Source organism: Falsiroseomonas sp. CW058, from assembly GCF_050563535.1.
In the GTDB taxonomy this organism is placed as follows: domain Bacteria; phylum Pseudomonadota; class Alphaproteobacteria; order Acetobacterales; family Acetobacteraceae; genus Falsiroseomonas.
Genome location: NZ_JBNXUO010000011.1, coordinates 1 through 53,948, shown reverse-complemented (window position 1 = coordinate 53,948; position 53,948 = coordinate 1). Strand labels below are relative to the sequence as shown.

Below are 53,948 nucleotides of genomic sequence, written 5' to 3'. Positions count from 1 at the left end.
TTCCACCAGGCGAAGCCGTCCGACCTGCTGCCCGAACTGCAGGGCCGCCTGCCGATCCGCGTCGAGCTCTCGGCGCTGAGCCGCGAGGATTTCCGCCGCATCCTGACCGAGCCCGAGCATTCGCTGGTGAAGCAGTATGTCGCGCTGCTGGGGACGGAAGGCGTCACCCTCGACATCACCGAGGAGGCGGCGGACGCCATCGCCGAACTCGCCGCCGAGATCAACGCCAGCGTCGAGAACATCGGCGCGCGGCGGCTGGCGACCGTGATGGAGCGGCTGCTGGACGAGGTGTCCTTCACCGCTTCCGACCGCGGGGGAGAGACGGTGGTGGTGGACCGCGCGATGGTGCGGGACAAGGTGGCGCCGCTCGCGGGCAGCGCCGATCTCAGCCGCTTCATCCTGTAGCCGCGGACAGGCCACCCCGCCGCGGCGGCCCGCGCGGCGCGGGTGAATGGCGGGCGCGGGGCGAATCCGCGCCCGCCCCCGCGCAACCCGCGCCGCGCATCCCCATTTATTCCGCATGTCCCTCGCCACCACCCCCCACACCGACGCCCCCGCCCTGCCCGATGCGGACCGCGCGGCGCTCGCCCGCGCGGTCGCGCTGCTGGAGGACAGTTCCTTCGCCGCCCGCCTCGCCGGCACGGTCGGCCAACCGATCGAGGCGCTGAAGGCGCGGCTGCCCGGGCCGGTGCAGGGCATGATCGACGGCGCGGTGAAGCGCGCGCTGACCACCGCGATGCAGGCGGCGCTGAGATCCGGCCCCTCGCGCAATCCGCTGCCGATCCCCTCCGCCTGGCTGCATCGCGGGCTCGCGGCGGCCTCGGGCGCGGCGGGCGGGGCGCTCGGCCTGCCGGGCACGCTGATGGAACTGCCGGTCTCGACCACGCTGCTGCTGCGCCAGATCGCCGCGGTCGCGGAGGAGAACGGGGAGGACCTGTCGCGGCCGGAGATCGCGGCGGAATGCCTGAAGGTCTTCGCGCTCGGCGGCCGTAACCCCGCCGACGATGCGGGGGAGAGCGGCTACTTCGCAGTCCGCATCGCGCTGGCCGAGGCGCTGAAGGGCGCGGTCGGCAAGGGGCTGGTCGGGTCGATGCTGCCGGGCTTCATCGGTTCCATCGCGGCGCGCTTCGGCGGACCGGTGGCGCTGAAGCTGTCGGCGCAGGCGGCACCGGTGATCGGGGCGGCCGCGGGGGCGGCGATCAACCTTGCCTTCCTCGAGCATTTCCGCGGCGTCGGCGAGGGCCATTTCACGGTCCGGCGGCTGGAACGCGCCCATGGCCCCGCCACGGTCCGCGCCGCCTACCAGGCCATCCAGACCGGGCGCGACGCGCGCTTCATGGGCTGACCGCGTCAGCGCCGGGGCGGAAGGGCGGGACGCGACGGCGTGAGGAGTTGTTAACTGGCGGGACCGGCTGCACCGGGTGATATTGCGAATAGCTCGCAATTGCAGGTGCCCATGACCCAGCTCCCCCTCGCCGTCGCCCTGGATGCCGGCCTCATCCTCCTCCGCGAAGGGCTGGAGGCGGTGCTCGTCCTCGCCGCGCTCGGCGCCCTGCTGCGCCGCGCGGCGCCGGAACAGGGCCGCAAGCTGGCCTGGGGCGCGGCGGGCGGCATCGCCGCCAGCCTCGTGGCGGCCCTGGCCTTCCACCTCCTGCTCGGCGGCGAGCATGACGACCGGATCGAGGCGGCGACCTGCCTCCTCGCGGCCGGGCTGATGCTCTGGACCGGCGGCTGGCTTGCGCGCCGCGCCGATCCGCGCGCCTGGAGCCTCGCGCTCCGGCGCCAGGCGGACCGTGCCCTGGCGGGGCGGCGGGTCGGGCTTGCGGTCGCGGCGATCGGCTTCCTCGCCGTCTTCCGCGAGGGCGCCGAGACGGTGCTGTTCCTGGGCACACTCGGCTCCGGCGGGCAGCCGATGGCGCTCGGCGCCGGGCTGGCGGTGGCGGCCGCGCTGCTCGGCCTGCTGTGGCGCGTCATCTCCCGCGGGACCGTGCGGCTGCCGCTGCGGCCGCTGTTCCTCGGCACCTCGGTCTTCCTGCTGGTGATGGCCGCGCGCTTCACCGCGGCAGCGGTGCAGGAGTTGCAGGAACAGCTCCTCCTGCCCTTCTCGCCGGTCGATCTGCCCGATCCGCTCGGCGCGGCCGGCCTGCCGGACAGCCTGGAGGGGCTGGCGGCAGCTGCGGCGGTGCTGCTGCTTGGCCTCACGGCCTTCCGCGGTAGCCGGACCCCGGCGGGTGGGGAGCTGGCGGAGGCGCCGCAGGTCACGCGGAGCTGAACATACGCGGCGGGAACGTTTCGCATCCTGCCGCATTTCCCCTCACTTGCGTGTCAGCGGATCGAACGATCCACCCTCCCCGGCATTTTCCCGTTCGGAAAAGTACACTTGGGGATTCCGAACGATGCAGCTCGACCTCATCCTGCGTGGCCAGTCGAACGCCGCCTATTTCGCCGAACTGGACGGGGGGGCCGCAGCGCAGGCCCTGACGCGGGGCGTCGAGGAATTGCTGGGGTTCGACGGCGTCACCAACTCCGTCCGCCTGGTCTATGACCGCGACGAGCAGGGCGCCGACACCGCCTATCCGGCCACCTACTTCCTGGGCGAATGGATGTCGCGCAGCGGCCCCGGCTGGGTGGCCGGGCCGATCGAGACGCGGTTCCTCGAACGCCTCGGCCAGTACCGGGCCGAGGGCATGGGCGATGCCAGCGCGGTGGTCTGGCTGCACAGCGAATACGACAGCATGAACCCCCTCCTCCAGGCCGGGGACTGGGCGAATGCCGTGCGCAGCGACGCGGCGCTGGTGCGCGGCACGCTGGGGCGGGAGGTGCCCTACCTGTTCGTCGCCGCGCATCCCTACAGCAGCGGCACCGGTGCCGGGCACCAGGCGATCCGCGCGGGGATGGAGCTGCTGTCCGCCGACCCCGCCTTCGACGGGCGCATCGCCGCCCGCGCGCCCGACATCGATGCCAGCCTCGACGATCTCGACGGCAACCCTGCCACCACGGAATACGGCTATGCCCACATCACCGCCTTCGATGCGCAGGTGATCGCCGCCCGCATCGCGCGTGGCGCGGCGGAGGAATGGGCGCGCTTCGCCCTGCCCGGCTCCCCGGTCGCGCAGAACGGCGGCAACATCGCGTCCCAGGGGCCGGAGGTGATCTCCGCGAAATGGGTCGATGGGGTCACGCTGCTGGTCGATGTGCGACACGACGCCGCCTTCGGCTTCGTCGACCTGAACGAGGTCGCGTCGCGCGGCGTCGGCTGGTCGCTCGCCATGCCCGACGGGCGGCGGATCGAGGCGACGGGCGCGGCGGTGCTCGACGGCGACAGCCTGGTGGTCCGCTTCGGCGAGGTGGTGCCCTGGGGCGCAGTGCTGGACTATGCCTGGGGCATCGGCCGCGTGGCGGACCCCGATGCCTCCGGCATCGGCAATGCGGTGATGGACCCGACCTACCTGCCGGTCTGGACGCCGGCGGGCGGCATCCTGGTGGTGGGGGAGGCGACGCTGGGCGGCGCGGCGCCGGCGCTGCCCGCCGCACCCGCCCCTGTCGTCGCTGCCGCCGGTGCCGGCGCCTTCGACCCGGAGATGGTGCTGGCCGCGGGGCTGGTGCGGATCGGCTTCGGGCGCGCCGGGACGGAAGGGGAGGTGCGCAGCCTGTATGAGATGCTGGAGCTCGACTACGGGCTCTGGAACGTCGCCGATGCGTTGGTGGACGGTCCATGGTTCCAGGACCGCGTGGCGGGCCTGGGCGACACGGCCTTCATCCAGCAGCTCTACGGCGATGCGCTCGGGCGCGCGGCGCGGCCGGACGAGGTCGCGACCTGGCTTGCCGAATTCGCATCCGGCACCCCGCGGGAGGTGCTGGCGCCGGTGCTGGCGGAAAGCGCGGAATTCGCCGCCGTGGCGCAGGCGCGCGCCGCCTCGGACCTCGCCTGGCTGTAGGCTAGATCCCCCGCAGCCGGGCCCAGGCCATCAGGGCTGCGTCATAGGGCAGCGCCGGCACTTCCCGCAGGCGCCAGAACCAGCGCCGTGGCTGGCCGGTCGCGGCCGGGCCGGGCGGCGGCGGCACCGCGCGGGCCGGCATGCCGCCCAGGCGGAACAGCAGCAGGCTGCGCGGCAGGTGGTAGCGGTGGGTGGCGATCCGCAGCGGGCCGTGGTGGCCGCGGGCGCGCAGCAGCCGGATGCAGGCGACGGCGGAGGAGAAGGTATCGGTGCCGGTCGGCTCCTCGGCGATGCGCCCCGCCTCCACCCCGGCTTCCGCCAGCAGCCGCGCCATCACCGCGCTTTCCGCCGGGCCGTGGCGGCCGACCGCGCCGGTCGGGACGTAGAGCGCCTTCGGCGCCTGCGCCTCGCCCCAGGCGAGCGCCGCCGCCACCCGGTCGCGCAGCGCGCGGCTAGGGCTGCCATCCGGCCGCACGGCGGCGCCGAGGATGACGACCGCCGCCCGGCTCACGGCGGGGCGGCCAGCAGCAGGCGGTTCAGCGGCTCCATCGCGCGCACCAGCGCCGCGCGGTCGCGCAGCGCGGCCTCCCTCGATGCGCCGGCCGTGACCACGCCGTCCAGGATCTCGCCCCAGGGGCGGGTGCCGTCGATCCGCGCCAGGAAGGCGCCGGCCAGCCGCGGCACCGGCACCGCCGCGCGCAGCCCGTCCCAGGTGACGGGCAGCATCCCGTCCGGGCGCAGCGCCTTCGCCAGCGCCGGGCCGTCCAGTTCCCGCAGCACCGGCACGGCGGCGTCATCCTCCCAGGGCGGCGCCGCCACGGGATCCGTCGCGCGGACGCAATAGGCGATGTGGATGCCCATGTTGCCGCAGATCGCCTCGGCCAGCGCCGCCCGCGCCACGGGGTCGAGCCCGGCGGTACGGCCGCGCAGCCGCGGGTCGGCCAGCCAGGTGTCGGGGTCGTAGCGCAGCGGCTCCACCAGGCAGGCGATGCGCAGCCCCGCGCCGGCCACCAGCGCGGCCAGCTGCGGCACGGTGAAGGCGACGTCGCGCGGGTTCAGCAGCAGGTCGTAGAGCCCCGCATCCCCGCCGCGGATGTGGTCGTCGATCCAGGGGTTCTTCCGCAGCCAGGCCGTCTCCGGCAGCTGCTTCCACAGCCGCTTCGCGATCTCCACCCGCGCGGGCGGCGCCTCCTCCACCGGGGCGAGCAGGCGCAGCGCGTCCTGCAGCATGTAGACGCCCGTGCGGCCATGCGGGGCATAGACCATCAGCCCGATCCCCCCGCCGGGCGCGAGGACCGAGACGAGCGCCGCAAGCCCCGCAGCAGGGTCCGGCAGGTGGTGCAGCACGCCGCAGCAGTCGATGTAGTCGAAGGGGCCGGGTGCCGCGCCCGGCAGGTCCAGGATGGAGCCCTCCACGAAGGCGACGTTGTCGAGGCCCCGCGCTGCCGCCCGCGCCGCCGCCACCCGCCGCGCGGAGGCCGAACGGTCGAGCCAGGTGACGCGCCCGGGCCGGCCGAGCCAGGCCATCTGCTGCGCCAGCATCACCGTCCCGTCGCCCGACCCGCCGCCCGCCATCAGCGCGGCGAGCGGGCGGGAAGCCGGGCGCCGCGCGCCGAAGACCCAGTGATCCACCTCCCGCAGGTGGGACGGGCTGCCCACCACCAGGCGCTTCGCCTCCTCCCGCGCGTCGCGGGCGGGATAGGGGAAGGCCTCGTATTGCGCGGCGAGGCTGCGGTCGGTGCTGTCGGTCATCGCGGGCTGCATAGGCGGGCGGCGCGCGAAGCGGAAGCGCGCCGGTTGTCCGGCCTGGGGGGGCGCCGTATCTAGCGGGCATGCGCCGCCCCTTCCTGCCCGCCCTGCTCCTGCTCCTCGCCGCGCTGCCCGCTTCGGCGCAGCAGGCGCGCCAGCAGCCCCAGCGGCTCGGCAACCACCAGTCCTGGACCGCTGCGACCCACCAGGAGAACGGGCAGAAGGTGTGCTACGCCTTCACCCGCGCCACCCGCAGCGACGGCGGGCCGCAGAACCGCGGCGCCGTCACCCTCACCGTCACGCATCGCGCCAATGGCCGGGACCAGATCGCGGTGTCGGTCGGCTATCCCTATCCGCGCCAGGCGGAGGTGCAGCTTGCCGTGGGCAGCCAGGAATTCCGCGCCTATGCCACGCAGCAGTCCAGCGCCTTCTTCCAGAACGGCGCGCAGCTGATCGCCGCCTTCCGCAACGGACGCGACGCGGTGGCGCGCAGCCCCGGCCCGCCCGGCCGCCCGGCCGTGACCGACACCTTCCCGCTCTCCGGCTTCTCCAACGCCTATGAGGCGATCAACCGCGAATGTCCCGCGCCGAGGCCCGGCCGATGAGCGACGCGCAGGACCTCAGCCAGGCGGAACGCGACCGCATCCTCGCCAAGGCCGCGCTTTTCGCGCCGCCGCCGGGGGTGGCCGCCGATGGCCGGCGCGACCTCGTCGGCCTCTCGCGCGAGGAGCTGGCGGCCGAGATGGTGGCGATCGGCGAGAAGCCGTTCCGCGCGGGGCAGCTCTGGCACTGGATCTACCACCAGGGCGAGACCGACTTCGCGCGGATGCCGACCATCGCGAAGCCGATGCAGGCGAAGCTGGCGGAGCGCTTCGTGGTGGGGCGGCCGGAGGTCGCGACCGAGCAGACCTCGGCCGACACGACGCGGAAGTTCCTGTTCCGCTTCCGCGACGGGCAGCAGGTGGAGACGGTCTACATCCCGTCCCTGGTGGAGGATCGCGGCGCGGTCTGCATCTCCACCCAGGTCGGCTGCACCCTGTCCTGCCGCTTCTGCCACACGGGGACGCAGAAGCTGGTCCGCAACCTCGGCGCCGCCGAGATCGTCGGCCAGTTCATGGCGGCGCGCGACGCCTATGGCGAATGGCCGAGCCCGAAGGACGGCACGCCGCGGCTGCTCTCCAACATCGTCGTCATGGGCATGGGCGAGCCGCTCTACAACTACGAGGCCACGGCCAAGGCGCTGCGCATCGTCATGGACCATGAGGGGATCGGGCTCAGCCGCCGGCGTATCACCCTGTCCACCTCCGGCGTGGTGCCGATGATGGACCGCTGCGGGGCGGAGCTGAACGTCAACCTCGCCGTGTCGCTGCATGCGGTGACGGACGGGCTGCGCGACGAGATCGTGCCGCTGAACCGCAAATACCCGATTGCCGAGCTGCTGGCCGCCTGCCGCCGCTATCCCGGCGCATCCAATGCGCGGCGGATCACCTTCGAATACGTCATGCTGCGCGGCGTGAACGACAGCGAGGCCGATGCGCGCGAACTGGTGCGGCTGATCAAGGGCATTCCCGCCAAGGTGAACCTGATCCCGTTCAATCCCTGGCCCGGCAGCCCGTACCAGACCAGCCGGCCGGACGCCGTGCGCGCCTTCGCCGAGATCGTCGAGCGGGCCGGCTATTCCAGCCCCATCCGCCGCCCCCGCGGCCGCGACATCCTGGCCGCCTGCGGCCAGCTGAAGACCGACAGCGAACGCAGGCGGCCGGCGAAGAAGGACGCGGCCTAGGGACCGGCACGCCCCCGCCCCTGCCCGGGGAGGATCGGGGCGGAGGCCCTACTTGTTGGTCCGGCCCGTCCTGCCTTCCGGCACGCCGCCGCTGCGGCCGACATCGTTCATCACGTCGCCTTGCGAGCTGTTCTCGCCTTCCAGCACGGCCGGGTCGGTGCCGCGGCCGAAGGTGCCCTTCGAACTGCCGATGCCCGGGTTGCGCTGCTCGTCGGAAGGCGGGCGCGGGATGTCGGCGCCGGGCCCCTCGCGGCGCTCCGCCTCGTTCTTCGGATGCTTGTTGCTGCTCATCGCCGCGCCTCCTCGGTGAAGGGCGAGGAACGGCCCGGCGACGCGGCCGTTCCCGGAAGTTCCCCTATCGCAGCATCGCGCCGGCCAGCAGGCCGATGCCGAAGACGCCCGCAGCGGGCGAGATCATCGGCCACCACCGCTCCGGCGCGAAGCCGCCGGCGAAGGCGAAGACGATGCCGATGAGGTAGGCGCCCGCCCCTTCCGCGATGCCGACCCGCGCCATCACCACCAGCGGCCCCACCACGCCCAGCACCCCGCAGGCCGTGCCGAGCCGGCGCCACAGCAGGTCCGACCGCAGGTCGGGCCGCAGCAGCGGGTCGGCGCGGGCGCGGTATTCCAGCGCGGCGCAGAGGGCGAGGAAGCCGAAGGCGAGGATCAGCATGGCGCTTCCCTCCCTCCCCCGCGGGCGGGGGAGGGCGGGCGGGATGTCGCGATCAGAGATCCAGCATCAGGCGGCGCGGGTCCTCGATGCTTTCCTTCACGCGCACCAGGAAGGACACCGCCTCCTTCCCGTCCACGATGCGGTGGTCGTAGCTCAGCGCGATGTACATCATCGGCCGCGCCTCGATCTTGCCGCCGACCACCATCGGGCGTTCCTGGATCTTGTGCATGCCCAGGATGCCGGACTGCGGCGGGTTCAGGATCGGGGTGGACATCAGGCTGCCGTAGATGCCGCCATTGGTGATGGTGAAGCTGCCGCCGGTCAGCTCGTCGAGCTTCAGCGCGCCGTCGCGCGCGCGGCGGCCGAAATCGCCGATCGACTTCTCGATCTGCGCGAAGCCCAGCCCGTCGGCGTTCTTCAGCACCGGCACGACCAGGCCGGAGGGCCCGCCCACCGCGATGCCCATGTGGACGAAGTTCTTGTAGATGATCTCGTCGCCGTCGATCTCCGCGTTGACCGCGGGGAATTCCTTCAGCGCGGCGACGCAGGCCTTCACGAAGAAGGACATGAAGCCGAGCTTCACGCCGTGCTTCTTCTCGAACACGTCCTTGTACTCGGCGCGCAGCGCCATCGCGGCCGACATGTCCACCTCGTTGAAGGTGGTCAGCATCGCCGCCGTGTTCTGCGCTTCCTTCAGCCGCCGCGCGATGGTCTGGCGAAGGCGCGTCATCTTCACGCGCTCCTCCCCGCCTTCGAGGCTGCGCGCCTGCTTCGGCGCGGCAGGGGGGGCGGCGGCCGGCGCGGCGGCGGGCTTGGCCAGGAAGGCCAGCACGTCGCCCTTGGTCACCCGGCCATCCTTGCCGGATGCGGCGCCGATCTGCGCCTGCGTCAGGTTGTTCTCGGCCAGCAGCTTGCTCGCGGCTGGGCCGGGCGGCAGGTCGGCGGGGCGCGCCACGGGCCCGGCGGGGGCGTGCGGCGGCTCGACCTTCGGCGGGGCGGCGGGCGCAGGCGCGGCGGCCGCCTTGGGCGCGGGCTTCGCCGCGCCGTTGGCGGCGCCGATGGTGCCGAGCACGGCGCCGGGGCCGACCTCCGCGCCCTCATCGGCGGCGATGCTCTCGATCACGCCGGCGGAGGGGGCGTTGACCTCGACGGTGACCTTGTCGGTCTCGAGTTCCACCAGCGGCTCGTCCGCCGCCACCGCCTCGCCGGCCTTCTTCAGCCAACGCGCCACGGTGGCGCTGCTGACGCTTTCCCCGAGGGGGGGGACCACGATCTCGGTCATCTGACTCCTGCCTCTTGCCGTTGCGTGTTCAGGCGAGCCGAAGCGCCTGGCGCACCAACGTCTCCTGCTGCTGCTGGTGGGTGCGGGCGAGGCCGGTGGCGGGGCTCGCCGCCTCCTCGCGCCCGACATAGACCGGCCGCTTCGCCTTGCCGTCGAGCCCGCCCAGCACGCGCTCGATCCTGCGGTCGACGAAGGTCCAGGCGCCCATGTTCTCGGGCTCCTCCTGGCACCACACGACCTCGGCGTTGGCGTAGGGCGCGAGCGCCTTGCCGAGGCTGGCCTGCGGGAAGGGATACAGCTGCTCCACACGCACGATCGCCACGTCCTTCACGCCCTTGTCGCGGCGTTCCTGCAGCAGGTCGTAGTAGATCTTGCCGGTGCAGAGCACGACGCGCTTCACCTGGTCGGCGGGTGCGAGGGCGTCGACCTCCGGGATCACGTACTGGAAGCCGCTGCCCGGCGCGAAGTCGGCCAGGCTGCTGACGGCCAGCTTGTGGCGCAGCAGGGACTTCGGCGTCATCAGCACCAGCGGCTTGCGGTAGTTCGCCTTCAGCTGGCGGCGCAGCGCGTGGAAGTAGTTGGCGGGCGTGGTCAGGTTGCCCACCCGCATGTTCCGCTCGGCGCAGAGCTGCAGGTAGCGTTCCAGCCGCGCGGAGGAATGCTCCGGCCCCTGGCCCTCGTAGCCATGCGGCAGCAGCATCACCAGCCCCGACATGCGCAGCCACTTCGTCTCGGCGCTCGCGATGAACTGGTCGATGATGACCTGCGCGCCGTTCGCGAAGTCGCCGAACTGCGCCTCCCACAGGACCAGGGTGCGCGGGTCCGCCAGGCTGTAGCCGTATTCGAAGCCGAGCACGCCGAATTCCGACAGCAGGCTGTTGAACGCCTCGAAGCGCGGCTGGCCGGCGCGGATGTTGTTCAGAGGCACGTATTCGGCCTGCGTCGCCTGGTCGATCAGGTAGGCGTGGCGGTGGCTGAAGGTGCCGCGCTGCACGTCCTCGCCCGAAAGGCGCACGCGGTGGCCTTCCAGCAGCAGCGTGCCGAAGGCCAGCGCCTCGCCGGTCGCCCAGTCGATGCCCTCGCCCGTCTCGATCGCCTGCTTCTTGGCGTCGAGCTGGCGCGCGATCTTCGGGTTCACGCCGAAGCCCGCCGGCACGCGCGCCAGCGCCGCGCCGACCTCGCGCAGCGTGTCGAGCCCGACCGCCGTCTCGTGCAGGCGCTCCACTTCCTCGCCGGTGGTGACGGCCTTGAGACCGGACCAGTGGCCTTCCAGCCAGTCCGCCTTGTTCGGCTTGAAGCCGTTCGCGGCCTGGAAGGCGTCCTCCAGCGTGGCGTTGAAGGCATCCAGCACGGCCTTCGATTCCTCGGCCGGGACGCTGCCCTCGGCCGCCAGCTTCTCGGCGTAGAGCGTGCGGGTGGTCCGCATCTCCTTGATGCGGCCGTACATGATCGGCTGGGTGAAGGCCGGCTCGTCCGTCTCGTTGTGGCCGTGGCGGCGGTAGCAGACGATGTCGAGCACCACGTCGGCGCCGAACTGCATGCGGAATTCCGCAGCCATGCGGGCGCAGAACACCACCGCTTCCGGGTCGTCGCCGTTCACGTGCAGGATCGGCACCTGGATGCTCTTCGCGACGTCGGTGCAGTACAGCCCCGAATAGGCGTGCGAGGAGACGGTGGTGAAGCCGATCTGGTTGTTGGTGACGATGTGGATCGTCCCGCCGGTGCGGTAGCCGATCAGCTGGCTCATCGCCAGCGTCTCGTACACTACGCCCTGGCCGGCGAAGGCGGCGTCGCCGTGCAGCATGATGCCCATGACGGACCGGCGCTGCTTCGTGTCGCCCGCCATGTCCTGGCGCGCCCGCACCTTGCCCGCCACCACCGGGTCCACCGCTTCCAGGTGCGACGGGTTCGGCTGGAGCGAGAGATGGACCATCCGCCCCGCGATCTCGATGTCGGTCGAGGTGCCGAGGTGGTACTTCACGTCGCCCGAGCCCTGCACGTCCTCGGGGTGGGCGGAGACGCCCTTGAATTCGCTGAAGACCGCCGTGTAGGGCTTCTTCACGACGTTGACGAGCACGTTCAGCCGGCCGCGATGGGCCATGCCGATGGTGATCTCGTTCACGCCGCCCGCCGCCGCGACCTCGATCGCGGACTGGATGGCGGGGATCGTCGTCTCGCCGCCTTCGAGCCCGAAGCGCTTGGTGGTGGCGTATTTGCGCGCGCAGAAGGCCTCGAACCCCTCGGCCTCGGTCAGCTGGCGCAGGATCTGGCGCTTCGACGCGCCGTCGAAGCCGCGCAGCCAGGGCGCGCCCTCGATCCGGCGCTGCACCCAGGACTTCTGGTCGGGGTCCTGGATGTGCATGAACTCGACCCCGATCGGGCCGCAGTAGCTGGCGCGGCAGATCGCCAGGATCTCACGCAGCGTCGCGTGTTCCTTGCCCAGCACCATGTCGAGGAAGATGGGCCGGTCCATGTCGGCTTCGGTGAAGCCGTAGGTCTTGGGGTCCAGCTCGGGATGCGGGTTCGGCACCTGCAGGCCGAGCGGGTCGAGCCGCGCTTCCAGGTGGCCGCGCACGCGGTAGCTGCGGATCAGCATCAGCGCCCGGATCGAATCCAGCACGGCGCGCTGCGCCGCCGCCTTGTCCACCGTGTCGGCGCGCGGGGCGGCGGGCGCCGCGGCGCCCTTCGCATCCTTCCTCGGGGCCGGCGGCGGCTCGGGGTCGGGGCCGAACTTGCCGCGCGGACGCGGCGCCCAGCTGGCGCCGACGGCATCCGTCAGCACCGCCCGCGCCTCGTCGTTCAGCGCGCCGAACAGCTCGGCGAAGGAGGGATCGACGCTGTCCGGCTTCTCCGCCCAGCGGGCGTAGAGATCGGCGAGGAAGGCGGCATTCGCCCCCGACATCGCGCTGGCGAGGATGTCCACTCCGGCCATCAGGTCCTCCAGGGCGGCCCCGTTGGCCTGGCCGCCACCTTCTTCGATCGGGTCGGCGGGCGCGGTGCCCGCCGGATGCAGGACCGCCCCCTTCCCCACCCCGCGCAGGACGCTGCGCGGGGAAGCGGGGCCGGGGGCGGCGTCAGGCCACTACATAGGCCGAAGGGCGGGATTGCGGCAGACCCCCCGCCCCGCGGGCGCGGAGGGTCCGCCCTGCGCCCTTACGGACACTTAACGTCCGAGCGCCTTCACCATGGTGGAGCCGAGTGCCGAGGGGCTGTCCGCCACCTGGATCCCGGCTTCGCGCATCGCCTCCATCTTGGCCGCGGCGGTGTCCTTGCCGCCCGAGATGACCGCGCCGGCATGGCCCATCCGCCGCCCGGGGGGGGCGGTGGCGCCGGCGATGAAGCCGACGACCGGCTTGTTCGGCTTGCCCGGGCCGAAATTCTCGCGCCGCAGGAATTCCGCCCCGTCCACCTCGGACTGGCCGCCGATCTCGCCGATCATGATGATCGACTTCGTCTCGTCGTCCTTCAGGAACAGCTCCAGCACGTCGATGAAGTCCATGCCCTTCACCGGGTCGCCGCCGATGCCGACGCAGCTGGACTGGCCGAGGCCGGCGGCGGTGGTCTGGGCCACCGCCTCGTAGGTCAGCGTGCCGGACCGGGACACGATGCCGACCGAGCCGCGGCGGTGGATGTGGCCGGGCATGATGCCGATCTTGCAGGCCTCGGGCGTGATGACGCCCGGGCAGTTCGGCCCGACCAGGCGCGACTTCGACCCCGTGAGCGCCCGCTTCACCCGCACCATGTCGAGCACCGGGATGCCTTCCGTGATGCAGATGACCAGCGGGACCTCGGCGTCGATCGCCTCCAGGATGGCATCCGCCGCGAAGGGGGCGGGGACGTAGATGACGCTGGCATCGGCGCCCGTCCTCTCCCGGCATTCCGCCACCGTGTTGAACACGGGCAGGTTCAGCTCCGGGTGCATCGTGCCGCCCTTGCCCGGCGTGGTGCCGCCCACGTAGTTCGAGCCGTAGGCGATGCCCTGGCTGGCGTGGAAGGTGCCCTGCGCGCCGGTGAAGCCCTGCGTCATCACGCGGGTGTTCTTGTCGACCAGAACGGCCATCGGGGTCAGCCCTTCTTCACCGCGGCGACCACCTTCTGGGCGGCGTCCGCGAGGTTGTCGGCCGCGATGATCGCAAGCCCGCTCTCGGCCAGGATCTTCTTGCCGAGGTCGACATTCGTGCCTTCGAGGCGCACCACCAGCGGCACCTTGAGGGAGAGGTTCTTCGACGCCTCCACGATGCCGGTGGCGATCATGTCGCACTTGGCGATGCCGCCGAAGATGTTCACCAGGATCGCCTTGACGTTGGCGTCCGAGGTGATGATCCGGAACGCCTCCGTCACGCGCGCCGCGTTCGCGGTGCCGCCGACATCGAGGAAGTTCGCCGGCGAGGAGCCGTACAGCTTGATGATGTCCATCGTGGCCATCGCCAGGCCCGCGCCGTTCACCATGCAGCCGATCTCGCCGTCCAGCGCGACGTAGTTCAGGTCGTTGCGGACGGCGTCCAGCTCCTTCGGGTCCATCTCGCTGTCGTCGCGCAGCGCTTCCAGGTCCTTGTGGCGGAACAGCGCGTTGTCGTCGAAGGACACCTTCGCATCCAGCGCCACGATGTCCCCCGCGCCGGTGACGACCAGCGGGTTGATCTCCACGATCGCGCAGTCGAGCTCGAGGAAGGCGCCGTAAAGGGAGGTGACGAACTTCGTGAAGGCCGTGACCTGCCTGCCTTCCAGCCCGAGCCCGAAGGCGAGCTTGCGCGCATGGAAGCCGGAGATGCCGGAAGCGGGGTCCACCGCGACCTTCAGGATCTTCTCGGGGTGGTTCGCCGCCACCTCCTCGATCTCCATCCCGCCCTCGGTGGACGCCATGATGACGACGCGCGACGTCTCGCGATCCACCAGCAGGCCGAGATAGAGCTCGCGCCTGATGTCGGCGCCGGCCTCCACGAACACGCGGGAGACGGTCTTGCCCGCCTCGCCGGTCTGCTTCGTGACGAGCGTCTTGCCGAGCATCGCCTCGGCCGCCTCGCGCACCGCCTCGACCGACTTGACGACGCGCACGCCGCCCTTGCCGTTCGGGTCTTCCTTGAAGCGGCCCGCGCCGCGGCCGCCGGCATGGATCTGCGACTTCACGACATAGACGGGGCCGGGCAGCTTCCGCGCCGCCGCCTCCGCCTCCTCGGCCGTCCAGGCGACATGCCCGTCGAGCACCGCGACGCCGTAGCGCCGCAGCAGTTCCTTGGCCTGGTATTCGTGGATGTTCATCCGGGTCTCCGGTCAGGGGGGGCGGCCGAGGGGCCGCGGCCCCCCTTCGCGCCCGGAGGGTGCAGGAGGCTCAGACGCCGAGCTTCTTGAAGTCCGCGATCAGCTTCTTCACCGCGTCGCAGGACTTGTCGAAGGCGGCCTTCTCCTCGGGCGTGAACTGCACCTCGACGATGCGCTCCACGCCGCCGGCGCCGATCACCACCGGCACGCCGACATAGAAGTCGTCCTGGCCGTACTGGCCGTTGAGCAGCACCGCGCAGGGCAGCACCCGCTTCTTGTCGAGCAGGTAGCTTTCCGCCATCGCGATGGCGGACGCCGCGGGCGCGTAGAAGGCGGAGCCCTTCTCCAGCAGCTTCACGATCTCGCCGCCGCCATTGGCGGTGCGGGCCACGATCGCGTCGATCTTCTCCTGCGTGGTCCAGCCCATCTTCACCAGGTCGGGCACCGGGATGCCGGCCACGGTCGAATAGCGCGTCAGCGGCACCATCGTGTCGCCGTGGCCGCCGAGCACGAAGGCGGTCACGTCCTCCACGCTGACGCCGAACTCCTGCGCGAGGAACAGGCGGAAGCGCGCGCTGTCCAGCACGCCCGCCATGCCGACCACCCGTTCCGGCGGCAGGCCCGACTTCTGCTGCAGCACCCACACCATGACGTCGAGCGGGTTGGTGATGCAGATGACGAAGGCGTTCGGGGCGTAGGTCTTGATGCCTTCCGCCACCTGGCCGATCACGCCGGCGTTCTTGGTCAGCAGGTCGTCGCGCGTCATGCCCGGCATGCGCGGGAAGCCGGCGGTGACGATCACCACGTCGGCGCCCGCGATGGCGGCGTAGTCGCCCGCGCCCACCATGTGGCTGTCGAACCCGTCCACCGGGCCGGACTGCATGATGTCGAGCGCCTTGCCCGCGGCGACGCCCGGGAAGACGTCGAACAGCACGACGTCGCCCAGTTCCTTGAGGCCGATCAGGTGGGCGAGCGTCCCGCCGATGTTGCCGGCGCCGACGAGGGCGATCTTCTTGCGGGCCATGCGCTGTCCTTGACCTTGCGGAGGGGTGGGCGTGTGATGCCGTGGCAGGATTTCAAGGGCGGCGGGCCGCCCGCGCGGGTGATTACTCCCGCGGCGCAGCATCGGCAAGGCGGGGCGCGCCGCCCCGCCCCGCCCGCCGCCGAATGTTCGCGTGATGTTCGGGCCGGCCGGGCGGTCAGGCGTAGGCGCGTTGCGCTTCCCGCAGATGGCCGGACGGCAGCGCATCCAGCCCCGGGTCGGGCGGCAGGTCCACCCCGAAATGGCGCTTCAGGACGTCGCAGATCAGCTCGTAGCAGGCGCCGATGCGGACCACCTCCATCCGGCGGAAGTCGATCATGGTCGAGGACCGGCGGTAGCGGTGGTATTTCGCGAGCCCGTACTCGATCACCAGCTCGGCCGAGGCGCGGATCTCCGGCTGCAGCTCGGCATGGTGGAACTTCGTGCCGGTGCCGGTGAGATTGGCGGATGAGCCGAACAGCGGCTGCCCTTCCTCCGCCGCAAGCCGTGCCATCGCCGCCTCCAGCGGGCCGACATTCATCAGGATGGCAAGCGTGCCGCCTTCCGTGCTCGCGGCCAGCGCCGGCTCGCCCAGCGCGCGCAGCAGCGGGTGGTCGGGCCGGTAGGGCGCGATGGCGGAAACCGGCAGGTCGTAGTCCAGCACCAGCGCGCGGATCATCTCGTCCGTGCGGGCATCGGGGAGGTGGACATCCTCGTGCAGGTCGAGCGTGCCGAGCATGGCGTTGCGCTTGTGCGCGCCGCGCCCCTTGGCACGGAAGAAGCGCGTCAGCGCCGCCTCGCAGCCGCCCGCGCCGGCATAGCCGACCTCGGTCGGGAAGACGACGACGCCGCCCGCCTTCACCACGTCGACCGCGCGGCGCGCATCGCCGCCGATGTCGAGCCTGGACATGGACATCCCTCCGCCTGGACCGGGGCGGAGGGTCGCGCGCCGGGCGCCGGCGCGCAAGTGTTGTCCGGACAAATTCGGCGGCCGCTGCCCCCCGCCATCGGCGGGGGCCGCCGCGGCCGGGTCAGATCGGCATGCAGCGCACGACGTCGTCGTGCCCGCGCGCGAGGGTGGCGAAGGTGCCAGCGGGGCAGCTCTGCTGCGCGTAGTCCACCGGCGGCAGCCCGGCCTGCCAGCCCGCCACGCCGTCGCGCTGGCCGCAGGTGGTGCGGCCGTTGCGGCGCGTGCAGCTCGCCGCCGATTCGCGGGAGATGGTGGCCGCCGCGGCGCCGCGCACGACGAGGCCGGACCGCTGCGTGCGCACATCGCCATGGCGCGCCGTCGCCACCTGCTGGCGCGCGGCGCCACGCACAGGGCCGCGCTGCGCGACAGCGCGCCGCGGTGCCGCCTGGCGCGCGGCCGGCGCGGCCTGGCGCGGGGCTGCGGCATGGCGGTCCGCGGGCTTCGCCGCCGGGTTCGCCTTCGCCACCTGCGATGTCCTGCCGGCCTGTCCTGGACGCTCGTCGCGCCTCGCGGCATCGGCCGCGGCGGGCGCCAGGCAAGCGAACGCAATCAGGGCAAGCAGGATGTTCCGCATGCGTCGAGATCCCCCAATCCTATCAACGGATGCCGCGCCCGGACCGGTGCCGCATCCATTCCCCGCCTCCACTAGACGGAGCAGGGGTGCCCCTGTCAACGACCGATCTTCAGAAACCGGATGAAGTACGGGGTCGCAACCAACTGCGCAGCGTGCGGCGCACGCCCGGCGCAGCGTGCGGCGCGCGCCTCAGGTGAGGTGTTCGAGCGCGAGCCATTCCTGTCCCTGCATCTCGTTCAGCCGGCTCGCCGTGCGTTCGAACATCGCCGCGTTCTCGCCGCGTTCGTACAACTGGTCCGGCACCGCCGCCGCGCTCGCCACCAGCTTCACGCGGTGCTCGTACAGCGCGTCGACCAGCGTGATGAAGCGTCGCGCCTTGTCGAAGTTCTCGGGGCCGAGGCGCGGCACGCCGTCCAGCACCAGCGTGTGGAAATGCGTCGCGATGGCCAGGTAGTCAGCGGGGCCGAGCGGGCGGCCGCACAGCGTGTCGAAGTCGAAGCGCGCGACGCCGCGCGCCGCCTGCGGCACATCGAGCGAACGGCCGAGCAGCGTCAGCCGCGCGGGCTCGCCCGCCGCTTCGCCGGTCAGCTCGGCGAAGGCGCGGTCCAGCGCCCCTTCGGCGCGCATGTCGGCCGGGACGTGCCAGGTCGGCAGCGCGCGGATGCGGTCGCGCCGGTAGTCGCGCGCCGCATCCAGCACCAGCACGTCGAGCCGCCGGTTGATCAGCGCGATGAAGGGCAGGAAGGCGTCGCGCCCGGGCCGCCCCCTGAACAGGTCGTCGGGCGCGGTGTTCGACGTGGCCACCACCACGGTGCCGCGCGCGAACAGCGCCTGGAACAGCCGCCCCAGGATCATCGCATCGGCGATGTCGTGCACCTGGAACTCGTCGAAGCAGAGCAGCGCGGCCTCGGCGGTGATGCTGTCGGCCAGCGGCGGGATCGGGTCCGCGGTGTCGCCGTGCTGCTTCTTCCAGGCGTGGATGCGCGCATGGACCTGCTGCATGAACTGGTGGAAGTGCAGCCGCTTCTTCCGCGGCACCTCGGCGCAGCCGAAGAACAGGTCCATCAGCATCGACTTGCCGCGCCCCACCTCGCCCACGAGGTAGAGGCCCATCGGCGTGCCCGCCGGCGCCTCCTCCGGCGCGACCGGCTTGCGGCGCAGGAAGCGCGCGAAGAAGCCGCCCTGCTCCGGCTCCTCGGGATGCGGGTCGTAGCCGCGGGTGCGGCGCCACAGGTCCTGCAGCACCTCCGCCGCGCGGGCCTGGGCGGGATCGGCCGCGAGCTTCCCGGCCGCGACGCGGGCGCGATAGGCGGGAAGCGGGCCGTCTGCGCCCGGGGCCATGGCAGGGTCGGCGTTCATGGCCGGCGGCGATAGCGCGCGGCGGCCCCCCCGGCAACGGGCCCGGCCCGCGATTGACGCGCCAGCCCCGCCCCATCAGCCTGCGCCGCATGCCTGCCCCCTGCGCCGCGCTGCTCTACGCCCCCGACGGCTACGACACATCCCGCCCGAAGCTGATGGGCCGGCACGCGGCGGGGGAGGGCTTCCTTGCCGGCCTGGTGCGGCATTCGGGCTTCGACCGGCTGGTCGCGCTGACCCGCGGCGACGCCGATGCGGAGGCCTTCCGCCGCCATGCCGCAGCCCTCGGCGCGCGCGTCCCGGCCGAGGCGATCGACGAGGCGGATCTGCAACGCCTGGGCGGGATCGGGTGCCTGCTGCTGCCCGGGCCGGGGCTTGGCCCCTTCGCCTGGCGGCGGCGCCGGCTGGGCGGGGCGGCGGCCTTCTCGCTGGTCGGCGTCACCCACACCGTCGCCTCCGCCGGGGCGATGGACAGCATCGCGGAGGCGCTGACCGCGCCGGTAGAGCCGTGGGACGCGATCGTCTGCACCAGCACCGCCGTGCGCGCCGCGGTGACCCGCCTGCTGGAGGCGGAAGGCGCCTGGCTGCGGCGCCGGCTGGGCGCCACCCGCATCGAGGGGCCGGCGCTGCCGGTCATCCCGCTCGGCGTCGATGCCGCGGCGCTCGCGCCCGATCCGGCGGTGCGGGCGGAATGGCGCGCGAGGCTCGGCATCAGCGAGGGCGACGTCGCGGTGCTGCACCACGGGCGGCTGTCCTTCCACGCCAAGGCGCATCCGCTGCCGATGCTGCTCGGCCTGGCGCGTGCCTGCGCGGCGGCGCCGGGGGGTGCGAAGGTGGTGCTGATCCTGTCGGGCTGGTTCGCCGACGGGACGCAGCGCCGCGCCTTCGCCGAACAGGCCCGCGCCCTTGCGCCCGACCTCGTCATCCGTCTGGTGGAGCGGCCGGAGACCGGCACCACGATCCGCGCCGCGGCCGACATCTTCACCCTGCTGTCGGACAACGTGCAGGAGAGCTTCGGCCTTGCCCCGGTGGAGGCGCTGGCGGCGGGGCTGCCGGTGGTCGGCACCGACTGGGACGGGCTGAAGGACACGGTGGAGCACGGCATCACCGGCTTCCGCGTGCCGACCCTGCTCGCCGGCCCGATGCCGGACCTGGCGGAGCGGCACGAGAGCGGCCAGGACAGCTACGACGCCTTCATCGGCGGCGTCGCGCAGTTCACCGCGGTGGATGTCGCGGCCGCCACGCAGGCCTTCGCCGCGCTGATCGGCGATGCGGCGCTGCGCGCGCGCATGTCCCGCGCCGCGCGGGCGGCGGCGCTGCGGCGCTTCGACTGGGAAGCGGTGATCGGGCTGCACCGGGGGCTCTGGGCCGACCTCGCCGCGCTGCGCCGCGATGCGCGCGGGGAACGCGCGGCGCCGCTGCGGGGGGAGGAACGCGTGCCGCGCCGCCCCGATCCCTCCGTGCTGTTCGCCGACTACCCGACGGGGCGGCTGACGCCGGAGACGCGGCTCGTACTTGCGCCGGGGCTCGGCGATGCGGAAGCCGCGCTCGGCCGCGCGATGGCGGTCGCGGCGCTGACCGGCGGCGCCCCGCGGCGGGACCTGCTGCCGGGGGCGGAGACGTTGCGCGCGATGCTGGAGCAGCTGGAATCCGGGCCCGCCAGCGCGGCGCTGCTGACCGTGGCGCTGCCCCCTGCCCGCGCCTGGCGCGCGCATCGCGCGCTGGGCTGGCTGCTGAAGATCGACGTGGTGCGGGTCAGCGCGGGGTAGCGCCTAGTCTCGCGGAAGCGGGGCCGCCGGAGTGGTCGATCAGCCGCCGGCCCCGGCGGCGTCGCGGATGCGGTCCAGCCGCAGCTCCCCCTTCGCGCCCCAGCCGCGCGTGCCCTCCGGCACCTCCGGGCGGAAGGCCTCGTAGAGGCGGAAGCCGGTGCGGTCGAGCTCCTCCGGCGGCAGCGACCGCGCCAGCGCCTCCATCGCCTCCCTCACCTCGTCGAGCCGCGCGCCGAAGGCACGCGCGACATAGGCGCGCACCGGCGCGGCCGGCGCGGGCCGCCCTTCGGAATCGGCGGCGAGCGTCACGCCCCCCGGCCCCGCCACCACCGGGATCTCGCGGCCGAGCAGATGCAGGCCCCGCGGCGCGGCGGGACGGGGCGGGGAGGCCGGCGCGTGTTCCGGCCTTGCTTCCGCCAGGCCCAGCCGGCGGGCCTTGGCGCGGGCGGCGGTGCCGGCCACGGCGCTGGCCAGGCTGAAGGCGGTGTCGGACGGGTGGCCCAGCCGTTCCGCCACCACCGCAGCCCAGAGGGTCAGCACGGGGGCGCGGTTGACGCGGACGGGTCCGGGGGCGGCCATGGGCCGAGGCTGCCCCCAGGGTGGGGGTCGCGGCAAGCGGCCCGGCGGCCGCGCCGGCCATGCCCCTCATTCGGGAGGGGGATCGAGGCACCACCTCAGGTTGTGCATCACGTCCGCGTGAGGGATAGGAGAGGCTTTCCGGCAGGATCCCGCGCCATGACGACGATCGCCTGGGATGGCACCACTCTGGCGGGCGACCGCCGCGGCAATGCGGGCGGCATGGCCTATGCGCTGACCAAGGTGCGGCGCTGCGCCGATGGCCGGCTGCTCGGCTTCTCGGGCGACATCGGGGTCGGCACGCTGATGCTGGACTGGCTGGACCGCGGCGGGGCGCGCCCGGCTGCGCAGGACAGCGACCGCTGGGCGACCGTGCTGGAGATCGACACCGACGGCACCTGCTGGTGCCATGGCCGCGACGGGCGCTGGCAGGTGGAGCAGCCCTTCTTCGCCATCGGCTCGGGCCGGGACTTCGCGCTGGCGGCCATGTCGCTCGGCCAGGATGCGGCGCGGGCGGTGGAGGTCGCGGCCCGCTTCGACACCGGCACCGGCAACGGCGTGGACGCGCTGGCGCTGCACCCGCGCGCGGAACTGCGCGACGCCGCCTGATGGCGGCCGGGCGACGCGCCTGACGCCGGCGGCGGCATGAAGAAACCCCGCCCCCGTCCGGCGCGGTGCCGGGCGGGGGCGGGGCTGGTCATCCCCGGAGGGTGGCCCGCGGCGCCGGGGCGCCGCGGGGTCGCGTCACTCGTCCGACGTGGACTGGTTGCGGCGGCGGATCGCCGCGCCCAGGATGTCGCCGAGCGAGGCGCCGCTGTCGGAGCTGCCGTATTCCTGCATCGCCTGGCGCTCCTCCTCCACTTCCTTGCCCTTGATGGTCAGGGCGAGGCGGCGGCCGGCGCGGTCCACGGCGGTGATCTTCGCATCGACCTTCTCGCCGACGGCGAACTTGTCGGGGCGCTGGTCCACGCGGTCGCGCGCCAGCTCGGCGCGGCGAATGAAGCCGGTCAGGACCTCGTCCACCTTCACCTCGATGCCGTTCGCCTCGACCTTGGTCACCACGCAGGTCACCACGTCGCCCTTGCGGATGCGGTCCAGCACCTCGGCGGCCGGGTCGGCCTGGAGCTGCTTGATGCCGAGCGAGATGCGCTCCTTCTCGACATCGACGTCCAGCACCTTCGCCTTGACCGTGTCGCCCTTGCGGAAGGAGCCCATCGCCTGCTCCCCCGGGAGGTCCCAGGACAGGTCGGACATGTGCACCATGCCGTCGAGGTCGGGGCCGAGGCCGATGAACAGCCCGAACTCCGTGATGTTGCGGATCTCGCCCTCGATGACGGCGCCCGGCGGGTTGGCCTCGGCGAAGACCTCCCACGGGTTGCCCTGCGCCTGCTTGAGGCCGAGCGAGATGCGGCGCTTCGGGCCGTCCACGTCGAGGATGACGACGTCGACTTCCTGGCTGGTCGCGACGATCTTGCCGGGATGGACGTTCTTCTTCGTCCAGGACATCTCGGAGACGTGCACCAGGCCCTCGACCCCCGGCTCCAGCTCCACGAAGGCGCCGTAGTCGGTGATGTTGGTGACGCGCCCGCTGAAGCGGCCGCCGACCGGGTACTTGACCGCGACGCCGTCCCAGGGATCGGCCATCAGCTGCTTCATGCCGAGGCTGATGCGCTGCGTCTCCGGGTTGAAGCGGATGACCTGCACCTTGACCTGCTGGCCGATGGTCAGCGCCTCGGACGGGTGGTTGATGCGGCGCCAGGCGATGTCGGTGACGTGCAGCAGGCCGTCCACGCCGCCGAGGTCCACGAAGGCGCCGTAGTCGGTGATGTTCTTCACCACGCCGTCGAGCACCATGCCTTCCTTCAGGCCCTGGATCAGCTCGCTGCGCTGTTCGGCGCGCGTCTCCTCCAGCACGGCCCGGCGGGAGACCACGATGTTGCCGCGCGCGCGGTCCATCTTGAGGATCTGGAAGGGCTGCGGGCTGCCCATCAGCGGCGTCACGTCGCGCACCGGGCGGATGTCCACCTGGCTGCCCGGCAGGAAGGCCACCGCGCCGCCGAGGTCGACGGTGAAGCCGCCCTTGACGCGGCCGAAGATCACGCCGTTCACGCGCTGCTGCGCGGTGAAGGACTTCTCGAGGTTGGTCCAGGCCTCCTCGCGCCGCGCCTTCTCGCGCGAGAGCACGATGGAGCCGTCGCGGTCCTCGTAGCGCTCGACGAAGAGCTCGATGACGTCGCCGGGCTTCACTTCCGGCTTCTGGCCCTGCGGGGCGAATTCCTTGAGCGGGACGCGGCCCTCGCTCTTCAGGCCGACATCGACGACGGCGAAGTCGTCATCGAGGCGGATGACCTTGCCCGTGACGACCGAGCCGGCGAAGCCGGTGTTCTCGCCGAGCGTGGCGTCGAGCAGGGCGGCAAAGTCCTCGCCGGCATCCGGCCTCGCGAGGGTGGTGGCGCTTGCCATGTGAGCTGTGTGTTCCTAGGTGCCGCCCCGGGATGGGGCATGCGGGATTGCGCCCCCGCGGGGCTGCCCCCGCAGGCACGACCTGGCCCGATCCCTTCCCCTGAAGCGGATGCGGCCCGAAGCCTGGGGGCGGAGTGACGGCCCGCCGATCCCGGTCCCTGCCCCTGCGGCCTGACGCGATCCGGCGCGGCCTTCCGGCCCCCCGCCCTTCCCGTCTTCCCCTTCCGCAAATGCACGGACACCGCGCCCCGTCGCCGGTTGCGGTTTGGAAGGCCGTTACGCGCGGAGCAGGGATGGAGTCAAGCGGAATCCCGCCCCAGCCGCGCCCGCACCAGCGCCAGCGCCGCCGCGAAGGCTTCCTCGATGCCGAGCGCGGTGGTGTCCAGGATCGCCGCATCCTCCGCCGGCCGCATCGGCGCCGCGCTGCGCCCGGCATCCTGCGCGTCGCGCGCGCGCAGCTCCGCCTCGACCTGCGCGGGGTCGGCGGCGACGCCGCGGCCGCGCAGCTCCTCGAAGCGGCGCCGCGCCCGCGCATCGGCCGAGGCGGTGACGAAGATCTTCACCTCGGCGTCGGGGAAGACCACCGTGCCGATGTCCCGCCCGTCCATCACCGCGCCGTGCCGCCGCCCGAAGTCGCGTTGCCAGTCGAGCAGCGCGGCGCGCACCGCCGGGATCGCCGCCACGGCGGATGCCGCCATGTCCGGCGCCGGGCCGCGCAGGTCGCGGCGGTCGAGGTCGGCGGGCAGCAGCGCCCGCGCCTCGGCTTCCGCCACCGCCGCGTCGCGCGGGTCGGCGCCGCGGTCCAGCACCCGCCGCCCGACGGCGCGGTAGAGCAGCCCGGTGTCGAGATAGGGCAACGCCAGCGCGGCCGCGAGCCGCCGCGCCAGCGTGCCCTTGCCCGCCGCGGCCGGCCCGTCCACCGCGATGATGAGCGGCGCGGCCGCCCCCCCGCCCGCGCCCGTCACGGCGCGCGCAGCGCCTCGGCCCCCGCCAGCCGGTTCATCAGCGCCGGGAAGCCGGGGAAGGAAGTCTCGATGAAGGCGCTGTCGTCCACCCGCACCGCGGCGCGGGAAGCGAGGCCGAGCACCAGCGCGCTCATCGCGATGCGGTGGTCCATGTGGGTCTCCACCAGGCCGCCGCCGGCGGGCTGGCCGCCCGCGCCATGCACCACCAGGTCGTCGCCCTCGATCTCCACCCGCACGCCGTTGGCGGCCAGCAGCGCGGCGGTGGCGGCCAGGCGGTCGCTCTCCTTCACGCGCAGTTCCTTCAGCCCGCGCATGCGCGTGACCCCGCGCGCCGCCGCGGCGGCCACCGCGAGGACGGGGTATTCGTCGATCATCGAAGGCGCGCGCGCGGCCGGCACCTCGATGCCCGTGAGCGACGAGGCGCGCACCACCAGGTCCGCCACCGGCTCGCCGCCCTCGACGCGCCGGTTCGCCTCCACGATGTCGGCGCCCATCTCGGCCAGCGTCGCGAACAGCCCGGCCCGCAGGGGGTTCATCCCCACGCCGCGGATGGTCACCTCCGAGCCCGGGACCAGCAGGGCGGCGACCGCCGGGAAGGCGGCGGAGGAGGGATCGCCCGGCACAACCACCGGCGCCGCCACCAGTTCCGGCTGGCCGGCAAGCTCGATGGCCACGCCGTCGCCTTCCGGCGTCACGCCGACGGTCGCGCCGAAATGGCGCAGCATGTTCTCGGTGTGGTCGCGCGTCGCCTCCGGCTCGATCACGCGGGTGGTGCCGCGGGCGCAGAGCCCGGCCAGCAGGCAGGCCGACTTCACCTGCGCCGAGGGCACCGGCACGCGGTAGTCGAGCGGCAGCGGGTCCGCCGCACCCTCCACCGCCAGCGGCAGCCGCCCGCCTTCGCGGGTGGCGAAGCGCGCGCCGGTGGCGGAGAGCGGTTCGGTCACGCGGCGCATCGGGCGCTTTCGCAGGCTGGCGTCGCCGGTCATCACCGCGAAGATCGGGTGCCCGGCCAGCAGCCCGCAGAGCAGCCGCGCGGCAGTGCCGGAATTGCCCATGTCCAGCACGTCCGCCGGCTCCACCAGCCCGCCGATGCCGCGCCCCGCCACCAGCCAGGTGCCGCCGCCGAGGTCCTGCACCTGCGCGCCGAGCGCGCGCATGGCGGCCGCGGTCCGCAGCACGTCCTCGCCTTCCAGCAGGCCGCTGATCGTGGTGGTGCCCACGGCGAGCGCGCCGAACATCAGCGCGCGGTGGGAGATCGACTTGTCGCCCGGCACCGTCACCTCGCCCGACAGCGGGTTCGGCGGCGCGGAGGCGGCCAGGGGGCGTGTCGCGGCGGCGTGATCCATGCCTGCGCGTTTGACATGGGGGGCGCGAAGTGGCAATCGCGCGGACCCCCTTTCGCCCTGCGGCGCGGAACCCCTTCGCGCGGCCGGGGCTCGACACGAGGCACCCCGTTTCCATGGCGAAGCCCGAACTCGGTTTGAAGCGCGTCTGCGTCGCCTGCAGCACCAAGTTCTACGACCTGACGCGCGCCCCGGCCGTGTGCCCCAAATGCGGCACCGAGCAGCCGGCGGAGCAGCCGCGCCTGAAGCGCGCCGCCCCGCCGCCCGACGACCGGGTGAAGAAGCGCGCCGTCCCGGCCGAGGCGGATGCCGACGCCGATGTGGAGGTCGAGGAGGCCGAGGGCGACGAGGCGATCGAGGACGCCGAGGAGCTGGAGGACGCGGACGAGACGCTCGACGCCGAGATCGAGGTCGAGAGCGACCGCGAGGAGGAGACCTGATCCCCGCCCCCTTCCCCGCCCCGCGGGGAAGGATCGTGGCGTCGCCGCCGGGGGGCTGACCTCCGGCGTGGCCGGCGCCACCATGCCGGCGTGCTGACCGCCCACCCCCTCCGCGCCGGCGCCATCGAGGCGCTCGGCGCGCCGGCCCTGGCCATGGGCGCCACCTTCCTCGCCTTCGGCGCGGCGGTCGCCGAGGCCGGGTTGCCGCTGGCCTGGGCGCTGCTCTGCTCGGCCACCGTCTACGGCATGGCGGGGCAGCTGGTGCTGCTGCAGCTTGCCGCACTGCCTGCCGCGCCGGTGCTGCCGGCCGTGGTGGCCGCCACCGCGGCCAATGCGCGCTTCCTGCCGATGTCGGTCGCCATCGCCCCGCTGCTGGGAAGCGGGTGGCGGCGGCTGCTGGCGCTGCCCTTCATCGCCATCACCCCCTGGGCGGCAGGCATGCGCCGGTTGCCGGCGCTGCCGGAAGGCGCGCGGCTCGGCTGGTTCCTGGGCTTCGCGCTGGCGTCCTGGGGCGGGGCGCTGGCGGCCACCGCCTTCGGCCACCTCGCGGCGCCGCTGCTGCCGCCTGGACTGCGGGCGGCGCTGCTCTTCGCCAACCCGCTCTATTTCGCGCTGCTGCTGGCGGCCGATCTCGGCCGGCCGGGGGTGCGGGGGGCGGTGGTCGGCGGCGCCGCCGCCGCGCCGCTCGCCCTGCCGCTCGGCCCGGCCTGGGGGCTGCTGGCAGCGGGGATCGTCGGGGGCACGGTGGCCTTCCTGGCGGGGCGGCGATGAGTGGGGCGGATCTCGCGCTCGCGCTCACCGTGGCGCTGGGGCTCGGGCTGCGCGGGGCGGGGCTGCTGCTGGGCGGCGCGCTGCGGCCGGACCATCCCTTCATCGCCTGGGCGGCGGCGGTGTCGGTCGCGACGCTGTCGGCCTTCGTGGTGCTGGCCATCGCCATGCCGGCGGGGCTGCTGGCCACCGTGCCCTGGCCGGCGCGGCTGGCCGGGCTCGCGGCCGGCGGTCTCGGCTGGCTGGCCTTCCGGGGGGCGCTGCTGCCCGCGATGCTGGCGGGGCTGGCCGGACTGCTGCTGGCGCGGCTCGCTACGGGGTGAAGCGGTAGAGCCGGGCGGGGTTGTCCACCAGGATGGCGCGGCGCGTCGCCTCCTCCGGCACCCAGTCCGCCAGCGCGTCGAGCAGCGCGGCGTCGTCCGGCACCGTCTCGGCATTGGGGTGGGGCCAGTTGGTGCCCCAGACGCAACGCTCCGGCGCCAGCGCCACCAGCGCGCGCGCCAGCGGCGCCACCGCGAAGGGGTCGCGCTGGTCGAGCGCATAGGGCGAGGACAGCTTCACCCAGCCGCGCCCGGCCTGCATCAGCCCCGCCACAACGCGCCAGGCAGGGTGCGCGTCCCACCCCCGCAGCGGCAGGCGCGCGAAGTGGTCGAACACCACGTCGCAGGGGATGTCGCGGAGCGTATCGGCGAGGGAGGCGAGAAGGTCCGGCGCGGCATAGAGCTGCAGGTGCCACCCTGCCTCCGCCAGCCGGCGCGCCAGCGGCGCGACATCGGCGGGGCCGAGCGGGATGCCCTGCACCAGGTTGGCGCGGGCGCCGACCACGCCGGCCTCCCCCATCGCGCGCAGCGTCGCGGCCGGCGCGTCGGGCGGCACCACCGCCACCATCCGCGCCCGCGCCGGCCCGGCTTCCCGCAGCGCCGCCAGGTGCAGGGCGTTGTCGAAGCCGTAGGTGGAGGGCTGCACCAGCACATGCCGCCCCACGCCGAGCCGCGCGAGCAGCCGGGCATGGTCGGCCAGCGTCGCCGCCGGGTGCGGCCGCGTGCCCGGCGCCACCGGCGCGGCGGCGTCGTAGACATGATGGTGGCAGTCCACCGCCCCCGGCGGCACCGTGATGCGCGGCCGGTCCGTGCCGGCGGTGAAGGGGATGGTCCGTGGCGCGTCCATGGGCGATAGGTTACGCCACCACGCCGGAAGGGGCGAGACAGGGTGCTGCGGGTCTTCCTGAGTCACACGCCGGAGATGCGCGCCAACTACTACCCCGGCCGCGCGCTCGCCGCGCTGCGCGCCGTGGCCGAGGTGGTGCTGCACGAGGGCGACGCCCCGCTGTCCGGCCGCGCGCTGGCCGAGGCCGCGGCCGGCTGCGCCGCCATCGTCGCCGACCGCGCCACCCCCGGCACCGCCGCGACCTTCGCCCATGCGCCGGACCTCCTCGCCTTCCACCGCGTCGCGGTCGATGTCTCCACGGTCGACATCGCCGCCGCCTCCGCCGCGGGCGTGCTGGTGACGCAGGCGACGCCGGGCTTCGTCGACAGCGTGGCGGAGCTTGCCATCGGGATGATGGTGGACCTGGCGCGCGGCGTGTCGCGCTACGCGGCGGATTTCCACGCCGGACGCGTCCCCGCGCCCGCCATGGGCCGCCAGCTTGCCGGCCGCACGCTGGGCCTCATCGGCTATGGCCGCATCGCGCGCCGCATCGCGGAGATCGCGCTGGCGATGCGGATGCGCGTGGTCGCGCACGACCCCTTCGCGCCGCCCGTGCCGCCGGTGGAGTCCCTGCCGCTCGACCGCCTGCTGGCCGAGAGCGACGTGGTGATGCCGCTGGCCGTCGCGACGGAGGCGACGCGCCACCTGATCAATGCCGGCACGCTCGCGCGCATGAAGCGCGGCGCGCATCTGGTGAACCTCTCCCGCGGGGGGCTGGTGGACGAGGCGGCGCTGGCCGCCGCGCTCGAGTCCGGGCAGGTCGCGGCGGCGGCGATGGATGTCGGCTCCGCGCCCGACCAGTGGCCCGACCCCGCGCTGGCGGCCCGGCCCGATGTGGTGGCGACGCCGCATGTCGGCGGGCTGACGCCGGAGGCGGCGGAACACCAGGCGATGGACACCGTCCGCCAGGTGGCGGCGCTGGCCGCGGGGCGGATGCCGGACGGCGCGCTGAACGCCGCGGCGGCGCACCGGCTGGCGCGGCTGCCGGGCTGGCGGGGGGCATGACGGCGCGGCGCGTCCCGCTCTCGCCCGGGCGGCAGACCGTCGCGGACCTGTCCTGGGCGTCGCTGCGCGTGCCGCGCTGCGCGATGATGGCGCGGCTCGCCCTGCCGCGCGCGCAGGCTGCGCGGGCCGCCATGCCCGCCCCGCGCATCCCCTGGACGGTGATCTTCGCCAAGGGATTCGCGCTGGCGGCGGAGGCGCAGCCGGCGCTGCGCCGCATCCACGCCACCCTGCCCCGCCCCCACCTGATCGAGGCGCCGCACGCCATCGGCTGCATCGTGCTGGAACGCGCCGAGGCGGAGGGGCAGATGCTCGGCCTCGCCCGCTTCACCGAACCGCATGCGAGGCCGCTGCCCGACCTTGCCCGCGCGCTGCGCCACGCCAAGGACGCACCGGCGGCGGAGGTGAAGACGCATCGCCGCGTGCTGCGCTTCGCGCGGCTGCCCTGGCCGCTGCGGCGGCTGATGCTGCGCTGGGCGCTCGCGGCCGGCGCGCCGCTGCTGCGCTATGGCGGCACCTTCGCGGTGTCCGCCGTCGGGCATCGCGGCGCCGCGGTGATCGACAGCGTCAGCGTGCTGCCCTGCTTCCTGTCCTACGGCCCGATCGGCGCGGCGGGGGAGGTGGAGGCCTTCCTGTCCTTCGACCACCGCGTGATGGATGGCGGCGACGGCGCCGCCGCGCTGCGTGGGCTGGAAGCGGCGATCGAGGGGCCGGTGGCGGCGGAGATCGAGGCGCTCAGCGCCGCGGGATGACCGCGGCCCGCACCCAGAGCGCGGTGGCCAGGATGCCCGCCGCGGCGACCAGGAAGGCGGCCCCGAAGCCGGCCCCGACGATCAGCGCGCCGAACACCACCGCGCCGAGGCTCTGGCCGAGGAACAGCACCATGGCGAAGCCCGCCACCGCGGTGCCGCGCGCCTCGGGCACGGCTTCCGTGGCGCGGGCCTGCAGCACGCCGTGGAACATGAAGAAGACCAGCCCCGCCGCCGCCTGCGCCGCAGCCGCCACCCACCAGGCCGGCGCCAGGCCGATGGCGGCGAGGCAGGCGGCCAGCCCGGCGCCGCCGCGCAGCACCATCCCACGCTCCCCGTACCGCTTCACCAGGACGGGCGCGGCGCGGGTGTAGACGAGCGAGCCGAGGCCGAAGCCCGCCGCAGCCAGCCCCGCCTCCGTCGCCGACAGGCCGAAGCCTTCGATCAGCAGCGAGGCGACGAAGGGGAGGGCGCCGCCGAACAGCAGCATCCCGTCCAGCCCCGCCGCCAGCATCAGCCGCCGCTGCGGCGCGCGGTCGAACAGGCGGAGGAAGCCGCGCATCCCGGCCCCCCGCGCCGGCCCCTCCGGCACCCGCCACAGCGCGGGGCCGAGCCGGAGGGCGAAGACCAGCCCCACCAGCGCCGCCGCCCCGCCGAGCAGCAGGAAGGTCGCGCGCCAGCCGAAGTGTTCCCCCACCGCGCCGGAGACGGGGCCGGCCAGCAGCTGCGCCATCACCATCCCCGTCAGGAAGCGCCCGATCACGCCCTGCCGCGTCTCGTAGGGAACCGTGTCGGCGATATGGGCCATCAGCAGCGGGATCACCGCCGCCGCCGCCAACCCCGACAGCACCCGCATGCCGAGCAGCGCGCCGAGCCCCGGCGCCTGCGACGCCGCCAGCAGCGTCGCGGCATAGAGGATCACCGCCAGCCCCGCGACGCGCAGCTTGCCGAAGCGGTCGCCGAGCGGCCCGGAGGCGAGCTGGCCGAGCCCGTAGGCGATGGCGAAGCCGCCGATCAGCGGCGCGACCTCGCCCAGCCCCACCGCGAATTCCCGCGCCAGCATCGGCAGCAGCGGGTCGAGCAGGCGCATCCCGCAGCCGACGGTGAAGGCCGCGCAGGCCAGCAGCCAGATCGGCGGGTTGGTGGCGCGCGGCGCGGCAGGGGTCATCCCCGCAGGCTAGGCCACTGGCGGGGCCGGCGGAACGCGCGGCAGGATCGGGCCAGACATCCGGGAGAGGACACCCGTGCCGAAGCTCATCGAACATGCCGAAGCGGGCCCCGAGGTCCGCGCCGTCTACGACGCCATCAAGGCGGCGCGCGGCGTGCCGGACGTGAACAACTTCTGGAAGGCGCTCGCCGTCCACCCGCCGACGCTGCGGCGCACCTGGGAGAGCCTGAGCGCGGTGATGGCGCCGGGCGCGCTCGACCCGCTAGTGAAGGAGATGCTGTACCTCGCGGTGTCGATGGCGAATGGCTGCGCCTATTGCACCGCGAGCCACGGCGCCGCGGCGCGGGCGCGCGGCATGACGGAGGCGCAGTACGGCGAGCTGCTGGCGGTGGTCGGCATGGCCGCCGAGACCAACCGCCTGGCCGAGGCGCTGCGCGTGCCGCTGGACCCGCAATTCGAGGCCTGACGCCGCCCGGCTTCGCGCCGCGGGCCGGGGCGGCTATCACCCCGGCCATGTCACCCGCCACCCTGGCCGGGGGCGGCGCGCTGCTGCTCTGGGCCTTCCTCGCGCTGTTCTCCCGCCTCGCGGCCGACATCCCGCCGCTGCAACTGACGGCGATGGGCTTCGCCATCGGGGGGGCGATGGGGCTCGTGGTGGTGCTGGCGCGCGGGGACGGGGCGAAGCTGCGGCAGCCGCCGCTGGCCTGGGCGCATGGGGTCGGCGGGCTGTTCGGCTACCACGCGCTGTATTTCCTGGCCTTCGCCCTGGCGCCGGCGGTGGAGGTCAACCTCATCAACTATCTCTGGCCGCTGCTGATCGTGCTGCTCTCGGCGCCGATCCGCGGGCTGCGGCTCGGCCCGGCGCGGCTGGCGGGGGTCGCGCTCGGCTTCGCGGGCTGCGCGCTGATCGTCGGGCCCGGCGCGCGCTTCCCGCCCGAAGCGGTGCCGGGCTTCCTGGCGGCGGCGGGCTGCGCCGTCGTCTGGGCGGTCTATTCGGTCACTTCCGGCACGCCGCGACTGGCGCAGGTGCCGACCGAGGCGGTGGCGGGCTTCTGCCTGGCGACCGCCCTGCTGGCCGCCGTGCTGCACCTGGCCTTCGAGGCGACGGTGGCGCCGGATGCGGGGGAATGGCTGGCGGTGGTGGGGCTCGGCCTCGGCCCGGTCGGGGCGGCCTTCTTCCTGTGGGATGTCGGCATGAAGCGCGGCGACCCGCGGCTGCTCGGCACGCTGGCCTATGCGGTGCCGGTCGCCTCCACCCTGCTGCTGATCGCGGCGGGCGAGGGCGAGGCCTCGGCGCGGGTGCTGGTGGCGACGCTGATGGTGGCGGGCGGGGGCTTCATCGCGGCGCAGGCGCGGTAGGCGCGGCGGCCAGGCCCGCCCCGCCTCACCCCGGCTTCCGCAGCAGCGCCCGCACCACCTCCGCCGGGCCCTGGTGGCGCGGCCCCTCATCCAGGCTGACCGTGCCCTCCAGCAGTTCCAGCACCTCGAGCCCGCCGAACAGTTCCTCGACGATCGCGCGCGACCAGAGCAGTTCCGGCATTTTCGGCCCGCCGCTGCGGCGGCCCTGCTGGGCCGGGGTGAAGCATTCCAGCACCAGCAGCCCGCCGGGCGCCAGCGCGCGCACCGCGCCGGCGGCGGCCGCCGCGCGGTCGGCGGGCGGCAGGTGCAGGTAGATCCAGGCGACCAGGTCGAACCCCGCCGCCGGATAGGCCCAGGCGGCGGCGTCCGCCACCACGGTGTCGATCCGCACGCCGCGCCGCGCGGCAAGCTGCGCCGCCTTGGCCATGCCGACCGCCGACCAGTCGAGCGAGGTGACCGCCAGCCCCTGCGCGGCCAGCCAGACGCCGTTCCGCCCCTCCCCGTCGCCCAGCGCCAGGGCGCGCATCCCGGGCGCGAGCCAGGGGCGCAGCTCCTCCAGGTAGCGGTTCGGCGCCTCGCCGAACTGGAAGCCGCCGCCGGCGAAGCGTTCGTCCCAGGCGATCGAGCTGCTCACCCCCCCGGCTCCCATCCCGGCGGCGCCAGCTCGAAGCCGGCGAAGTCGAAGGCGGGGCTGACGGTGCAGGCGACCAGGCACCAGCGGTCCCCCGCCGGCCGCGCCGCCTGCCACCAGCCCTTCGGCACCACGCCCATCAAGGCCTGCCCGGCGCCGAGCCCGGGGCCCAGCACCACCTCCCGCACCGGGCCGGCGCCGTCGGGGGCGAGCGACAGCACCAGCGGCCCGCCGGCCTGCCAGATCCACAGCTCCGCCGCATCCACCCGGTGCCAGTGGCTGCGTTCCCCGGCATCGAGCAGGAAGTGGATGGCGGTGCCGGCGCCACGGCCGCCGCCTTCCGCCGCGTCGCGCCAGACCTCGCGGTAATGCCCGCCCTCGGGGTGCGGGGCGAGGCCGAGCGCGGCCACCACCGCGCCGGCCGTCGCCGCGCCGTCCCGCAGGTCGGGGCTCACTTCGGCGGCGCCGTTCGCGCCATGGCGGGCAGGGCCGAGACCTCCTCGAACCAGGTGGCGAGCCGGGGATGCGCCGGGCGCCAGGGCTCGTTCGCGAAGCGGAAGTCGAGATAGCCGAGCGCGCAGCCCACCGAGACGGCGCCGATATCCGAGAGGCCCCGCGGCGGGTCCGCCTCCAGCGCGGCGAGCCCGCGCTCCACCGCCGCCTTCTGGCGGTCGAGGAAGGCGGCCCGCGCCTCGTCCACCGGCTTGCCGAAGCGCATCCGCCGGGCGACGGCCGCATCCATGATGCCGTCGGCCAGCGCCTGGCGGACCTGCGCGGCCAGCCGCGCCTTGCTGCCGGTGGGCGGGAACAGCGGCGGCGCGTCGCCGAGCGTGTCGAGGTATTCGCAGATCACCGGGCTGTCATAGACCGCCATGCCGTCATCGGTGATGAGGCAGGGGATCTTGGACAGCGGGTTGTCCCGCAGCAGCGCGGCGGGCGAGACATGCGGGTCGGTGGCCACGGTCTCGATCCGCCCCTCGATGCCGCGCAGGATGGCGGCGGCCATCACCTTGCGGACGAAGGGGCTGGCGGGCGAATGGTGCAGCTTCATGTGGTGTCGTTCCCTCGGTCCTGGTTCCCGCTGCGGCCGGTCAGCCGCGGAAATGGTTCTTCGCCTCGCGCCGGGCGGTGAATTCCTCCAGGTCGCGGGCGCGCAGGTAGGGATTGGCCGCCAGTTCCTGCGCGATCGTGGTCGGCACGGTCGGGCGGCCGGCGGCGCGCAGCGCGCCCGCGGCCTCGGCCTCGGCCCGCAGCGCCTTGTTGCCGGGCTCCACCGTCAGGGCGAAGCGGGCATTCGCCTCGGTGTATTCGTGGCCGCAGCAGAGCCGCGTGGCGGGGGGCAGCTTGGCCAGCCGCCGGAAGGACCGGTACAGCGCCTCCATCCCCCCCTCCTCCAGCGGGCGGCCGCAGCCCAGCGCGAAGACGACGTCGCCGCAGAGCAGCACATGGTCGGGGCCGAAATGGAAGGCGATGTGGCCGGTGGTGTGGCCAGGCAGGTGCAGCACCTCGGCCCGCGCGGCGCCGAGCGCGACGTGGTCGCCCTCCGCCACCGCCTGGTCGAGCGGCGGCAGGCGGTGGCGGTCCATCGCCGCGCCCACCACCTTCGCGCCGGGGAAGCGGGCCTTGAGCCCGGCCACCCCGTTGACGTGGTCCCCGTGGTGGTGCGTCAGCAGGATCAGGTCGAGCCTGCCGCCCGCGGCCTCCACCGCCGCGATGGCGGGCTCCGCCTCGCCCGGGTCGCAGACCGCGACCGCCCCGGTGGGGCCGTCCTTCAGCAGCCAGAGGTAGTTGTCCTCCAGGCAGGGCACCGCCTCGACCTTCAGCGTCATCTCCGGCCTTCTCCCGTCCATCGTCACGCCGCCGGTCCCTGACCGGGGCGATCCGTCCTATATCTCCGGCATGACGACCGAGGTCCACGGCCTGCCGGACTTCTACGCCTCCGCCGGCGGCGACGTCGCCGCCCGGCTGGTGGCGGCGCGGCTGCATGCGCTCTGGCCCGCCCTGCCGGGGCAGTCCGTCCTCGGCATCGGCCATGCGGCACCTTATCTCGGCCTTTGGCAAGCCGAGGCGCGGCGGGCGGTGTCGCTGGTGCCGGCGCACCACAACGGCCGGCTGGCGCGCTGGCCCGCCCGCCCCGCGGCGGCCGCCACCCTGGCGGCGGAGGAGGATGCGCTGCCCTTCGCCGACCGCAGCTTCGACCGGGTGCTGCTGGTCCATGGCCTGGAAGCGGCCGAGAATGCGCGCCGCCTGCTGCGCGAGGTCTGGCGCGTGCTGCGCGACGACGGGCGGATGATCGTGGTGGCGCCGAACCGGGTCGGGATGTGGGCGCATCTGGAACGCACCCCCTTCGGCCATGGGCAGCCCTATTCGCGCGGGCAGCTCGAACGGATGCTGGCGCGGCAGCTGTTCCGGGCGGAGCGGCGCGACGCCGCGCTGTTCCTGCCGCCCTACGGGCTGCGCTTCCTCGGCGCCTGCGCGCCGGTGATGGAACGCGCGGGCCGCCTGGTCTGCCCGCGCCTGGCGGGGGTGGTGATCCTGGAGGCGGAGAAGGACCTGTTCGCCGGGATGCCGGCCGGGGCGGTGGCCATCCGCCGCCGGATCGTGCTGGCCGAGGCGGTGTAGCCCCGGCATCAACGCCCTGTTCACGCGGCGGGTGCAATGGCTGGGGCGAAACGCTGCCCGGACCCCTGCCACATGGACGCCATCCCCGCGAACCTCCTCCGCAGCGCGATCCGCACGGAGCTGGCGCCCCCCATCGCCGAGTTGCGGAGCTTCGTGGACCGCCGCATCGCGGAGCTGAGCGCGGAGCTGCATGCCAGCCTCGAACTCGCCGACATGGGGGAGGAGCGGATGGTGGGGGAGCTGTCGCGCATCCAGGACCAGATCGCCCAGCTCGTCGCCGTGCCGGCCGCGGCCACGCGCAACAGCGGGCTCGAGCTGGAGGCGGTGGTGCAGGCGACTGAGACCGCGGCCACCACCATCCTGGAAGCCGCCGAGGCGATCCAGGACTGGGCGACCCGCGCCGCGAAGGAACCCGCCGACCTCCAGGCCCTGGCGGAACGCATCAACACCATCTTCGAGGCCTGTTCCTTCCAGGACCTCACCGGGCAGCGCGTCCGCCGCGCCATCCAGCACCTCCAGCAGGTCGAGACGATGCTGGCCGGGATGCTGCCGGGCGAGGGCAAGGCGCCGCCCCAGCTGCCGCGCGTGGAGGTGAAGACCGCGGCCGCGACGGTGCAGGACCGCACCGCCGATCTCGGCCAGGACGCCATCGACGCGCTGCTCGACATGTAGGCGGGCGGGGTTCCACCCGCCGTCGTCAGTCCGCGACCCGCCGCAGCCAGGCCCCGTAGATCCGCGGCCCCGCCAGCGCGGCGAGCGCGACGAGCAGGATCGCCAGGCTCGCCGGCCGCGTCACGAAGACGGTCCAGTCGCCCTGGCTGATGGTCAGCGCCTGGCGCATCGCCTGTTCGGCCATCGGGCCCAGGATCATCCCGATCACCACTGGCGCGACCGGGAAGTCGAAGCGGCGCATGAACATGGCGATGACGCCGATGCCGTACAGCAGCATCAGGTCCACCACCGAATTGCTGATGCCGTAGGTGCCGATGGTGGCGAAGACCAGGATGCCGGCATAGAGCTGCGGCTGCGGGATCTTCAGGATGCGCGCCCACAGCCCCACCAGCGGCAGGTTCAGCACCACCAGCATCACATTGGCCACGAACAGGCTGGCGATCAGCGTCCAGACCAGCTCCGCCTGGGTGGTGAACAGCAGCGGCCCGGGCTGGATGCCATAGGACTGGAAGGCGGACAGCATGATCGCCGCCGTCGCGCTGGTCGGCAGGCCGAGGGTGAGCATCGGCACGAGGATGCCCGCGGCCGCCGCGTTGTTCGCGGCCTCCGGCCCGGCCACGCCCTCGATCGCGCCGGTGGTGCCGAACTCCTTCCGTGCCTCGGGCGCGGCAAGCTTGCGTTCGGCGTAGTAGCTCAGCATCGTCGGCATCTCGGTCCCGCCGGCCGGCATCACGCCGAAGGGGAAGCCCAGGCCCGCGCCGCGGATCCAGGGCCAGAAGCTGCGCTTCCAGTCGGACCTCGACATCATGACGCTGCCCACCGGCAGCACCTTCTGCTCGCCCTCCACGTAGCGCCAGGCGAGGTACAGCGTCTCCCCCACCGCGAAGAGCGCGACGGCGACGAGCACGACATTCACCCCGTCGAGCAGTTCGGGCACGCCGAAGGTCATCCGCGCCTGGCCGGTCTGCAGATCCACGCCCACCAGCCCCAGCAGCAGCCCGAAGAACAGGCTGGTCAGCCCCCGCAGCGCACTGCCGCCGAGCACGGCGGAGACGGTGACGAAGCACAGCACCATCAGCGCGAAATACTCGGCCGGGCCGAGCTTCAGCGCGTATTCCACGATGACCGGCCCGACGAAGGCGATGCCCAGCGTGCCGACCGTGCCGGCGACGAAGCTGCCGATCGCGGCGGTGGCCAGCGCCGGCCCCGCGCGCCCGTTCCGCGCCATCCGCGCGCCTTCGAGCGCGGTGATGATGGAGCCCGATTCGCCCGGCGTGTTCAGCAGGATGGACGTCGTGCTGCCGCCGTACATCGCGCCGTAGAAGATGCCGCAGAACAGGATGAAGGCGCCGGTCGCCGAGACGCTGAAGGTGATCGGCAGCAGCAGTGCGATGGTCAGCGCCGGCCCGATGCCCGGCAGCACGCCGATCGCGGTCCCGAGGAAGCAGCCGAGCAGCGCCCAGCCGAGATTGGCGAGCGTGAGCGCGTTGCCGAACCCCAACGCAAGCCCGCTGATCGAGTCCATTTACCTTGCCCTCAGACGCCGGGCGCGCGCATCCGCGCGCTTGGCTTCGCGCCGACGCGCCGTGGCGCCGGGATCGGTGGTCGCCCTGCGCGCGGGGCCGCGTTGCGGCCCTTCATGTGCCCTCAGACGCCGGGCGCGCGCATCCGCGCGCTTGGCTTCGCGCCGACGCGCCGTGGCGCCGGGACCGGTGGTCGCCCTGCGCGCGGGGCCGCGTTGCGGCCCTTCATGTGCCCTCAGACGCCGGGCGCGCGCATCCGCGCGCTTGGCTTCGCGCCGACGCGCCGTGGCGCCGGGACCGGCGGTCGCCCTGCGCGCGGGGCCGCGTTGCGGCCCGTTGTGTGGCGTCAGGCATATGGCGCGGGGGGGCGCGGGGCGCGGCGTCACTCCGGCACCCCGAAGATCAGCCCCTCGACCACGCCCGCGCCGATATTGACGCCGAGCGCCTTCACGAACAGCACATAGGCGCCGAGCGAGACGGCGAAGGCGATCGCCAGGTTGCGCAGATGCGCGCGCGACCCGAAGGCGGCCGCCACCAGCACGAACTGCACCGTCGCCGCGGCGGTGAAGCCCAGCGCGTCGATCAGCACGAGATTCGCCAGCAGCCCCGCCAGCAGCAGGCCGAGCGCGCGGAGGTTCAGCGGCGCCGCGCCCTGCAACTCCTCGATGTCGCGCGACCAGCCGCCGCGAAGCGCGCTGCCGACCAGCCCGATACCGAGCGCGAGCAGCGCGGCGGAGATGATCGCCGGCACCAGCTTCGGCCCGACCTGCGCGTAGATCGGCGAGGCGGGGATGGCGAAGGTCTGCCACACCGCCACCAGGCCGAGGCCGAGGACGAAGAGCGCGGCGCCGAGATCGGCGCCCGACCGCCCCGGCCCGCCCCCCGGCCTCACGTGACGAGGCCGAGATCCCGCAGGACCGCCTCGTTGTCGGCACGGTCGCGCTCCAGGAACTGGTCGAAGGCGGCGCCGGTCAGGAAGGCGTCCTCCCAGCCGCGGTCGGCCAGGATGCGCTTCCATGCTTCGGAGGCATGCACCGCCGTCATCAGCTCCACCAGCGCCTGGCGCTGGGCCGCGTTGATGCCGGGGGCGGCGAAGACGCCGCGCCAGTTGGTCAGCGCCACGTCCACGCCGCTTTCCTTCAGCGTCGGCACGTTGGGGTCGAGCCGCCTCTCCCCCGTCGTCGCCAGCGCGCGGACGCGGCCGGCGCGGATCTGCTCGGAGAATTCGGACCAGCCGGAGATGCCGGCCTTCACCTGCCCGCCGAGGATCGCCGCCTGCGCCGGGCCGCCGCCGGGGAAGGCCACGAAGGACGCCTCCCGCGCCTGCCGGCCGAGCGCGCGCAGCATCAGGCCGAGGATGATGTGGTCCGTCCCCCCCGCCGACCCGCCGGCCACCGAGACCGCCTGCGGGTTGGCCCGCAGCGCGGCGAGCAGGCCGGCGATGTCGCGGATCTCGGAATTGCCGGGCACGATGATGACGCCCGCCTCCTCCGTCATGCGCGCCACCGGCAGCACGTCCTTCAGCGAGACGGGGGTGCGGTTGGTCAGCGCCGCGCCGACCATGACGCTGCCCGCGATGATGACGCTGTCCGGGCGGCCGCGGCGGGTGCTGAGGAAGCGCGGCAGCCCGACCATGCCGCCCGCGCCGCCCACATTCTCGAACTGGAAGCTGCCGACGAGGCCCGCGGCGCGGCCCGCCTGCTCGATCGCGCGGCCAAGCCCGTCCCAGCCGCCGCCCGGCCCGGCGGGCACGAAGACGTAGAGGCTGTTCATGCGCTGCTGCGCGCGCGCCGCGCGCCCGGCGAGGCCGAGGGAGAGGGCGCCGCCGGCGGCGGCGAGAAGGGTGCGGCGTTCGGTGGTCATCGGTCCTCCCGGGGGGTCGCGCAGGGGCGCGGGCGTCGTTCCGCGGAACACTAGGCCACGGCGGGCGGCGCGCGCAAACCACCCCCGCGCGGCAGCGCCGGAACCGCACCCCGAAGCCGGGCGTAGCCCTCGCTGCGGCATGACAGGACGCGCCATGACCCCCCCGGACCCCCCGGCCGAACCCGCGCTGCACCGCAGCATCACGCCGTTCCAGCTTTTCGCCTACACGCTCGGCGGCATGCTGGGCGCCGGGATCTACGGCCTGGTGGGGCGCGCGGCGGGCGATCTCGGCTCCGCCGTCTGGCTCGGCTTCCTCGTCGCGATGGTGGCGGCGCTGCTGACAGGGCTGTCCTACGCCTCGCTCGGCAGCCGCTATCCGCGCGCGGGGGGCGCCGCCTATGTCACCGGGCGCGCCTTCGCCCGGCCGCTGCTGACCTGGACGGTCGGCCTCGCCATCATGGCGTCGGGCCTCACCTCGGTGGCGACGCAGTCGCGCGTGGTGGCCGAGAACCTGCTGCGGCTGACCGGGGCGGAGGCGGTGCCGCAGGTCGCGATCGCGCTCGGCTTCGTGCTGATCGTCGCCGGCGTGGTGGTGCGCGGCATCCGGGAGAGCATGTGGTTCAACATCGTCTGCACGGCGGTGGAGGCGACCGGGCTGCTGCTGGTGATCGCGGTGGGCGCGCCGTACTGGGGCGCCGCCGACCTGTTCGAGACGCCGTCGGGCGAGGGCATCGGCCTGTCCTTCCTGATGACGGGCGCGATCCTGACCTTCTTCGCCTTCATCGGCTTCGAGGACACGCTGAACGTGGCGGAGGAGGCGAAGGACCCCCGCCGCACCCTGCCCATCGGCATCGTCTGCGCCATGCTGGCCGCGACCGCGCTCTACATCGCCGTCTCGGTCACCGCCGTCTCGGTCGTGCCCTGGCGGGAACTGGCCGCGGCGCCGGGGCCGCTGGCCGAGGTGATGGCCCGCGCGGCACCCTGGTTCCCGGGCTGGGGCTATGTCGCCATCACGCTGTTCGCGGTCGCCAACACCGCGCTGCTGAACTACGTCACCGCGTCGCGCCTGCTGCTGGGCATGGCGAGGCAGGGGCTGATGCCGGCGCCGCTGGCCCGCATCCATCCGGGCCGGCGCACGCCGCACATCGCGGTGCTGGCGCTGATGCCGGTGGTGGTGGCGCTGGTCATGGCCGGCGACATCGGGCAGCTCGCCTCGGCCACCGTGCTGCTGCTGCTGGCGGTGTTCGCCGTGGTCAACCTGGCGCTGCTGGTTCTGCAGCGCCGCCCGGCGGAGCCGCATGGCGGCTTCGAGGTGCCCTGGCCGGTACCGGCCGGCGGCGCGCTGGTCTGCGGCGCGCTGCTGCTGAACCGCATCGCCACGGGGGACTGGCGCGCCCCGGCGCTGGCGGGCGCGATGCTGGCGGTGATCCTGCTGGCCTATGCCGTGCTCCGCCCGCGCAGGACGCCGGAAGCGGCGGATGGCGCGGCGCCGCCGCTGGAAGGAAGGTGACAGGGGGGCAACAATCGCCCGCTGGACGGCCCCCCGCCCGCCGGAGCATTTTCCCGGCAGAACGGGAGACCAACGCCTCATGCCGCCTTTCCGGGCCTTCCGGCCGCCCGCGCCCCTCCTGCTGGCCTGGCTGGTGGCCGGCCTCGCCCTCGCCGGCCTGCCCGCCGCCCCCGCCCTCGCGCAGCAAGGCCAGCCGCCGAACCGCGAATTCACCGTCCAGAACGAGACCGACCTGACGCTGCGCGAGCTCTACGCCGCGCCGCCCAACGCCACGGATCGCGGACCCGACCGGCTGGGTGCGGACACGGTGGCACCCGGCGCGAATTTCCGCGTCCGGCTCGGCCGCCTGCGCGACTGCACGCTCGACGTCACCGCCGTATACCAGGACGGGTCGGAGGAGGTGCGCCGGCGCGTCGACATCTGCCGCAACCAGCGCCTGGTCTTCGGCGACCCCTCGGTGCCTGTGCTGGAGGTGACGGTCGCCAACCGCAGCCAGGTGATGCTGCGCGAACTCTACGCCGCCCGCGCCGGCGCCGCGGCCCGCGGCCCGGGCGACTGGGGCCCGGACCGGCTGGGCGCCGCGGTGATCGACGCCAATGCCGAATTCCGCATGCGCATCCGGTCCCGCGACTGCGTCTTCGACATCCGCGCCGTCTATGCCGATGACCGCGAGGAGGTGCGGGAACGCGCCGATCTCTGCGTCGACCGCAGCATCGCCTTCGACCGCAGCACCATCCCCGCCCCGCCGCGCCACCCGCTGCTGCTGGTGAACCGCCATCTGGCGACGGTGCAGGAGATCTATGTCTCGGCCAGCACGGAAAGCGACTGGGGCCCGGACCGGCTGCGCGCCAGCCCGCTGCCCGTCGGCGACGAGGCCGCGACCGAGGTCGAGGGCGCCTGCGAGGTGGACATCCGCATCGTCTTCCCGAATGGCGGCGCGGAGGAACGGCGCGAGGTGGACATCTGCGCCAGTGACCGCATCGTGCTGCGCCCGGCCTGGGTGCTGGCCGAACGCCTGGGGGACGAAGGCGCGGTGCCCGCCCCGCCCGGCGAGGCCGGCCTGCCGCTGTCCGCCACGCTGCGCATCCGCAATGCCGGGCGGCTGCCGATCGTCGAGATCTACGCCGCCCCGCCCGGCGCGCCGCGCGGCGAGGACCGGCTCGGCACCGACATCCTGCCGGCGGGCGACACCTTCGAGATCGGGCCGCCGGATGCCGATGCCTGCGCCGCCGACCTGGTGGCGGTGTTCCGCGACGGGCGGGAAGTGACGCGGGCGGGGGTGGACCTCTGCTCGGGCGAGGAGATCGAGATCCGATGATGAAGAAGACCCTCCTCGCCTGCGGGCTGGCCGCGTCGCTCGCGGCGCCCGCCCTGGCCCAGGGCGTGCCGGAGCCGCTGCGCGGCGCCTGGTTCGCCGGCGACTGCGCCGACCCGCAGGCGATGCTGGTGATGACCGGCCGCGCCGCGGTGCGCGTGGAATCCGAGGCGCCGGCCCGGCTGGTCCGCTTCCGCGACACGCGGGAGGCGGGCGGCTGGACTCTCGGCACCGGCACGGGGGCCGAGGCGCCGCGCCTGCTGTTCCGCGGCGTGGCCGAGGGGTTGGAGACGGCGGAGCCCGACCCCAAGACCCGCGACGACCGGCTGCCCGGCGATGCGCGCGCCAGCGTGTGGCGCCGCTGCCCCGCGCCGCCCGCGCTGCTCGCCGGCCTGCATGGCGAAGGCGTCGCCGCGCTGGCCGCGATCGAGCATGTGGAGGCCGCCTGCGCCGCCGGCACGCCCGCTGCCTGCGCCGACGCCATCGTGCGCCAGGGCGATGTCAGCGGCGATGCGCTGCTCTCCGCGGCGGAACTCGCGCGGCTGACGCGCGGCATCGCCTGGGTGGTCGCGGCGCAGGAAGGCGCGACGCAGGACGTCCTGCTCGGCGCCACCGCCGCCGGCACGCTGGCCGGCGTGCTGACGGCGCGGCTGCTGATCGAGAGCATGGATTATGACGGGGACGGCAAGCTCTCGGCGCGCGAACTCGCCCTCGACGCCACCGGCTTCGCCCGAGCCACCGGCACGGCCGAGGGCGCGCCGCTGCGCACGGACGGCCTGGCGGAAGGCGCGGGGATGCTGCGCGGCCTGATCGACGGGCTGATGAACCGGTAGCGCCGGGCGGCGGGTGCCCGCCCACCCTGCCGTAGCCCCTTTCCGCGCGGCTGCCTCACCGCTCCGGCGATTCAGCCTCCGGCGGACCAGGCGCTATTCCTCGACCCGCGCCACCCCGTCCAGCGGCCAGCGCGGCGGCCAGGGGAACCAGGGCGCGGGGGCCAGCGCGGCCTCGCCGAAGGCGCGCTGCAACGTCGGGTGGAAGCCCGGCGCCGGCGCGGCGGGCGCAGGCGCGGGCGGGGGCACCACGATGGCCGTCGCCGCGGGCGGGGGTACCACGATGGCAGGCGGCGGCACACGCGGCGGCTCGGCCGGTGGGGGTGGGGGTGCGCCGCAGCCCGCCAGCCCCATCCCGCACTGGTTGAACAGGTAGCCCGGCGCGGCCGCCGCCACCGCCACCAGCGCCGCCGCCGCCTCGCCCCCCGCGCCGCCGAGCGTGCCGACCACGAAGGCCGAGCCGCCCTGGCCGAGAACGCCGAGCCGCCCGGCCTCCAGCACGCCGAGCGCGGCGCCGGAGCCGAGCAGCAGGAACACCGGCGAGGCGCCGGCCGCGATGTCGAACACCGCGCCGGCACCCTCGGCGCCGCCAGCCGGGCCGAAGGTGGCAAGCTGCGTGGCCTGCTGCGCCGGCGCCAGCCCCGGCAGGTCCGCCCGCACCGCATCGGGGATGGCGCGCAGCCCGCCGATGCGGCGGGTGTCCACCAGCAGCACCGGATGCCGGCCGGGGTCGAGCGCCAGCACGCGGCTCGGCGCACCGCCGGACAGGCCGCCCGGCGCCGCCAGCAGCACCGCCCGCCCCGCCCCCAGCACCGCGCCGTCCAGCAGCAGCCCCGCCCCGGCGCGCAGCGCCACCGTCTCCCCGGACAGGGCGCCGCGCAGCGCCAGCGCGCCCTCCGTCGCCAGCGCGAAGCCGCCGGTGGCGGAACCGCCGAGCAGGACCGGCACCGCATTGCCCGCGCCGTCCAGCGCCACCGCGCCCGCGGCATGCACCTCCAGCCCCGCGCCGAGGCGCAGCGCCGCGCCGGCCGGCGCCTGCGCGACATCCCCGGCGGTCGCCACCAGCAGCGCCCCGCCCGCCGCCCCGACGGGCGCGAGCAGGCCGATCGACTCCGCCGCCAGCTCCAGCCCCGCGCCGGAGGCGAGCGGCCCCGTCACCTGCAACGGCCCGCCCGCCGCCAGCCGCAGCGCGCCCGCGCGGCCGGCCAGCGCCGCCACGCGGTGCCCGGCCCCGCCCAGTGCCACCCCGCCCGCGACATCGAGCGTCAGCAGTCCCGTCCGCAGCGCGCCCACCCCCTCGCCGAGGTCGCCGCCCGCGGCGATCGCCACTTCCGGCGCCGCGACCACGCCGGCCAGCGCCAGCGCCCCGCCGCCCGGCGCGGCGAAGGCCCAGCGCCCGGCCGCGCTGCCTGACAGCGCGGCGACGCGGTTCGCCCCGCCGAGGTCGACATCGCCGCCGAGCGAGACGGCATGCAGCCGTGGCGCGTCGAGCACGCCGCCCGCGCCCTGCCGCAGCGTGCCGCCCGCCGTCAGCGCCAGCACGCTGCCGGCGCGCTGCGTGCCTTCCAGCACCAGCGCACCGGTGGTGGCGAGGCGCAGCGCGCCTTCCGCCGTCGTGCCGCCGAGCCGGGCGATGGCGTTGCCCGGCGCCTCGAACAGGATGTCGCCCGCGGCGGTGGCGCGCAGCAGCCCGGCCGAAAGCGGCGCGCCTTCCGCCTGCGCCAGCGTGCCGCCGGCCACCAGCCGGGCCGAGGGCAGGTCGAGCGGCTGCGTCAGCAGCAGCGCCCGGCCGCTGCGGAGGTCGAGCCCCCCGGGTGCGGCGACCTGCCCGAGGGCGGCGATGGTGTTGGCGGGCGCGGCCAGCGTCACCGCGCCGCCCGCCCGCACCGAGAGCAGCCCGGCCGCGATGCCGGCGCCGTCGTCCGGCTGATGCACCGCCCCGCCGGCCGCCAGCGCGACCTCCTCCGCCGCGATCCCGTCCGCGGCCAGCGTGCCGGAACTGCGCAGGCGGAACGCCGTGCCGGCACGCCCGCCGGCTGCGGCAAGGGCGTTGCCCGCCGCTTCCAGCCGCACCGCACCCGCGGCTTCGGCCCGCAGAGTGGCGGCGGCGATCCGCCCGGCCTCCTGCGCCACGTCACCGCCGCGGGCGACGAGGCGGACGTCCCGCCCCACCAGGTCCGCCGCCAGGCGCAGCGACGCGGCCTCCAGCGCCAGCGTGCCGCCGGCATCCAGCGCGCCGGTGACGGCCAGCGCGCCGCCGGTCGCCACCGCGAAGCCGCCCGCGGCGCCGCCCGGGCCGAGCGCCGCGATGGCGTGCCCCGCGCCGGTGAGCGCCACGTCGCCCGCCCGCGCATTGGCGCGCAGCAGCGCGGTCGCGATGGCGCCCGCATCGCCCTGCGCGATCCCGGCGGCGACCAGCGTCACCTCCGGCGCGGCCAGCGTGCCGCGGATGGCCAGGGGGGTCGCCGTGGCCAGGGTGAAGGCCAGCGCGGCGCCGGCATCGCCCAGCGCCAGCACCGCATTCGCCGGGTCGTCCAGCACGGCGCTGCCGCCCGCGGCATCGGCGCGCAGCAGCCCCGTGGCGATCGCCGCCCCCGGCTCCTGCGTGATGTCGCCGGCCGCGCGCAGCCAGACCTCCGCGGCCGCCACGCCGCCGGACAGCGCCAGGGCGCCGCCCGCATCCACCACGAAGGCGTCCCGCGCCGCCCCGCGCAGGCGGGGGATGGCGTTCAGCGGTCCGTCGAACAGCACCGACCCGGCCGGGGCGAAGGCGGCGAATTCGCTCGCCAGCAGGCGGGAGGCGGCGGGGTCCTGCGTCAGGTCGCCCCCACGCGCGGTCAGCATCACCGCCCCGGCGGACAGCGTGCCGGCGAGGTTCAGCGCCGTCTCGTTCACCAGGACGAGGCCGAGCGGCGCGCTGCCGTCGCCGAGATTGACGATGCGGTTGCCCGCCCCGCCCAGCGCGACGGCGCCGAGCGGGGATTCGAGCAGCAGCGTGCCGGCCGAGACGCCCGCGCCGCCTGCCGCCTGCACGATGCCGCGCAGCCCGACCAGTTCCGCCACCCCGCTGGCCTCGACCGGCGCGAACAGCGACAGCCGCTGGTTCGATGCGATGCGCAGCGCCGGCGCCGCGACCGCGCCATCGACCGACAGCGCCGTGGTGGTCGCCAGGTCGAAGCGCGTCGCCGCCCCGCCGCCGGCCAGCGCGCGGATGGCGTTGCCGCCGGCATCGAGCCGCACCGCCCCCCCCGTGCTGCGCGCGGCGAGCGTGCCGGCATTGACCGCGGCGCCGCTGCTGGACTGTGTGATGTCGCCGGCCGAGAGCAGCGCGAGGTCGCCGGTGACGCGCAGCGGGCGTTCGATGCGGATGCCGTCGCCGGCCGCGGCGGTGGCGTTGGTGGTCTGCAGCGTCAGCGGGCCGACCGGCTTGTTGACCGCCGCGAGCACGCGGATCGACCGGTCGGCCTGCAGCACCAGCGCGCCGGTGGTGGCGTTGACGGTGGCGGCCGTGACCTCGGCCGGTTCGGCCGTGCCCGACAGCGTGGCGACGATCCGCAGCTCCTGCGGGTCCACCAGCACCGTCCCGCCCGGCGCGCGCATCGCGCCGTCCAGCGCCAGCGCGCCGCGGGAGGAGACCTCGATGGTCCCGCCCTCGGCCTCCACCGTGCCGGACATGGTGGTGCGCGTCCCGGCATGGACGATGACGGTGCCGCCGCGGCCGGCGCGCAGCGTGGCGTCGCGCGCGACGGTGGTGGTGGCGGACAGGCGCTGCGGCGCGCCCGGGCTGCTGTCCCGCCCGGCGCCGACGGTGATCCGCCCGCCCCCGGCGCCGCCCGCGGTGTCGAGCAGGGCGCCGGCAGGCACGCGCACCGCGCCGCCGGGGGCCGTCGCCTCAACCGTGCCGCCGGGCGCGGCGATGCGGCCGCCGGCCTCGACCAGCGATTCGAGCAGGCCGGAGGCGGCGCGGGCGGTCAGCGTGACATGCCCGCCCGCGACATCGATCGTGCCGGTGTTGGTGACCAGCGCCGCCCCGCCCCCCGGCGCCGCCGCCACCTGGCGCGTGACGTCGAGCGACAGCAGGCCGTCGCCGGCGAGGTCGAGCGCGAAGGCCTCCCCGCCCGCCAGCGCGACGCGGCCGAGGCGCGCGCGGATGGTGCCGGAATTGACGACATGCGGCGCGACCAGCGCGGCCATGCCCCCTTCCGCCACCGTGATGCCGCCGCGGTTCTCGACCCGCGCGCCGGGGCGGGACGGGCCATCGAAGGCCATGCGGCCGGCCATGAAGGCGGTGTTCGGGATGTCGGCGGTGGTGGCGATCAGGCCCGCCACATCCACCTGGGCGCCCTGGTGGAAGACGATGCCGGCGGGGTTCACCAGCGCGACGCCGCCATTGCTGGTGACCCGCCCCGCGATGGCGGAGGGATCGGGCCCGGTGACGCGCTGGAGCGAGAAGGACGATGTCGCGGGCTGGCGGATGTCCACCTGGTGGCCGGCGCCGACATCGAACTGCCGCCATTCGATCACCGCGCGGTCGCTGCCCTGGGTGACCTGGGTGCGCCCCGGCGTCTGGGCGATGGCGGCTTGGCCCGCGACGACCCGCCCGCCCTGCGGCGACTGCGCCAGCGCCAGGCCGGGCGCGAGCAGGGCGGTGGTGGCGAGGAGGAGGGGGCGCAGGTGGCGGCGCATGGCGCGCCATGCTGCCCGAGCGCGGCCGCCACCACCAGTTGAAATGCGCGCGGAATGTTTGCCCGGACCACGGGCGGCCGCGCCGGCCCGCCCCCCCCCGGCTGGCGCGCCCGCCCCCGCGCCGCCAGACTGCCCGCCCGACAGGAAGGAGGCACCGGCGCCGGCCATGGATGTGTTCGAGGCATTGGCCACGCGCCGCAGCATCCGCGGCTTCCGCCCGGACCCGGTGCCGCGCGCGACGGTGGAGGCGATCCTGCGCGCCGCATCGCGCGCGCCGTCGGGCTCCAACATCCAGCCCTGGCGCGTGCGGGTGACGGTGGGGGAGGAGAAGACGAGGCTGTCGGCCGCGCTGCGTGCCGCCCACGATGCCGGCGCGAAGGTGGCGCGCGACTACCACTACTACCCGCGCAACTGGCGCGAGCCCTACCATTCCCGCCGGCGGGAGACGGGCTGGGGCCTCTACAGCCTGTGCGGCATCGGCCGCGGCGACCACGCGGCGGCGCATGAGCAGCGCGCGCGCAACTTCGACTTCTTCGGCGCGCCGGTCGGGCTGATGTTCTCGATCGACCGCGACCTGGAACAGGGGTCCTGGCTGGACTTCGGGATGTTCCTGCAATCCGTCATGCTCGCCGCGCGCGGCCACGGGCTCGACACTTGCGCGCAGGCGGCCTTCTGCGACCACCACGACGTGGTGCGCGCGCACCTGTCCATCCCGGACGACCAGGCGCTGGTCTGCGGCATGTCGCTCGGCGTCATGGATGCGGGGGAGCCGGCGAATGCGCTGGTCACCACGCGCATCCCGCTGGAGGAATTCGTGACCTTCGGGCCGGGCGGGTGGTGACGTCCCCCCTCATCGACGGGCCGGCGGCCTGGCGGCGGCTGGCCGCCATCCTGGCGCTGTGCACGACGGGCAGCATCGGCATGTGGTCGGTGGTGGTGGCGCTGCCGCATGTGCAGGCGGAATTCGGCGCGACCCGGTCCGAGGCGTCGCTGCCCTACACCCTGCTGATGCTCGGCTTCTCGGCCGGCAGCATCCTGATGGGGCGGATGACCGACCGCTTCGGCGCCATGCCGCCGGTGCTGGCGGGCGCGGTGATGCTCTCGGGCGGCTATGTCGTGTCCGGCCTGGCGCCGAGCCTGCTGGTCTTCGCGCTGGCGCATGGCGTGCTGATCGGGCTGCTCGGCGCCTCCGCCACCTTCGCGCCGCTGATGGCCGATGCGTCGCTGTGGTTCCAGCGGCGGCGCGGCATCGCGGTGGCGATCGCGGCCTGCGGCAACTACCTGGCCGGCGCGGTCTGGCCGCCGGTGCTGGACCTGCTGATCTCGGCGCATGGCTGGCGGGTGGCGCATCTCGTCATCGGCGCCTTCTGCCTGGTGACGATGCTGCCGCTGGCGCTGCTGCTGCGCGCCCGCCCGCCGGTCCTGCGCGCCGCCCCGATGACGGCGGCCGAGCAGCGCGAGGCGGACCGGCCGCTCGGCCTGTCCAAGAACGCGCTGACGGCGGTGCTGTGCTGCGCCGGGCTCGGCTGCTGCGTCGCAATGGCGATGCCGCAGGTCCACATCGTCGCCTATTGCGGCGACCTCGGCTACGGCGTGGCGCGGGGGACGGAGATGCTGTCCCTCATGCTCGCCTTCGGCATCGTCTCGCGCATCGCGTCGGGCTTCATCGCGGACCGCATCGGCGGGCTGGCGACGCTGCTGCTGGGGTCGGTGCTGCAGGGGGTGGCGCTGGCCTTCTACCTGTTCTTCGACGGGCTCGCCTCGCTCTACGTCATCTCCGCCATGTTCGGCCTGTTCCAGGGCGGCATCGTGCCGTCCTACGCCGTGATCGTGCGGGAGCTGTTCCCCCCGAAGGAAGCGGCGACGCGGGTGGGCATCGTGCTGATGTCCACCATGGTGGGCATGGCGCTGGGCGGCTGGCTGTCGGGGCTGATCTTCGACCTGTCGGGCAGCTACGCCATGGCCTTCCTCAACGGCGTCGCCTGGAACGCCATGAATGTCGCGATCGTGGCGACGCTTCTGCTGCGCGCGCGGCGCGGGCGCGGGCGCGGCGCGGTGGCCGCCTAGGCAGCGGCCTCGCCGCGGCGGCGCGTCATCGCATCCACGCTCCACGGCCCCGCGCCGGCGGCGGCGATGTAGAGGAAGACGAAGCAGTACAAGATCGCCGCGTCGCCGCCGTTCAGCGTGGGGAAGATGTTGCGCGGCGCATGCCCGATGAAATAGGCGAAGGCCATCTCGCCCGAGGCGACGAAGGCCGCGGGGCGCGTGAACAGCCCCACCAGCATCAGCCCGCCCAGCACCAGCTCCAGCGCGCCCGCCACCCATGACAGGGACAGGAAGGCGGGCGGCACCGCGTTCGGCGCCAGCGGTGGGAAGCCCAGCAGCTTCTGCGACCCGTGCAGCAGGAAGATCAGCGCGGCGACGATGCGCAGCACGCTCAGCAGGCGCGGCGCCCAGGTGGTGGCGAGGCTGTCGGTCATGCGGCGTCTCCGGGCGGGGTTCCGCGCCGCAACGCCCGGGGATGCGCGCGGTTACGCGATGTCGCGCAGCCGGTTCGTGCCGCTTGCGGCGGCGCTGCGGATGGGCTTCGCTCCACGCGACGGGGCCGAAGCGAGGGAGACGAGGATGCGCAGGGGTTGGATCGCCGGGCTGTGCCTGGCGCTGGGGTGGATGGGCGCGGCGGAGGCCGGGCCGACGCTGGATGCGGTGAAGGCGCGGGGCAGCGTGATCTGCGGCGTGAACCAGGGTGTCGCCGGCTTCTCCGCCCCCGACAGCCGGGGCGAGTATCGCGGGCTGGACGCCGATTTCTGCCGGGCGCTGGCCGCCGCCCTGTTCGGCGACCCGTCGAAGGTGCGCTTCGTGCCGACCTCCTCGCAGAACCGCTTCACCATGCTGCAGTCGGGCGAGATCGACGTGCTGGCGCGCAACGCGACGCAGACGCTGCAGCGCGACACCGCGCTCGGCCTCAACATGGCGGGCGTCAACTTCTATGACGGCCAGGGCTTCCTGGTGCGCCGCGCGCTCAACGTCACCTCGGCGCGGCAGCTGGACGGCGCGACCATCTGCATGCAGCCGGGCACGACGAGCGAGCTGAACGTCGCCGACTACTTCCGCGCCAACCGCCTGCGGATGACACCGGTGCTGATCGAGCGGCCGGACGAGTTCGTAGCCGCCTATGCCGCGGGCCGCTGCGACGTGATGACGCAGGATGCGAGCCAGCTGGCCAGCTACCGCGCCACCGCGCTGCAGAACCCGAACGACCACGTCCTGCTGCCCGACCGCATCAGCAAGGAACCGCTCGGCCCCATGGTGCGCCATGGCGACGACCAGTGGTTCGACGTGGTGAAATGGGTCCTGACCGGCCTGGTGGAGGCGGAGGAACTTGGCATCACCCAGGCCAATGTCGACGAGATGCTGCGCAGCACCAACCCGACCGTGCAGCGCGCTCTCGGCGTCACGCCGGGCTTCGGCCGCGCGCTCGGGCTCGACGAACGCTGGCTCTACAACGCGGTCAAGGCGGTCGGGAACTACGGCGAGAGCTTCGAGCGGCACCTCGGCAGCGGCAGCCCGATCGGGCTGGCGCGCGGGCTGAACGACCTCTGGACGCGCGGCGGGCTGATGTACGCGCTGCCGCTGCGGTAGGGCGGGTGCCGGGCGGGGGGAAAGCCATCCCCGCCCGGCGGCGCGTCAGCGCTGCAGCGACTGGACGTAGCCGACCAGTTCGACGATGCGGCCGCGGATGTAGGTCTCGCGCCATTGCGGCTCCAGGCGGTCCGACGCCTCCAGCGAGAAGACGGCGCCCCAGGCCGGCATGGAGGCGGTGCCATGCGCGCCGACCTGGGTCCGCCCGTCCACGACCTGCATGATGCGCAGGAAGGGGAATTCGCCGCCGTTGCGCTGGCTGAGCGTGGTCAGGTCGGGCGCCTGGATATTGAGCAGAGAGCGCAGCGGCCCGTCGCCGCGCCCCATCGGGCCATGGCACTGCGCGCAGGCCAGGCGATAGGCTTCCGCGCCGGGCTCATGCGGGCGCGGCTGCGCCGCCGCAGGTCCCTGGCAGAGCATCGCCACCACGCAGGCGGCGGCCGAGGCCGCCATGGCATCGCCGCGCATCGTCCCTCCTCCACCTTGTCGCTGCGGGGAAGGATCGGCGCGCGCGCCGGCTACGCTCAAGTCTCGGGCGTACACAACCGCGCGACGGGGCAGCGCCGCGGAGGCGCCGGATCCCCACCGCGCGCGGCAGCGTGCCTCACCCCGCGCGCGGCAGCGAGACCCCCACCAGCGCGTCGCGCGTGACGATCGCGGCCAGCCGCGCCTCGTCCCAGTCCTCGGTGCCGGCGGGGCGCCGGGGCAGCACCATCCAGCGGTAGTCCGCCGTGCTGTCCACCACCCGCACCTCCACCCCCGCAGGCAGGACCGTGCCCCATTCCGCCAGCACGCCGCGCGGGTCGCGCACCGCGCGTGCGCGATAGGCGGCGGACTTGTACCAGTGCGGCGGATAGCCCAGCACCATGCGCGGGTAGCAGGAGCAGAGCGTGCAGACGACGAGGTGGTGCACCGCCTCCGTGTCCTCCAGCACGCCGAGAGGCGGCGCCCCGGCCATGGACACGCCCATGCGCTCCGCCGCTTCCGTGCCGTCGCGGATCATCAGCGCGTGGAAGGCGGGGTCGGTCCAGGCGCGGGCGACCATGCGCGCGCCGATCTCGGGGCTGGCGCGGTCGGTGCGCGCGACCTGGTCGGCGATCTCGGCTTCCGTCACCACGCCGCGCGCCTTCAGCGCGGCGGTGAAGCGCTCCAGCAGGGCCAGGCTCTCGGCGGTCGGCGGCGCGGCCATCAGTGCAGCTCCTCCAGCCAGTGTTCGAACACCTCGACCAGCAGCGTGTCGCCCTTGGCGCCTTCGCCGAACAGGGCGGGCTGGTCGAAGCGGACATGGTACAGCGGGACGCGCGCGGCGGGGCGGCCGAAGGCCAGGTCCTCGGGGTTGGGGAAGGCGCCGAGCGGGCGTTCCACCACGCCGGACAGGCCACGCAGGTAGTGCGGCGTGCGGATGTGGCAGCGGCCGCGCGTCTCCGGAAAGTCGCGCCTGACGCGGACAGGGGTGCCGGGGCGGAGCGTCACTGCGCGATCTCCCCCGCCTCGACCACGCCCTTCTCCACCATCAGGCCGGAGATCGAGAGCAGCCACCTCTCGTAGTAGCCGAGCGCGAAATACCGCTCCTCCGGGATCGCCTCGATCCCCCGCCGAAGCTCGTCCACGCTCATCAGCCCCTTGCGCGCCAGGATCTGCCGCAGCGCGTCGACGCGCTTGCCGAACGCGTCGGGCGGCGCCTCGTCGGGCTCGACCGGCGTGCAGCGGAAGCGGGGGGCGCCGCCGATGTCATGGGTGGCGGGGGGCGGGGTTTCGTCGCTCACTTCACCTCCTCCTCGGGGCCGACGCCCCAGACCTCGGCGCGGCGTAGGAAGCCGCGCTGGCCGCCCACCTGCACCTCGCACCAGGGATTGCCGGCCTCGCATTCGCGGATGCGGGCGATGACGCCGGGGCGCAGCTTCGCCACGGCCACGCCGCCCTCCTCCGGCCGGCGGCGCAGCGTCGCCTCGGGCGCGTTGCCGGCGGGGCGGACCAGCACGGTGCGCCGGCCGGCGAGCGTCGAGGAATGCACCCAGCCCTCCGCCCCGTCCACGTCGCGGATGCGGCGCCAGAGCTGGAATTCGCCGATGATCTGCACCGGCAGGTCGCGGCGCTGGAAGGTCCATTCGATCGGGAAGGTGGTGTTCGGCCCGACCCGCATGTTGACCTCGTCCGAGCGCAGCGCGGCGAAGCGCGGCAGGGCGAGCCCGGTGACCGCGCCGATGGCCGGGACCGGCGGCGGGGGCGGCTGCGCGGGTT

At 74.4% G+C, this 53,948-nt stretch carries 55 protein-coding genes (1 of these 55 running past the window's edge); 23 read left to right on the top strand and 32 right to left on the bottom strand.

Annotation, left to right across the window (positions count from 1 at the left end):
* The 4 genes from hslU to ACK8OX_RS11155 all read left to right on the top strand — a co-directional run.
* Positions 1-405, top strand: the 3' portion of a protein-coding gene (hslU, locus tag ACK8OX_RS11170; protein WP_430664152.1) for an ATP-dependent protease ATPase subunit HslU. Its footprint begins 921 nt before the window's first position; only the last 405 of its 1,326 coding nucleotides appear in the window; its start codon lies off the left edge, out of view; its stop codon occupies positions 403-405.
* A 115-nt stretch (positions 406-520) separates the two neighbouring features.
* The gene (locus ACK8OX_RS11165; protein WP_430664150.1) at positions 521-1,345 is read left to right on the top strand and encodes an EcsC family protein; all 825 of its coding nucleotides are present in this window, start codon (positions 521-523) and stop codon (positions 1,343-1,345) included.
* 111 nt (positions 1,346-1,456) lie between these two features.
* Positions 1,457-2,272: an FTR1 family protein gene (locus ACK8OX_RS11160; RefSeq protein WP_430664149.1), complete on the top strand. Its 816-nt coding sequence runs from the start codon at positions 1,457-1,459 to the stop codon at positions 2,270-2,272.
* Positions 2,273-2,396: 124 nt separating this feature from the next.
* Complete coding sequence (locus ACK8OX_RS11155; protein ID WP_430664147.1) at positions 2,397-3,938, top strand: DUF4214 domain-containing protein; 1,542 nt, start codon at positions 2,397-2,399, stop codon at positions 3,936-3,938.
* Position 3,939: 1 nt separating this feature from the next.
* Here the strand turns inward: ACK8OX_RS11155 and ACK8OX_RS11150 are convergent, their stop codons facing one another.
* Positions 3,940-4,449 (bottom strand): YdcF family protein, encoded by a 510-nt coding sequence (locus tag ACK8OX_RS11150; protein WP_430664145.1) that lies wholly within the window; start codon positions 4,447-4,449, stop codon positions 3,940-3,942.
* A complete protein-coding gene (locus tag ACK8OX_RS11145) occupies positions 4,446-5,690 on the bottom strand; it encodes a class I SAM-dependent methyltransferase (protein WP_430664143.1) in 1,245 nt (414 codons plus the stop codon). The genes ACK8OX_RS11150 and ACK8OX_RS11145 overlap by 4 nt, the downstream gene beginning before the upstream one ends.
* Before the next feature lie 80 nt (positions 5,691-5,770).
* On the opposite strand from ACK8OX_RS11145, the gene ACK8OX_RS11140 reads away from it, so the two are divergent.
* Together ACK8OX_RS11140 and rlmN are read left to right on the top strand one after the other, a co-directional pair.
* Positions 5,771-6,292: an invasion associated locus B family protein gene (locus ACK8OX_RS11140; protein WP_430664141.1), complete on the top strand. Its 522-nt coding sequence runs from the start codon at positions 5,771-5,773 to the stop codon at positions 6,290-6,292.
* Positions 6,265-7,470, top strand: coding sequence for a 23S rRNA (adenine(2503)-C(2))-methyltransferase RlmN (gene rlmN, locus ACK8OX_RS11135; RefSeq protein ID WP_430664139.1), 1,206 nt, complete (start codon positions 6,265-6,267; stop codon positions 7,468-7,470). Before ACK8OX_RS11140 ends, rlmN begins: the two co-directional genes overlap by 28 nt.
* A 48-nt stretch (positions 7,471-7,518) precedes the next feature.
* On the opposite strand, the gene ACK8OX_RS11130 is transcribed toward rlmN, so the two are convergent.
* The 10 genes from ACK8OX_RS11130 to zapE form a co-directional block, all read right to left on the bottom strand.
* Positions 7,519-7,761 (bottom strand): hypothetical protein, encoded by a 243-nt coding sequence (locus tag ACK8OX_RS11130; protein WP_430664137.1) that lies wholly within the window; start codon positions 7,759-7,761, stop codon positions 7,519-7,521.
* Positions 7,762-7,825: 64 nt separating this feature from the next.
* Positions 7,826-8,143, bottom strand: coding sequence for a hypothetical protein (locus ACK8OX_RS11125; RefSeq protein WP_430664135.1), 318 nt, complete (start codon positions 8,141-8,143; stop codon positions 7,826-7,828).
* 52 nt (positions 8,144-8,195) lie between these two features.
* Positions 8,196-9,425 carry a 2-oxoglutarate dehydrogenase complex dihydrolipoyllysine-residue succinyltransferase gene (odhB, locus tag ACK8OX_RS11120; RefSeq protein ID WP_430664134.1) on the bottom strand — a complete coding sequence of 410 codons (1,230 nt, stop codon included), beginning with the start codon at positions 9,423-9,425 and terminating at the stop codon, positions 8,196-8,198.
* 28 nt (positions 9,426-9,453) lie between these two features.
* Positions 9,454-12,357, bottom strand: a complete 2,904-nt coding sequence (locus ACK8OX_RS11115; RefSeq protein ID WP_430664133.1) for a 2-oxoglutarate dehydrogenase E1 component — start codon at positions 12,355-12,357, stop codon at positions 9,454-9,456.
* 231 nt (positions 12,358-12,588) lie between these two features.
* The gene (sucD, locus tag ACK8OX_RS11110; protein ID WP_430664131.1) at positions 12,589-13,485 is read right to left on the bottom strand and encodes a succinate--CoA ligase subunit alpha; all 897 of its coding nucleotides are present in this window, start codon (positions 13,483-13,485) and stop codon (positions 12,589-12,591) included.
* 5 nt (positions 13,486-13,490) lie between these two features.
* Complete coding sequence (sucC, locus tag ACK8OX_RS11105; protein WP_430664129.1) at positions 13,491-14,684, bottom strand: ADP-forming succinate--CoA ligase subunit beta; 1,194 nt, start codon at positions 14,682-14,684, stop codon at positions 13,491-13,493.
* 70 nt (positions 14,685-14,754) lie between these two features.
* Entirely contained in the window at positions 14,755-15,708 is a 954-nt protein-coding gene (gene mdh, locus ACK8OX_RS11100; protein WP_430664127.1) for a malate dehydrogenase, read from the bottom strand.
* A 175-nt stretch (positions 15,709-15,883) separates the two neighbouring features.
* Positions 15,884-16,615 carry an L-threonylcarbamoyladenylate synthase gene (locus tag ACK8OX_RS11095; protein WP_430664125.1) on the bottom strand — a complete coding sequence of 244 codons (732 nt, stop codon included), beginning with the start codon at positions 16,613-16,615 and terminating at the stop codon, positions 15,884-15,886.
* 121 nt (positions 16,616-16,736) lie between these two features.
* Entirely contained in the window at positions 16,737-17,141 is a 405-nt protein-coding gene (locus ACK8OX_RS11090; protein WP_430664124.1) for a hypothetical protein, read from the bottom strand.
* 297 nt (positions 17,142-17,438) lie between these two features.
* A complete protein-coding gene (gene zapE / locus ACK8OX_RS11085) occupies positions 17,439-18,608 on the bottom strand; it encodes a cell division protein ZapE (protein ID WP_430664123.1) in 1,170 nt (389 codons plus the stop codon).
* An 89-nt stretch (positions 18,609-18,697) separates the two neighbouring features.
* On the opposite strand from zapE, the gene ACK8OX_RS11080 reads away from it, so the two are divergent.
* Positions 18,698-20,374: a glycosyltransferase gene (locus tag ACK8OX_RS11080; RefSeq protein ID WP_430664122.1), complete on the top strand. Its 1,677-nt coding sequence runs from the start codon at positions 18,698-18,700 to the stop codon at positions 20,372-20,374.
* A 39-nt stretch (positions 20,375-20,413) separates the two neighbouring features.
* Here the strand turns inward: ACK8OX_RS11080 and ACK8OX_RS11075 are convergent, their stop codons facing one another.
* The gene (locus ACK8OX_RS11075) at positions 20,414-20,953 is read right to left on the bottom strand and encodes a hypothetical protein (protein WP_430664120.1); all 540 of its coding nucleotides are present in this window, start codon (positions 20,951-20,953) and stop codon (positions 20,414-20,416) included.
* 156 nt (positions 20,954-21,109) lie between these two features.
* On the opposite strand from ACK8OX_RS11075, the gene ACK8OX_RS11070 reads away from it, so the two are divergent.
* Entirely contained in the window at positions 21,110-21,559 is a 450-nt protein-coding gene (locus ACK8OX_RS11070) for a hypothetical protein (protein WP_430664119.1), read from the top strand.
* A gap of 135 nt (positions 21,560-21,694) precedes the next feature.
* Here the strand turns inward: ACK8OX_RS11070 and rpsA are convergent, their stop codons facing one another.
* The 3 genes from rpsA to aroA form a co-directional block, all read right to left on the bottom strand.
* Positions 21,695-23,413 carry a 30S ribosomal protein S1 gene (gene rpsA, locus ACK8OX_RS11065; protein WP_430664118.1) on the bottom strand — a complete coding sequence of 573 codons (1,719 nt, stop codon included), beginning with the start codon at positions 23,411-23,413 and terminating at the stop codon, positions 21,695-21,697.
* A gap of 299 nt (positions 23,414-23,712) precedes the next feature.
* Complete coding sequence (gene cmk, locus ACK8OX_RS11060; RefSeq protein ID WP_430664116.1) at positions 23,713-24,378, bottom strand: (d)CMP kinase; 666 nt, start codon at positions 24,376-24,378, stop codon at positions 23,713-23,715.
* Positions 24,375-25,724, bottom strand: coding sequence for a 3-phosphoshikimate 1-carboxyvinyltransferase (aroA, locus tag ACK8OX_RS11055; RefSeq protein WP_430664115.1), 1,350 nt, complete (start codon positions 25,722-25,724; stop codon positions 24,375-24,377). The genes cmk and aroA overlap by 4 nt, the downstream gene beginning before the upstream one ends.
* A 113-nt stretch (positions 25,725-25,837) precedes the next feature.
* On the opposite strand from aroA, the gene ACK8OX_RS11050 reads away from it, so the two are divergent.
* The 3 genes from ACK8OX_RS11050 (at position 25,838) to ACK8OX_RS11040 (ending at position 27,252) form a co-directional block, all read left to right on the top strand.
* Positions 25,838-26,161, top strand: a complete 324-nt coding sequence (locus tag ACK8OX_RS11050; protein ID WP_430664114.1) for a TIGR02300 family protein — start codon at positions 25,838-25,840, stop codon at positions 26,159-26,161.
* Positions 26,162-26,251: 90 nt separating this feature from the next.
* Positions 26,252-26,932 carry an AzlC family ABC transporter permease gene (locus tag ACK8OX_RS11045; RefSeq protein ID WP_430664113.1) on the top strand — a complete coding sequence of 227 codons (681 nt, stop codon included), beginning with the start codon at positions 26,252-26,254 and terminating at the stop codon, positions 26,930-26,932.
* Entirely contained in the window at positions 26,929-27,252 is a 324-nt protein-coding gene (locus ACK8OX_RS11040; RefSeq protein WP_430664112.1) for a hypothetical protein, read from the top strand. Before ACK8OX_RS11045 ends, ACK8OX_RS11040 begins: the two co-directional genes overlap by 4 nt.
* Here ACK8OX_RS11040 and ACK8OX_RS11035 read toward each other — a convergent pair.
* Entirely contained in the window at positions 27,242-28,096 is an 855-nt protein-coding gene (locus ACK8OX_RS11035) for an amidohydrolase family protein (protein WP_430664111.1), read from the bottom strand. The two genes, ACK8OX_RS11040 and ACK8OX_RS11035, sit on opposite strands and share 11 nt — an antisense overlap.
* Before the next feature lie 42 nt (positions 28,097-28,138).
* On the opposite strand from ACK8OX_RS11035, the gene ACK8OX_RS11030 reads away from it, so the two are divergent.
* Together ACK8OX_RS11030 and ACK8OX_RS11025 are read left to right on the top strand one after the other, a co-directional pair.
* Positions 28,139-29,140 (top strand): NAD(P)-dependent oxidoreductase, encoded by a 1,002-nt coding sequence (locus ACK8OX_RS11030; RefSeq protein WP_430664110.1) that lies wholly within the window; start codon positions 28,139-28,141, stop codon positions 29,138-29,140.
* A complete protein-coding gene (locus ACK8OX_RS11025; protein ID WP_430664108.1) occupies positions 29,137-29,889 on the top strand; it encodes a hypothetical protein in 753 nt (250 codons plus the stop codon). The genes ACK8OX_RS11030 and ACK8OX_RS11025 overlap by 4 nt, the downstream gene beginning before the upstream one ends.
* On the opposite strand, the gene ACK8OX_RS11020 is transcribed toward ACK8OX_RS11025, so the two are convergent.
* Entirely contained in the window at positions 29,873-31,054 is a 1,182-nt protein-coding gene (locus tag ACK8OX_RS11020) for an MFS transporter (protein WP_430664107.1), read from the bottom strand. The genes ACK8OX_RS11025 and ACK8OX_RS11020 overlap by 17 nt on opposite strands.
* 76 nt (positions 31,055-31,130) lie before the next feature.
* Between ACK8OX_RS11020 and ACK8OX_RS11015 the strand changes: the two genes are divergently transcribed.
* Entirely contained in the window at positions 31,131-31,520 is a 390-nt protein-coding gene (locus tag ACK8OX_RS11015; protein WP_430664106.1) for a carboxymuconolactone decarboxylase family protein, read from the top strand.
* A 47-nt stretch (positions 31,521-31,567) separates the two neighbouring features.
* On the top strand, positions 31,568-32,413 hold the full coding sequence (yddG, locus tag ACK8OX_RS11010) for an aromatic amino acid exporter YddG (RefSeq protein WP_430664105.1): 846 nt from the start codon (positions 31,568-31,570) through the stop codon (positions 32,411-32,413).
* 25 nt (positions 32,414-32,438) lie between these two features.
* Here the strand turns inward: yddG and ACK8OX_RS11005 are convergent, their stop codons facing one another.
* The 4 genes from ACK8OX_RS11005 to gloB are packed head-to-tail and all read right to left on the bottom strand — an operon-like array spanning position 32,439 to position 34,873.
* Entirely contained in the window at positions 32,439-33,047 is a 609-nt protein-coding gene (locus tag ACK8OX_RS11005) for a class I SAM-dependent methyltransferase (protein WP_430664104.1), read from the bottom strand.
* Positions 33,044-33,499 (bottom strand): cupin domain-containing protein, encoded by a 456-nt coding sequence (locus ACK8OX_RS11000; RefSeq protein WP_430664102.1) that lies wholly within the window; start codon positions 33,497-33,499, stop codon positions 33,044-33,046. The genes ACK8OX_RS11005 and ACK8OX_RS11000 overlap by 4 nt, the downstream gene beginning before the upstream one ends.
* On the bottom strand, positions 33,496-34,095 hold the full coding sequence (locus ACK8OX_RS10995) for a glutathione S-transferase N-terminal domain-containing protein (protein ID WP_430664101.1): 600 nt from the start codon (positions 34,093-34,095) through the stop codon (positions 33,496-33,498). The genes ACK8OX_RS11000 and ACK8OX_RS10995 overlap by 4 nt, the downstream gene beginning before the upstream one ends.
* Positions 34,096-34,135: 40 nt before the next feature.
* A complete protein-coding gene (gene gloB / locus ACK8OX_RS10990) occupies positions 34,136-34,873 on the bottom strand; it encodes a hydroxyacylglutathione hydrolase (protein ID WP_430664100.1) in 738 nt (245 codons plus the stop codon).
* A 70-nt stretch (positions 34,874-34,943) separates the two neighbouring features.
* Here gloB and ACK8OX_RS10985 point away from each other — a divergent pair, with 70 nt between their 5' ends.
* Complete coding sequence (locus ACK8OX_RS10985; RefSeq protein ID WP_430664099.1) at positions 34,944-35,666, top strand: class I SAM-dependent methyltransferase; 723 nt, start codon at positions 34,944-34,946, stop codon at positions 35,664-35,666.
* A 72-nt stretch (positions 35,667-35,738) separates the two neighbouring features.
* Complete coding sequence (locus tag ACK8OX_RS10980) at positions 35,739-36,338, top strand: hypothetical protein (protein WP_430664098.1); 600 nt, start codon at positions 35,739-35,741, stop codon at positions 36,336-36,338.
* A gap of 25 nt (positions 36,339-36,363) precedes the next feature.
* Here ACK8OX_RS10980 and ACK8OX_RS10975 read toward each other — a convergent pair whose 3' ends face one another.
* The 3 genes from ACK8OX_RS10975 to ACK8OX_RS10965 form a co-directional block, all read right to left on the bottom strand.
* Positions 36,364-37,863, bottom strand: coding sequence for a tripartite tricarboxylate transporter permease (locus tag ACK8OX_RS10975; protein ID WP_430664097.1), 1,500 nt, complete (start codon positions 37,861-37,863; stop codon positions 36,364-36,366).
* Positions 37,864-38,243: 380 nt separating this feature from the next.
* A complete protein-coding gene (locus ACK8OX_RS10970; RefSeq protein WP_430664096.1) occupies positions 38,244-38,753 on the bottom strand; it encodes a tripartite tricarboxylate transporter TctB family protein in 510 nt (169 codons plus the stop codon).
* On the bottom strand, positions 38,750-39,724 hold the full coding sequence (locus ACK8OX_RS10965; protein WP_430664095.1) for a Bug family tripartite tricarboxylate transporter substrate binding protein: 975 nt from the start codon (positions 39,722-39,724) through the stop codon (positions 38,750-38,752). The genes ACK8OX_RS10970 and ACK8OX_RS10965 overlap by 4 nt, the downstream gene beginning before the upstream one ends.
* A 154-nt stretch (positions 39,725-39,878) precedes the next feature.
* Between ACK8OX_RS10965 and ACK8OX_RS10960 the strand changes: the two genes are divergently transcribed.
* The 3 genes from ACK8OX_RS10960 to ACK8OX_RS10950 all read left to right on the top strand — a co-directional run bounded on the left by ACK8OX_RS10960 (position 39,879) and on the right by ACK8OX_RS10950 (position 43,382).
* The gene (locus ACK8OX_RS10960) at positions 39,879-41,234 is read left to right on the top strand and encodes an APC family permease (RefSeq protein ID WP_430664094.1); all 1,356 of its coding nucleotides are present in this window, start codon (positions 39,879-39,881) and stop codon (positions 41,232-41,234) included.
* Between the two features lie 79 nt (positions 41,235-41,313).
* Entirely contained in the window at positions 41,314-42,552 is a 1,239-nt protein-coding gene (locus ACK8OX_RS10955; RefSeq protein ID WP_430664093.1) for a hypothetical protein, read from the top strand.
* Positions 42,549-43,382, top strand: a complete 834-nt coding sequence (locus tag ACK8OX_RS10950) for a hypothetical protein (protein WP_430664092.1) — start codon at positions 42,549-42,551, stop codon at positions 43,380-43,382. The genes ACK8OX_RS10955 and ACK8OX_RS10950 overlap by 4 nt, the downstream gene beginning before the upstream one ends.
* Positions 43,383-43,475: 93 nt before the next feature.
* Here the strand turns inward: ACK8OX_RS10950 and ACK8OX_RS10945 are convergent, their stop codons facing one another.
* Complete coding sequence (locus ACK8OX_RS10945) at positions 43,476-48,065, bottom strand: filamentous hemagglutinin N-terminal domain-containing protein (protein ID WP_430664091.1); 4,590 nt, start codon at positions 48,063-48,065, stop codon at positions 43,476-43,478.
* A 166-nt stretch (positions 48,066-48,231) separates the two neighbouring features.
* On the opposite strand from ACK8OX_RS10945, the gene ACK8OX_RS10940 reads away from it, so the two are divergent.
* Complete coding sequence (locus tag ACK8OX_RS10940; RefSeq protein WP_430664090.1) at positions 48,232-48,906, top strand: nitroreductase; 675 nt, start codon at positions 48,232-48,234, stop codon at positions 48,904-48,906.
* Entirely contained in the window at positions 48,903-50,132 is a 1,230-nt protein-coding gene (locus ACK8OX_RS10935) for an MFS transporter (protein WP_430664089.1), read from the top strand. The genes ACK8OX_RS10940 and ACK8OX_RS10935 overlap by 4 nt, the downstream gene beginning before the upstream one ends.
* Here ACK8OX_RS10935 and ACK8OX_RS10930 read toward each other — a convergent pair.
* The gene (locus ACK8OX_RS10930; protein WP_430664088.1) at positions 50,129-50,545 is read right to left on the bottom strand and encodes a DoxX family protein; all 417 of its coding nucleotides are present in this window, start codon (positions 50,543-50,545) and stop codon (positions 50,129-50,131) included. The two genes, ACK8OX_RS10935 and ACK8OX_RS10930, sit on opposite strands and share 4 nt — an antisense overlap.
* Positions 50,546-50,603: 58 nt before the next feature.
* On the opposite strand from ACK8OX_RS10930, the gene ACK8OX_RS10925 reads away from it, so the two are divergent.
* On the top strand, positions 50,604-51,707 hold the full coding sequence (locus ACK8OX_RS10925) for an amino acid ABC transporter substrate-binding protein (RefSeq protein WP_430664086.1): 1,104 nt from the start codon (positions 50,604-50,606) through the stop codon (positions 51,705-51,707).
* Between the two features lie 45 nt (positions 51,708-51,752).
* Here ACK8OX_RS10925 and ACK8OX_RS10920 read toward each other — a convergent pair whose 3' ends face one another.
* From ACK8OX_RS10920 to ACK8OX_RS10900, 5 genes are all read right to left on the bottom strand, one after another.
* Complete coding sequence (locus ACK8OX_RS10920; RefSeq protein ID WP_430664084.1) at positions 51,753-52,175, bottom strand: c-type cytochrome; 423 nt, start codon at positions 52,173-52,175, stop codon at positions 51,753-51,755.
* A gap of 136 nt (positions 52,176-52,311) precedes the next feature.
* Complete coding sequence (locus tag ACK8OX_RS10915; protein WP_430664083.1) at positions 52,312-52,896, bottom strand: nitrile hydratase subunit alpha; 585 nt, start codon at positions 52,894-52,896, stop codon at positions 52,312-52,314.
* Positions 52,896-53,180 (bottom strand): SH3-like domain-containing protein, encoded by a 285-nt coding sequence (locus ACK8OX_RS10910; protein WP_430664081.1) that lies wholly within the window; start codon positions 53,178-53,180, stop codon positions 52,896-52,898. Before ACK8OX_RS10910 ends, ACK8OX_RS10915 begins: the two co-directional genes overlap by 1 nt.
* Entirely contained in the window at positions 53,177-53,473 is a 297-nt protein-coding gene (locus ACK8OX_RS10905) for a nitrile hydratase (RefSeq protein WP_430664079.1), read from the bottom strand. The genes ACK8OX_RS10910 and ACK8OX_RS10905 overlap by 4 nt, the downstream gene beginning before the upstream one ends.
* Positions 53,470-53,948, bottom strand: a 479-nt coding sequence (locus tag ACK8OX_RS10900) for an SH3 domain-containing protein (RefSeq protein WP_430664078.1), incomplete at its 5' end; no start/stop codon positions are given. The genes ACK8OX_RS10900 and ACK8OX_RS10905, both read right to left, overlap by 4 nt.

What these genes read in the sequence shown, in the direction of transcription:
- ACK8OX_RS11115 (WP_430664133.1), bottom strand. Translation starts at nt 12,357, where the DNA reads ATGGCCGGAGTGGACATCCTCGCCAGCGCGATGTCGGGGGCGAATGCC.
- ACK8OX_RS10995 (WP_430664101.1), bottom strand. Translation starts at nt 34,095, where the DNA reads ATGAAGCTGCACCATTCGCCCGCCAGCCCCTTCGTCCGCAAGGTGATG.
- ACK8OX_RS10940 (WP_430664090.1), top strand. Translation starts at nt 48,232, where the DNA reads ATGGATGTGTTCGAGGCATTGGCCACGCGCCGCAGCATCCGCGGCTTC.
- ACK8OX_RS11145 (WP_430664143.1), bottom strand. Translation starts at nt 5,690, where the DNA reads ATGACCGACAGCACCGACCGCAGCCTCGCCGCGCAATACGAGGCCTTC.
- ACK8OX_RS11040 (WP_430664112.1), top strand. Translation starts at nt 26,929, where the DNA reads ATGAGTGGGGCGGATCTCGCGCTCGCGCTCACCGTGGCGCTGGGGCTC.
- ACK8OX_RS10975 (WP_430664097.1), bottom strand. Translation starts at nt 37,863, where the DNA reads ATGGACTCGATCAGCGGGCTTGCGTTGGGGTTCGGCAACGCGCTCACG.
- ACK8OX_RS10945 (WP_430664091.1), bottom strand. Translation starts at nt 48,065, where the DNA reads ATGCGCCGCCACCTGCGCCCCCTCCTCCTCGCCACCACCGCCCTGCTC.
- rpsA (WP_430664118.1), bottom strand. Translation starts at nt 23,413, where the DNA reads ATGGCAAGCGCCACCACCCTCGCGAGGCCGGATGCCGGCGAGGACTTT.
- ACK8OX_RS11025 (WP_430664108.1), top strand. Translation starts at nt 29,137, where the DNA reads ATGACGGCGCGGCGCGTCCCGCTCTCGCCCGGGCGGCAGACCGTCGCG.
- rlmN (WP_430664139.1), top strand. Translation starts at nt 6,265, where the DNA reads ATGTCCCGCGCCGAGGCCCGGCCGATGAGCGACGCGCAGGACCTCAGC.
- ACK8OX_RS11050 (WP_430664114.1), top strand. Translation starts at nt 25,838, where the DNA reads ATGGCGAAGCCCGAACTCGGTTTGAAGCGCGTCTGCGTCGCCTGCAGC.
- ACK8OX_RS11095 (WP_430664125.1), bottom strand. Translation starts at nt 16,615, where the DNA reads ATGTCCAGGCTCGACATCGGCGGCGATGCGCGCCGCGCGGTCGACGTG.
- ACK8OX_RS10980 (WP_430664098.1), top strand. Translation starts at nt 35,739, where the DNA reads ATGGACGCCATCCCCGCGAACCTCCTCCGCAGCGCGATCCGCACGGAG.
- ACK8OX_RS10985 (WP_430664099.1), top strand. Translation starts at nt 34,944, where the DNA reads ATGACGACCGAGGTCCACGGCCTGCCGGACTTCTACGCCTCCGCCGGC.
- ACK8OX_RS11155 (WP_430664147.1), top strand. Translation starts at nt 2,397, where the DNA reads ATGCAGCTCGACCTCATCCTGCGTGGCCAGTCGAACGCCGCCTATTTC.
- ACK8OX_RS11070 (WP_430664119.1), top strand. Translation starts at nt 21,110, where the DNA reads ATGACGACGATCGCCTGGGATGGCACCACTCTGGCGGGCGACCGCCGC.
- ACK8OX_RS10955 (WP_430664093.1), top strand. Translation starts at nt 41,314, where the DNA reads ATGCCGCCTTTCCGGGCCTTCCGGCCGCCCGCGCCCCTCCTGCTGGCC.
- ACK8OX_RS10925 (WP_430664086.1), top strand. Translation starts at nt 50,604, where the DNA reads ATGTCGCGCAGCCGGTTCGTGCCGCTTGCGGCGGCGCTGCGGATGGGC.
- ACK8OX_RS11140 (WP_430664141.1), top strand. Translation starts at nt 5,771, where the DNA reads ATGCGCCGCCCCTTCCTGCCCGCCCTGCTCCTGCTCCTCGCCGCGCTG.
- gloB (WP_430664100.1), bottom strand. Translation starts at nt 34,873, where the DNA reads ATGACGCTGAAGGTCGAGGCGGTGCCCTGCCTGGAGGACAACTACCTC.
- sucC (WP_430664129.1), bottom strand. Translation starts at nt 14,684, where the DNA reads ATGAACATCCACGAATACCAGGCCAAGGAACTGCTGCGGCGCTACGGC.
- ACK8OX_RS10950 (WP_430664092.1), top strand. Translation starts at nt 42,549, where the DNA reads ATGATGAAGAAGACCCTCCTCGCCTGCGGGCTGGCCGCGTCGCTCGCG.
- ACK8OX_RS10915 (WP_430664083.1), bottom strand. Translation starts at nt 52,896, where the DNA reads ATGGCCGCGCCGCCGACCGCCGAGAGCCTGGCCCTGCTGGAGCGCTTC.
- ACK8OX_RS10920 (WP_430664084.1), bottom strand. Translation starts at nt 52,175, where the DNA reads ATGCGCGGCGATGCCATGGCGGCCTCGGCCGCCGCCTGCGTGGTGGCG.
- ACK8OX_RS10960 (WP_430664094.1), top strand. Translation starts at nt 39,879, where the DNA reads ATGACCCCCCCGGACCCCCCGGCCGAACCCGCGCTGCACCGCAGCATC.
- ACK8OX_RS11125 (WP_430664135.1), bottom strand. Translation starts at nt 8,143, where the DNA reads ATGCTGATCCTCGCCTTCGGCTTCCTCGCCCTCTGCGCCGCGCTGGAA.
- ACK8OX_RS11080 (WP_430664122.1), top strand. Translation starts at nt 18,698, where the DNA reads ATGCCTGCCCCCTGCGCCGCGCTGCTCTACGCCCCCGACGGCTACGAC.
- ACK8OX_RS11020 (WP_430664107.1), bottom strand. Translation starts at nt 31,054, where the DNA reads ATGACCCCTGCCGCGCCGCGCGCCACCAACCCGCCGATCTGGCTGCTG.
- ACK8OX_RS10930 (WP_430664088.1), bottom strand. Translation starts at nt 50,545, where the DNA reads ATGACCGACAGCCTCGCCACCACCTGGGCGCCGCGCCTGCTGAGCGTG.
- aroA (WP_430664115.1), bottom strand. Translation starts at nt 25,724, where the DNA reads ATGGATCACGCCGCCGCGACACGCCCCCTGGCCGCCTCCGCGCCGCCG.
- ACK8OX_RS11035 (WP_430664111.1), bottom strand. Translation starts at nt 28,096, where the DNA reads ATGGACGCGCCACGGACCATCCCCTTCACCGCCGGCACGGACCGGCCG.
- ACK8OX_RS11160 (WP_430664149.1), top strand. Translation starts at nt 1,457, where the DNA reads ATGACCCAGCTCCCCCTCGCCGTCGCCCTGGATGCCGGCCTCATCCTC.
- mdh (WP_430664127.1), bottom strand. Translation starts at nt 15,708, where the DNA reads ATGGCCCGCAAGAAGATCGCCCTCGTCGGCGCCGGCAACATCGGCGGG.
- sucD (WP_430664131.1), bottom strand. Translation starts at nt 13,485, where the DNA reads ATGGCCGTTCTGGTCGACAAGAACACCCGCGTGATGACGCAGGGCTTC.
- ACK8OX_RS11130 (WP_430664137.1), bottom strand. Translation starts at nt 7,761, where the DNA reads ATGAGCAGCAACAAGCATCCGAAGAACGAGGCGGAGCGCCGCGAGGGG.
- ACK8OX_RS11165 (WP_430664150.1), top strand. Translation starts at nt 521, where the DNA reads ATGTCCCTCGCCACCACCCCCCACACCGACGCCCCCGCCCTGCCCGAT.
- ACK8OX_RS10965 (WP_430664095.1), bottom strand. Translation starts at nt 39,724, where the DNA reads ATGACCACCGAACGCCGCACCCTTCTCGCCGCCGCCGGCGGCGCCCTC.
- zapE (WP_430664123.1), bottom strand. Translation starts at nt 18,608, where the DNA reads ATGAACGCCGACCCTGCCATGGCCCCGGGCGCAGACGGCCCGCTTCCC.
- ACK8OX_RS11075 (WP_430664120.1), bottom strand. Translation starts at nt 20,953, where the DNA reads ATGGCCGCCCCCGGACCCGTCCGCGTCAACCGCGCCCCCGTGCTGACC.
- odhB (WP_430664134.1), bottom strand. Translation starts at nt 9,425, where the DNA reads ATGACCGAGATCGTGGTCCCCCCCCTCGGGGAAAGCGTCAGCAGCGCC.
- yddG (WP_430664105.1), top strand. Translation starts at nt 31,568, where the DNA reads ATGTCACCCGCCACCCTGGCCGGGGGCGGCGCGCTGCTGCTCTGGGCC.